The following is a 55302-nucleotide window of genomic DNA, read 5'->3' as shown; positions in this document are numbered from 1 at the left end:
TTAAACTGGCGCTCGATATGCTGATTTCAGACGGTATCGAGAGCGTGCGCGTGCTGACGCTCGGCCAGAAGCTCGGTGTGTCGCGCTCGAGCTTCTACTGGTATTTCAACAGCCGGCAGGACCTGCTCGACCAGTTGCTTGCGCATTGGCACGACACCAACACCACGGCGATCGTCGAGCGTGCCCGCCGGCCGGCGGAGACCATCATCATGGGCGTGATGAACGTCTTCGAATGCTGGGCCGACGAGCGCCTGTTCGACCCCAGGCTCGATTTCGCCGTCCGCGAATGGGCCAGGCGCGCGGCCGACGTGCGGCGCATGATCGACCAGGCCGACGACGAGCGCCTCAGCGCCATCCGCGACATGTACCGCCGGCACGGCTACGACGGCGAGGACGCCTTCATCCGCGCCCGCGTCCTCTATTACATGCAGATCGGCTATTATGTGCTCGACCTCAAGGAACCGGTCGAGGCGCGCGTCAGCCATCTCGCCGCCTATCTGCGATCCTTCACCGGCCAGGAGCCGACCGAGGCGGATGTAGCGCATTTCATGCGCTTCATTGCGGCGCGGTGATATAGTCTGCCCTCCACGGCCAGGGCGCCACCAATCAACAAAGCTTGCGCTGTTGCTTCGCTGCCCTTGTGAGCGATGCTAAAATGGTTGATTAGTCTTGCGGGGGAGGCGCCCGAAATTGCCCTGCAGTTTCCGGGCGAAAGTGCGTTGGGGCGGAAGTCTGGAATGGCAAGTCCTTCGAAACCAAGCAAGAGAAGAGGCCGTATCGCTTCGGCTCTGCTCGCTGTGGACGCCTGGCTCGATTCCTCGCTCTACGAGATCGGTTTCAAGGCACGCGAATTCTGGGAAGCGGCGACCATCTTTTCCCGGCGGTTCCGTGTGCATGGCTGGCGCCGCGCCATCATCGAGGTGCTGAGCGAAGGTTTCACCATGGGCGCCGGCGGCTTCGTGGTGCTGCTCGCGCTTGCCATGCCTGCCTTCGACATCACCACCGGCGACTGGCGCAATCAGGGCGACTTCGCCGTCACCTTCCTCGATCGCTACGGCAACGAGATCGGCCAGCGCGGCATCATCCAGCGCGATTCCGTGCCGGTCGACGAGATGCCGGACATCGTCATCAAGGCGGTGCTGGCGACCGAGGACCGGCGTTTCTTCGACCATTACGGCATCGACGTGCTGGGCCTGTCGCGCGCGGTCTTCGAGAATGTGCGCGCCAATTCCGTGGTCCAGGGCGGCTCCAGCATCACCCAGCAGCTCGCCAAGAACCTGTTCCTGTCCAACGAGCGCACCCTCGAGCGCAAGATCAAGGAAGCCTTCCTGTCGCTGTGGCTGGAGGCGAACCTTTCCAAGAAAGAGATCCTGCAACTCTATCTCGACCGCGCCTATATGGGCGGCGGCACGTTCGGCATCGAGGCGGCGGCGGATTTCTATTTCGGCAAGAGCGTCAAGGACCTGAGCCTTGCCGAGGCGGCGATGCTGGCCGGGCTGTTCAAAGCCCCGACCAAATACGCCCCGCACATCAACCTGCCGGCGGCCCGTGCCCGCGCCAATGTGGTGCTGTCCAACCTGGTCGATGCCGGTTTCATGACCGAGGGTCAGGTGCTACAGGCGCGGCTGCATCCGGCCGACGTCGTCGACCGCGGCGAGCAGAAGAGCCCGGATTATTTCCTCGACTGGGCCTTCGACGAGGTGAAGAAGATCGCCAAGCCCGGCCAGCACTCGCTGGTCGCCCACACCACTTTCGACGCCAACATCCAGAAGGCGGCCGAGGAGTCGGTCGAGTTCCATCTTCGCCAGTTCGGCAAGGAATACAACGTCACCGAAGGCGCGGTGGTGGTGATCGAGACCAACGGCGCGGTGCGCGCCATCGTCGGTGGCCGCGACTATGGCACCAGCCAATTCAACCGCGCCACCAAGGCGCTGCGTCAGACCGGTTCATCCTTCAAGCCCTATGTCTATGCCACCGCCATGGAACATGGCTTCACGCCGGACTCGGTGGTTTCCGGTGGCCCTATCAGCTGGGGCAGTTGGTCGCCGCACAATTACAATGGCGGCTCGGCCGGCAACGTCACGCTGCTTACGGCGATCGCCAAGTCGATCAACACCGTGCCGGTGCGGCTCGCCAAGGACTACCTCGGCATCGGTCCGATCAAGGCGATGGCCGAATCGATGGGTGTCGAATCGCCGCTGGAATCGCACAAGACCATGGTGCTCGGCACATCGGGCATGACGGTGATGGACCAGGCGACCGGCTACAGCGTCTTTGCGCAGAACGGTTTCGTCGGCTCGCGCCATGGCATCACCCAGCTCGTCACCCGCACCGGCGACGTGGTCTATGACTGGGCCAAGGACGCGCCGCCACCACATCGGGTGCTGTCGGAAAAGGCGCTGAAATACATGAACACCATGCTGGCGGCGGTGCCGGTCATAGGCACCGCGCGGCGCGCGCAACTGCCCAACATTGTCGTCGCCGGCAAGACCGGGACGACACAATCCTACCGCGATGCCTGGTTCGTCGGCTTCACCGGCAACTACACCGCCGCCGTCTGGCTCGGCAATGACGACTTCACGCCGACCAATAAAATGACCGGCGGTTCGCTGCCGGCGATGGTCTGGCAGCGGCTTATGGTCTACGCGCATCAGAACATCGACCTGAAGCCGATCCCGGGCATCGATCATCCGTGGGTCGACCCGGAGGTCGCGGCCAAGGCCGAGGAAGCGGCGAAGAAGGAAGCCGACGCGGCGGCGGCGCAGGCCGAGGCCGAACGCCCGCCGGTGCTTTCCGGCCGCACCACCCAGACGCTGAGGGAAATGAGCAAGGCGTTCCAGGCCGCGCCCGTGCTGGGCGCCCCCACCCTGCCGGAGACGCTTTCGGCGCTTTAGGACGGCGCTGGCGTGAAGCCGGCTTGCCACGGCACCCCGCGCCGCGATATCCCGGGCAACCTCCTCTGTTTGCGGCTCTCATGCTCAAGAACGCCATCCTGACGCTGCTTTCGCTTGCCATGGCCATCGGGCTTGGCGGCTACAGCGTCTGGTATGCGCTCAACGCGCAGGATGGCGTGGGCGCGATCCGCATCGGCCAATGGACCGCCTTCCCCGAAGTCGGGACGCTGGCGGCCGACCCCTATTCCAAGGCGCGCGTGGCGCGCGAGGGCGTGCTGGCGCTCGGCCAGGCCGAGGGGCTTGCCTTCGTGGCCGAGCGCGACGATGCGGGCGAGCCGCTGAAACGCGAATGCGCCTACACGATCGAAGGCGGTTACCCCACCGCCCGCTTCTGGACGCTCTATGCCGCCGACCAGTCGCTTGGCGTGATCGACACAGGCAAGCCGAGGCAGTCGGCGCTGCAATCCTACGAAGTGCTGCGCCAGCCCGACAATTCCGTCGTCATTTCCGTCGGCAATCGCCCGGCTCCCGGCAACTGGCTGCTGACCGGCGGCTCCGGCAAGATGTATTTCGTGCTGACCTTCTACGACACGCCGATCGCCTCGAGCACCGGCCTCTCGGACGTCACGCTGCCGCGCATCCTGAAGGCGGGCTGCAATGCGTAACCTGCCGCACGCCCTCATCCTCGGCCTGCTCGGCGCCGGCATCGTGCACATCGTGGTGCTGTTCCTGGTGCCGGAATTTTCCGAACGCGATGCCTGGTCGCGGCTGGCGATGGCTTCGGACCTCTACAAGATGACGCGGCTCGACGCCGAGGCCGGCGGCGCGCCGGTGGTGAAATCGGTCGATCCGCTGTTTTATGCCGCCGCCTGCCGATTCGATCTCACGGACGGGCTGGTCAGGATCAAGGCGCCCGGCGACGTGCCGTTCTGGTCGGCCTCGGTCTATGACCGCAGCGGCCACAACATCTATTCCTTCAACGATCACAACGCCAATGGCGAAAAACTCGATGCCATCGTGCTGACGCCGGCGCAGATGATCGACGTGCGGCGCGACCTTCCGGAGGATCTGCAGGGCGCGATCTTCGTCGAGGCGCCGATCGATGAAGGCATCTTCGTCGTCCGCGCCTTCGTGCCGGATGAGAGCTGGAAGCCGATCGTGTCGCGCTTCCTCGAGCAGAGCGCCTGCGAATTGCAGGATTACTGAGAAAGGCGCCCGATCAGTGATGCGGCTTGGCAGGTGGCGGGGAGCGCGGCCTGTCGGGGCCGCTCTCGCCGGGCCGTGCCTCACCGACCTGCGGATGCAACTCATAACGGACGCCGGGGAATATGATGACCGCCGCCGCCGTCGTCGTGTCGTGACTGGCTCGATTTACAGGTGCCGCTCGCGGCACAAAAGACAGGACCATGCCCATGGTTCGCGCATTCCCTCTCGGTTTCCCCGGAGCACAACGCAACGCCTCCAAAGTTGATTAAGAGGCGTAGAGGGTTAACGGAGCGCTAACGGATCGCGGCTAATTTGATGTTTGTTTTCCTGAAGGTGCGAAACCGGCCCGGCCGGATCGTGCGGTTCGGGAGTGTGTCGAGTGTCGGGCGTATCCTCCGTGTCATCTTCGGATTTCAGGCAAATCGCTATTCGGACCGAAGCTGGAAAGGCCGAAAGGCTGTTCCGCGCCGCGGTGTCGGCGTTCTGCTCGCTGACGCGCCCGTCGCGCCGCGAGATCGCCCAGCTCGAAGACCTGACGCTGCCGCTGTTCGACGAGGTGTCGGTCGAGTCGCGCCGCTATGTCGCCGCGGCCCTTTCCGAATGTGAATATGCCCCAACCGCGCTGGTGCGGCGGCTGGCCGAAGAGCCGGTCGAGACCGCAGCACCCCTGCTCACCCGCTCCAACGCGCTGAGCGACATCGACCTCATCGCGCTGATCGGCCGGCACGGGCTGCCGCACGCGCGCGCCATCGCGCGCCGCAAGGAGCTCAACCCGACGATCGCCGACCTGATCCGCGCGCTGGAAAGACCGGCGCTGGTCAAGACGCGGCCGCCCGAGACGGTCACCAGGCTTGCGCCGAAACCGGAGGTCATAGCCAAGGCGGACGCCGACCGCACCGCGCACGGCGAAGCAGCAGAGAACGCGCGGCGCCGCCTGCGGTCGATGATGCGCCCGACCGGTGACAGCGCCGACGTCAACACCTTCCTCGGCCAGCCGGCCTATGTGAAACTGCGCGAGACGGCGCTGACGGGGAACGCGGCCTTCTTCCAGACCGCGCTTGCCGACGCGCTGGATATCGACTTCGCGACGGCCCGCTCGGTGACCGGGCAGTCGAGCTATGCCGCGCTGCTTGCGGCGCTGCGGGCCCTCGATCTCAGCGAAGACATGGCATTCCTGATCGCGGTCGCGGTCTATCCCGGCGAGTTCCCGCATCCGCAGGCGATCCGCCTGTTCCTCGACCGCTACCGGCTGCTGCATCGCGAGGCGGCGCTGGACAAGGTACGCGCCTGGAAGGCCGAGACTCTTTCACGGGCGATCCGCGGCAATGCTGCCGCTGCGGTAGACACCGAGAGCCGCGAAGCCTCGAACAGCGACGAGGCGAGCGCCGGCCTCAAGGCGTCCTGACGCGGTTAGTCCGCCTTCACGGAAAGAAGCTCTTCGACGGGAATGGTCCCGCCCTCGATCTCGACCACCCAGATGTCGGGATCGAATTTCTTCTCCCGCTCCAGCCGCGCATCGAAAGCCGAGCCATCGTCGCTCGCACCGAGCATGGCGAAGAAGCGCTCATCGGGCTTGGCCGAATGGTAGCTCGTCTGCGGCGCCGGCCCGTAAAGGGCCACCTCTCCCATCCGACCTCGCGAAAGCACGAAGACAGCGCCGGCCTCGGTCGCGCCGCGCTTGACGATTGCGGCAAAGCCGCCGGCGCCGAAGACGCGGCGCACAAGGGCCGATACCCAGAGATCGGCGGTTACGCGCATGAGAGGTTTCCGGATGCCACTCAAGCATCTAACAAATCTTGTTAGAGTTTGTGAAGACCGCTATATAAATAGCGATGAAAAGCCAAGCAATGCGCACCCTCACCATATCGCTTACGCCGAAACAGGCCGCGCGTCTGCAGGATGCGGTCGAGAGCGGCAACTATGCCTCGAACAGCGAAATCGTCAGGGAGGCCCTCAGGCTGTGGGAGCACCGCGAGGAGCTTCGTGTGCGCGAACTCGCGCAGTTGAAGCAGGCTTACGACGAAGGGATGGCAAGTGGCGAAGGTCAGGACGTCGATCGCCGGGCCTTTCTCCGCGCTCTGAAAGCCGAGCGCACGGAACGTGGCTAGCTATCGACTTACATCTCGCGCGGAACAAGACCTCAAGAACATTTGGCGCCATATTGCGGCCGACAGCGAACGGGCGGCGGATGGCCTCGTAGAGCGCATTTTCGACAGACTGGAGCTCGCCTGCAGTCATCCCAATATGGGGGTTGCCCGGCCAGAGTTGAGCGCCACGGCACGTATTCTCGTGGAGGGTCGATATATCGTTATCTACGAGCCAATGGACTACGGCATCCTGGCTGTGGCCATTGTTCACGGGATGAGAGACCCGATCATTGGCTCGAATAGACAGCTTTCGGACGCCGCCGCTCAGTTCGTCAGGCCGATCTCGCGCATCTTGACGTAGACCGCCTCGTCCGGCTCGCCGGTTTCGGGCAGCCCGAAGAGCGCCTGGAATTCCTTGATCGCGGACTTGGTGCGGGCGCCAACCTTGCCGTCGAGCTGCATGTCGCTATTGCCGAAAGCCTTCAGGCCGGCCTGGATCCTGACGATGCGGGCGTCGGGAGACAATGTAGGGTCACTGGCCGGGGCCGAGACCGGAATTGCCGATGGCTTGGCCGACGGCGTCGCGGCTGCCGCGTCGGCCGGCCGTGGCGCCGGGTGCGGGATGGCCGCCGTGGTCTGGCGAGCGCCAAGCTGGTCGAGCAGCGCCGTGTCGATCTCGCCCGAGCCGGGCAACCCGACTTTCAACTGATAGGCCTGGATGGCCTTGCGCGTGGCCGGTCCGGTGAGACCATCGACCGTGCCGTCGTAGAAGTTGAGGTCCTTCAGAATGCCCTGCACCTGCTGGACGACCGGATCCGGCTTGGCCACCGGCTGCGCCGGCGCCTGGCGCACGATGTTGATGGTGGTTTCCGGTTCGTCGGAGACGGTGTGCGGGAAATTCACGATGGTCCGGGTGGCGAAGAAGGCGCCGGTATGCGGAAAGGGCTGATACCAGAGCGCGTTGGCCGAGACGTAGAACAGCGTCACCAGGAAAGCGGTCGAGCCGCCGACCAGGACCGGATTGCTGGCGATCAGCTGACCGACGGCAACCGCGCCCTCGGCAAGGGCGCCGCGCTCTGGTTCGATCACCTTAGGCCGTTTTGCGGAGCGAGCCATTGCTGTCCCCATCTGCATCCCCCTTCGGCTTGGCCGCCGGCATGGCCAGCACGCCGGATGGCGCACCCGAACGCCGCTTCGGCCCGTTCACCGGCAGGCCGATCGTCACCGTGGTGCCCTCACCCGGCGCGCTCTCGATCGACATCGTGCCCTCGTGCAGCGCCACCAGCCCCTTGACCAGCGACAGGCCGAGCCCGGTTCCCTCGAAACGGCGCGTGTAGTCGTTCTGGATCTGCATGAACGGCTTGCCGAGATTGGCCATGTCCTCCTCGGCGATGCCGATGCCGGTGTCGCTCACCCAGAAATGCAGGTGCGAGCCGACACGCTTGGCGCCGATCACCACGCTGCCGCCATCGGGTGTGAACTTCACGGCGTTCGAAGCGAGATTGATCAGGATCTGCTGGACCGCCCGGCGGTCGGCATTGATCTCGCCCGCATCCGGGGCAATCTGCGTGGCAAGAACTATGCTCTTGGCGTCGGCCAGCGGCCGCATCATCGAGCGGCACATGTCGACGGCCTCGACGAAGCGGAACGGCTCCAGCTCGGTCGCGTAGGCACCCGCCTCGATGCGCGAGACATCGAGGATCGAGGTGACGACGGACAAGAGATGCTGGCCGGATTCCCTGACCAGGCCGACATATTCCTTCTGGCGCGGATCCCTGAAGGCGCCGAACATCTCATGCAGCAGCATGTCGGAAAAGCCGATGATGGCGTTGAGCGGCGTGCGCAGCTCGTGGCTGACCACCGCCAGGAAGCGGCCCTTGGCCACTTCGGCGGCCGCAGCGGCCTCCCTGGCTTCCGCAAGCTCGTCGCGAAGTGCCGCCACGTCGTCGTTTTCGCGCAGGACCAAGGTGAAGACGTCGCGGTCGACTTCGCCGCGCAGCAGATCGAGGCTGAACGGGCGGAAATTGTCGGTCGCGCCGGAACCCTCGCGCGGCAAGCGGACGCGCAGATCAAGCCGGCGCTTCGGCGCGCCCTCGCGCATGTCGGCCAAAGCGGTTAGATAGGCGACGCGGTCGGAAAGATGGACGCGATCGAAAAGGCCGGTGCCGAGCAGGAGCTCCGGCGCCAATTTGAGGGTCGAACGCGCCCGGGCGGACGCGTCGAGCACTTCGCCCTGGCGACCGACGCGCAGCACGACAGCGTCGATGACGTCCTCAAGACGATCGCCGGCAGCCTCCGCCATCCGCAAGCCGGCCGGGTTGGCGATGGCGGCGGCCCGCGGCACCAGCGTCAGCGCCCAGGCGAGCGGCAGCAGCCAATGCCAGGTGGCGATTTCGCCGAGCGGCAAGACCTGCCCGGCAAAGGGCTGCAGCACGATGGCGGCAAGCGCCGCCAGCGCGCCCCACAGCGCAGCGCGCCGCGACCCCGAGACCCACCAGGTTTCGACCGGCAATGCGACGGCAAGGAGTGCCGCCGGCGAGGCCAATCCGCCCGCCGCCGCGACGGCGCCGGCAAGGGCAAGGCCGCCGAGCGCGACCGCCATGCGGCCGGCAAGCGCCATGTGGCCGGTGGCGGCCACCAGAAGCGCTGCGAACCAGCACAGGCCAAAAGCGGCAAAGATCGCCGCTACCGTGACGGCCGCGCCGAGACTCGCGGTGACGAGCGTGACCGCCGCACCCGCGGCAAGGAAGGGCGCGGCGAGCATGACGCCGATGAAGCGACGCTGGCGCAGGCGTTCCGCCTCACCCGTCACGGTCGGGTGAACCATGCGCTCGCAGCCGGCGGCAACCGCGCCAGGCAATTGAACGTATCTGGCTGAAATCGAACTCAACGCACGCGTACCCGGTCGTAAAAAACGCCTGCCTGGCAGGTGACTCGTCAATTGGCTTGAAACTCGCATCCAGCGTTTAAGGAATGGATAAGGCTGGCGAAGCCGGCGCCCGCCCCAGGACAAATATTGTGATGCTGACCCCGCAAAGCACGCCGAGTTGCCGCCATGGTAAACGGCGGGTTAGCCGCGAGGCCTGTGCCAAAACGAGCCGAAACTTGACACGACTAATCTCTGTCGGTAATAAAATCGAGTAATTACAATATGATATATGGTTATCGTAAAGTTAATGTGGTCGATGAGATTCGAGACAAGTCCGTTTCAAAACCAATTCCTTTCGAATTTGCCTAAAATTTGAGGAAAATTCGCGGCTTCGATGCAAGCCGTCCTTTGCGTGACCGTGCCACTATCGTGCCCATAAAAGAGGTCATGCCGATGGATGCATGATCCGTCACGGATGGATGCATCGTCCATCGCGGATGAGAGGCAAGTAAGATGGGCTTTCTGATCAGGATGGCTTTCTGGTTTTCGCTGGTGCTGCTGGCGCTGCCGCTCGGCGTCGGCCCGGGTGAAGACGGCCAGCAGAGCGTCGGACCGATCCAGGCGCTGTTTGCGGCGCGCGAGGCGGTCGGCGACATTGCCGGGCTGTGCGAACGCAAGCCCGATGTCTGCGAAACCGGCAAATCGGCCATGTACACCATCACCGTCCGCGCCAAGGAAACGGCCAAGATCGCCGCGGCCATGATCGACGACCAGCAACAACCCGGGCAGGCAGGCGCGCCCGAGACGAAGGTCGCGGATGGTTCCGTCACGACCACCGGCAGCGTCGCCGAGGACATCGTGCTGCCCGCCAAGGTCAACATTCCGGTGATGCTGACCGCCAAGAACTGAATTCTTTCCAGCCGTTCGCTCGGTTGATTGGTTTTGGCGCAATTCCGGGCGGAGGGCTACGGCGAAGTCGCCGAGCCTAACCGCTAGCACTTTTCCTGGAATTGCTCTCTCTTTGGTTTCGGCGCAGTTCCGGACAGAGGGCTACGGCGAAGTCGCCGAGCCTAACCGCTACGCACTTTTCCTGGAATTGCTCTCTCTTTGGTTTCGGCGCAATTCCGGACGGAAAACCGCTACGCACTTTTCCTGGAATTGCTCTAACGCCGCGGGCCCGTCCGACCTCTCGACGCCCGCGGCGTCTTTCTTTTTCCGTGACGCGGCCGGGCCGGGTCACTATATGCGGGGCAATGGCCACCCCGATCCAGACCATCCGCGACGACTTTTCCCTGCTCGACGAGTGGGAGGACCGCTATCGCTATGTGATCGAGCTCGGCGAGGGCCTGCCGGCCTTTCCCGAGGCGGAGCGCACGGCCGCGAACAAGGTGCCTGGCTGTGTGAGCCAGGTGTGGCTCACCACCGAGCAAGGAGCGGGCGCCGATCCGGTGATCAGCTTCCAGGGCGATTCGGATGCCCATATCGTGCGCGGCCTCGTCGCCATCATGCTGGCGCTGTTTTCGGGCAGGCATGCAAGCGAAATCCAGAACACGGACGCCGAAGCGACCCTGAAGGAACTCGGCCTCGACGAGCATCTGTCGCCGCAGCGCGCCAACGGTCTGCGTTCGATGGTCAAGCGCATCAAGCGCGACGCCGAAGCAGCGCTCAAGCAGACGGCCTGATCCGGCCGATATCGCTCCCATCAAGAAAGCAAAACGGCGCCGCAAGGGCGCCGTCGAACTGCTTGACGAGATGAGACCAATCAACGGCCCTTGCGCTTGCGGCCCAGACCCATCTTCTTGGCGAGCTGCGAGCGGGCGGCCGCGTAATTGGGGGCGACCATCGGATAGTTGGCATCCAGGCCCCACTTCTCACGGTACTCTTCCGGCGTGAGATTGTAGTGGGTCATCAGGTGCCGCTTCAGCGACTTGAACTTCTTGCCGTCCTCGAGACAGACGATGTAGTCGTCATGGACGGAGCGCTTCGGGTTCACAGCCGGCTTCTGCTTCTCGCCCGACGGCTGCTCCGGCGAGCCACCGACGCGACCCAACGCGGCATGGACGTCGGCGATAAGGTTCGGCAGTTCCCCAACCGGCACCGGGTTGTTGCTGACATAGGCGGCGACGACATCGGCGGTCAGCTCGATCAGCGCATCACCGTTTTTCGAAGGTGTTTCGACGATTTCCATAGTGCTAAGGCCCCAACGAGAGTTTGTTTCTAAAACTGCGCCCTTTTTGTGGGATCGGGCATCGCGCGAATTTCGTGCAGGAAAGCCTGCGATTCGCATCGCCTTATCTTAATGACGCCGCGTTGCAAGTAAGTCAATTCGCATATTGACTTATATTCACCGATATTCATCAAATATTGCTGATTCAGCTTCAAAAATTCGTGCGCCGTGTAACTTCGTGAGATTTTTCTGGTCAGACCAGCATGCCGTGACGTCACGTCATCCGTGTGTTAGACATCCGATCGCCGCTCGACACGGCGTTCAATGCTTGGCCAATGCTTGGATGCCTGTCGCGCCGGCGCGACAAATCCTGCGGGGCAACAAAGCGCAAGGGCGCCGCCCTGCCGATCCGGAACCCTGGGTGAACGATACCCCCTAGTGAGGCGCGATATATTTGCCGTAGACCCAACCGGTGACGAAATGGCCATTTTGCGCCGGGTCGTGCCATATCTCGCACCAGCGATAGCGGATCGCCTGGCGCTGCTTCCATTGCGGCTGGCGGGCGATATCGAGCAGGTTCGCGCCGCCGGTGCAGCGGCCGGTCATCTGCCGTTCGGATAGGCGGCCTGTTTTTGCGATGCGTTGGACGGATACTTTCGTGCATTGAGCGTGTCGCCGAACGGCACGCCCGCCACTTGCCAGGCGGCAAAGACGGTTGCATGAGACTGACTGGAAAAAGCCAGACCTGCCGCGAGGACGGCGACAGACATTGCGGTAGAAACACAGGATTTCATCTTTCCCCCTTCGACTTAGCTTCTATAGACCACCTTGAACCGCGCACCTTGAACCGCCGCTGAGCGGCGTGTTCATTCGTCATTCAAGCAAATTCCGCAGCGAGACGTAATGACCAGAGCTTCCGCATTGACTTCCGCCTTCCCGGCCGCCAACCCGCCGACGCCCGAGAAACACCCGGTTTCCGACACGCATCACGGCATCACCCGCGGCGACGACTATGCCTGGATGCGGGCCGACAACTGGCAGGCCGTTTTCCGGGATCCTTCCCTCCTCGACGGCCGCATCCGCGCCCATCTCGATGCCGAGAACGCCTATCAGGCGGCGCTGATGGCCGGCACTGCGGACCTGCGCGGCAAGCTGTTTGCCGAGATGAAAGGGCGCATCAAGGAGGATGACTCGACGGTGCCCATGAAGGACGGGCCTTATGCTTATGGCTCTTCCTTCCGGCTGGGCGGCGAGCAGCCGCGCTATTTCCGCACGCCGTGCGGCGGCGGCGCCGAGGAGATCCTGCTCGACGGCGATAAGGAAGCTGAGGGCAAGGCCTATTTCAGGCTCGGCGGCGTCGACCATTCGGCCGACCATGGGAAGCTGCTGTGGGCCTTCGACGACAAGGGTTCGGAGTTCTTCACGCTGCGCGTGCGCGACCTTGCGAGCGGCAAAGAACTTGCCGACCAGATCCCGGATACGGGCGGCGGCGGGGTGTGGAATGCCGGCGATGGCGGCTTCTTCTACACCCGTCTCGACGACAATCATCGCCCGTCAAAAGTGTTCTTCCACGCGCTCGGCGACAAATCGGAGAATGACCGGCTGATCTACGAAGAGACCGATCCAGGCTTCTTCATGGATGTCGGCGGCACGCGCGCCAATGACTGGATCATGATCGGCATCAACGACCATGAGACTTCGGAATACCACCTGCTGCCCGCCAATGATCCAGCGGCCGAGCCCAAGCTGGTGGCGGTGCGCGAGACCGGCCTGCAATACGACCTGGAAGAGGGCGGCGACGTCTTCTTCATCCTCACCAATGCCGACGGCGCCAAGGACTTCAAGATCATGACCGCGCCGGTCGACAATCCGGTGCGCGCCAACTGGCAGGAACTGGTGCCACACGAGCCCGGCCGGCTGATTCTCTCGGTGCTCGGCTTCAAGCATCATATGGTCAGGCTCGAGCGCAAGGACGGACTGCCGCGCATCGTGGTGCGGGAGCGCGCCAGCGGCGAGGAGCATTTCATCTCCTTCGACGAGGAAGCTTTCTCGCTCGGCCTCTCCGGCTCCTACGAATACGACACGGAGACGATGCGCTTCACCTATTCGTCGATGACCACGCCGGCGCAGGTGTTCGACTACAATATGCGCAGCCGCGAGCGCGTGCTCTTGAAGACGCAGCAAGTGCCCTCCGGCCACGATCCAGAGCACTATGTCACACGCCGGCTGATGGCGCCCGCCGCCGATGGCGAGTTGGTGCCGATCTCGCTGCTCTACCATCGCGACACGCCGCTCGACGGTTCGGCGCCCTGCCTGCTTTACGGCTACGGCTCCTACGGCATCACCGTTCCTTCGGCCTTCAACACCAACTGCCTGTCGCTGGTCGACCGCGGCTTCGTCTATGCCATCGCGCATGTGCGCGGCGGCAAGGACAAGGGCTATGGCTGGTACGATGACGGCAAGCGGGCGAAGAAGATGAACACCTTCACCGATTTCATCGCCTGCGGCCGCCATCTCGTCGCCGAGCGTTACACAAAGCACGACCGCATCGTCGCCCAGGGCGGCTCCGCCGGCGGCATGCTGATGGGGGCGATCGCCAACATGGCGCCGGAGGATTTCGGCGGCATCGTCGCCGAGGTGCCGTTCGTCGACGTCCTCACCACCATGCTCGACGCCAGCCTGCCGCTGACGCCGCCGGAATGGCCGGAATGGGGCAACCCGATCGCCTCCGCCGCCGACTACGCTACGATCGCGGCCTATTCGCCCTACGACAATGTGGCGGCGCACGACTACCCGCCGATCCTGGCGCTGGCGGGCCTGACCGATCCGCGCGTCACCTATTGGGAGCCGGCGAAATGGGTGGCGCGGCTGCGCGACCGCAAGGCAGGCGGCAACCCGGTGCTGTTCAAGATCAACATGGAGTCCGGCCATGCCGGCGCGTCGGGCCGCTTCTCGCGGCTGGAGGAGATCGCCTACATTTACGCCTATGCCTTGAAAGTGACCGGCAAGGCCTGATTTTCCGCTCGCAATTGGTTAGGGCGCGCGTTACCCAATGCCGCCCTTTTTTGACATGGCTTCTCCCGGCCGCGACCATTCACCCGCAAGGATCCTCATGCTCCTCGTCGACACGTATCTCGACAAATCCGCCATTCAGGGCATCGGCGTCTTCGCCAGGAGCCACATCGCCAAGGGCACGCTGGTCTGGAAGCTCGACCCGAGGTTCGACCGCCGTATCCCGGTCGACACCTACGAGGCCCAGATCGGCCCGGTGAAATCCTATCTCGACCGCTATTCCTATCCGGACCGGCACGATCCGAGCTTCATCGTCTTCGAGGCTGACGACGCACGCTACATGAACCACGACGACGACCCGAACTGCGACGTCTCGTCGCCCGAGGAGACCTACGCGCTACGCGACATCGCGCCAGGCGAAGAACTGACCTGCAACTACAACCACTTCTTCGAAGGCGGCTTCGATTTTCTGGGCGATCGCCACCTGTAAAGGTTAACTCGCCGGCTTGCGCGCCGGATAGCCGTTGGGGTGCGGCGGGACGGCCTTCAGATAGGCGGCGATCGCGGCGCGGTCATCGGCCGTCAACTGCGCCATGTTGCGCTGCACATCGACCATGGCGCCGCCGACGGAATCGAAATCGGGCGTGAAGCCGGTCTCGAGGTAATTGGCGATGTCGGCCTCGGACCAGTCCTTGATGCTCTTCCCGTCGGGGGTGATGTTGGGCACGACGCCCGAGCCTTCGGCCGCCACGGCGCCTGCCAGCCACTCGCCTTTCCTGACGCCGCCGGCGAAATCGCGCGGCGTGTGGCATTCGCCGCAATGGCCGGGTCCCTCGACCAGGTAGCGGCCGGCCAGCACCTTGTCCGGCGTGCCATCGGGCAGCGCGATCACCGGTTCGGGACTGAGATAGAGCCGCTTCCACAGGCCGATGCCGCGGCGGATGGTGAAGGGGAAGGAAAGCTTGTGGTCCGGCGCCTTGCCGGCAACCGACGGCAGCGTCTTCATGAAGGCGTAGAGATCGGCGATGTCGGCCGGCTTCATGCGCGCGTAGGAGGCATAGGGAAAGGCCGGGTAGAAATGCTCGCCCGAGGGCGAGACGCCCTTCAGCATGGCGTTGGCGAAGTCCTCCTCGCTCCAGGCACCGATGCCGTCCTTCTGGTCCTGCGAGATGTTGGGCGGAACGAAGGTGCCGAACGGCGTCTTGAGTTCCAGACCGCCGACGAGTTCGAGACGGGCGTCGCCCTGGGCGCCCGGCTTGGCGTGGCAGGAGGTGCAGCCCCCCGCGTAGAAGATGCGCTTACCCTTGGCGGCGTCGCCGGGGCCGAGCTCAGCGACGGTCGCGGCGTCAAGCCTGGCCGGCGCCGACAGGACCCAGCCGGCGGCAGCCGCGGCGCCGCCAAGCACGATGACGGCGCCGACAAGCTTCTTCAGCCAGGCCATTTAGGCGATCAGCTCTTCTTGATCCGGTAGGTCTGGTGGCAGGTGCCGCAATCGCCGCCCAGCGTGTTGAGTTGCGCCTTCAGCGCGTCGACATCGGCCGGCGGGGAAGCGACCGCGGCCTTGGCATCGGCCAGGAACTTGTCCCCGGCCGCCTTGAAGCCCGCCATGTCTTCCCAGATCTTCGGCGCGGCCGTGGTGTCGCCCTTGTCGGAGCCGGCCGGGAACAGCTTGTCGGCGTCGAACTTCTCGGCATTGGCCTCCAGGGCCTGCAATGCCGTCAGCACCGCGGCGGCGTCAAAAGGCTCCTCGCCCTTGACGACCTTCGAGATCTGCCCGGCGAGCTTGCCGCGTTCCTTCATCAGGGCCTGGCGATCCTTGATCGGATCGGCATAAGCGGCCGAACCGGCGAAGGCGAGCAAAGAGATGGCGATGACAAGCTTTCTCATTCAATTGGCTCCACGGTGAAGGAAGAGGGTACGCGAGTGAGGCATTTCACCGTTCAAGGTGAAATGCTCTATCTCCTGGTTGGGGCAATTCCGGACGGAAAACCGTTCCACACTTCTCCTGGAATTGCTCTGGACGTTAACGGGCGTGGCGGTGGGATTATTCCCCGTCGTCGTGACGATTTTGCCGGATTTCTCTACCGAAAAAGAAAAGCCCCGGCGAACCGGGGCTTCTCATCAAAATCTTTTAGCCTTTGGCCTTTTCATAAAGCTCCAAGACGTGGTCCCAGTTGATCAGGCTGTCGACGAAGGCTTCGAGATATTTCGGCCGCGCGTTGCGGTAGTCGATGTAGTAGGAGTGCTCCCACACGTCGACGCCGAGGATCGGCGAGCCGCCATGGACCAGCGGGTTCTCGCCGTTCGGGGTCTTGGAGATTTCCAGCTTGCCGTTCTTGACCGAAACCCAGGCCCAGCCGGAGCCAAACTGGGTGGTGCCGGCGGCGATGAAATCCGCCTTGAACTTGTCGTAGCCGCCGAGATCGCTGTCGACCGCCTTCTGCAGCGCGCCCGGCAGCTTGTTGCCACCGCCGCCCTTCTTCATCCACTTCCAGAAATGGATGTGGTTGTAATGCTGGGCCGCGTTGTTGAAGAGCCCGGCATTCTTGCCGAAGGACTGCTTCACGGCCTCTTCGACCGACAGGTCGCCCATTCCGGCCTCGGCCGCCAGCTTGTTGCCGTTGTCGACATAGGCCTTGTGGTGCTTGTCGTGGTGATACTCCAGCGTCTCCTTCGACATGTAAGGCTGCAGGGCCTCGTAGTCGTAAGGCAAAGCGGGCAACTCAAAAGCCATGGATGGTACTCCCTCGAGGAAAAAGTCCGGTGATATTACCGAGCTAAGATAGGTCTGGAATGGGTTGGGGCAACTCCAGAATGGAGCGCCGAGCGACTTTTAGAGCAATTCCGGGAAAAGTGCGAAACGGTTTTCCGCCCGGAATTGCGCAAAAATGACGAGGAGGAGCTGTTCGCCGTTTGGGTGAAACGGTGAAACGCTCCGGCGGCTCAGGCGGCGGACGTCGAATGCGCCCATTCCCAATAGAGCTCGCGCGCCTTCTTGGCGACCGGTCCGGGCTGCAGATCGCGGTTTTCGATGCGGGTGATGGGCACCACTTTCGAGTGGTTGCCGGTCGAGAAGATCTCGTCGGCCTCAAGGAAATCGCGAACCGACAGCGTCTTTTCGGTGGCCTTGAAACCGTAGTCGCCGAGCAGGTTGATGGTGCGCGAGCGGGTGATGCCGGAGAGGAACGTGCCGTTCGGGGCCGGCGTCATCACATGGCCGTCCTTGACCAGGAAGATGTTGGAGGTTCCGGTCTCGGCGACATTGCCCAGCATATCGAGCACCAGCGCGTTGTCGAAGCCGCGGTTCTTGGCCTCCAGGATGGCGCGACCGTTGTTGGGGTAAAGGCAGCCGGCCTTGGCGTTGGTCGGCATGGTCTCGATGGTCGGGCGCCGGAACGGCGAGACGCCGACCGAAAAGCCGGATGGCGGGATCATCGGCGATTCGTAGAGGCAAAGACAGAAGCGGGTCGAGGCCGGATCGGCCGGCACGCCCATATAGCCGCCATGCTCGGCCCAATACATCGGCCTGATATAGACCGCCGTCTTGCCGTCGAATTTCTTCAGGCCATCCCAGGTCAGGCCGACGATCTCCTCGGCGGTCATGGAGGGTTTCAGGCCAAGCGCCGTCGCCGAGGCGTTGACGCGGGCGGAATGAAGCTCGAGGTCGGGCGCCACGCCCTCGAACCAGCGGCCGCCGTCGAAGACGCTGGTGCCCAGCCACATGGCGTGGCTGCGCGGCCCGAGAATGGCGACGTTGCCCTCGTACCAGTCGCCGTCCACATAGGTCCAAGTCGCGGTTTGCGCCGCCGCCGCCAGTGTCATGTTCGCCGTCCAAATGAGTGATTTCAGGCCGCCATAGGACGATGCTTTGAGGGCCGGCGTCAACCGACATGGCCAAAAATCGTTGAGGCCAGCGATACTTACAGAGCGTCGCCCGAAACGGATCGGGCAACGCCCGGTAAGTCTTTTGTTTGATGCATGTCGGTTTCCCAAACCGCGACACACTTTTGGCGACATGCATTATTTGTTTGATGCATGTCGGTTCCCAAAACCGCGACACACTTTTGGGCGACATGCATTAAAAGCGCAATCAGCGCTTGCACGGGGCGCATCCTCGCCTCAAAACTCTCGTTATGCATCATGCGGCCTATGTCTTCGACGCCTATGGCACGTTGTTCGACGTGCACGCCGCCGTGCGCCGGCATGCCGGCGAGATCGGGCCGGACGGCCAGCTTCTCTCCGAAATCTGGCGCGCCAAGCAACTCGAATATTCCTGGGTGCGGACGCTGATGGGGGGCGCTTACGCCGATTTCTGGCAATTGACCGAGCAGGCGCTCGACTTTGCGTTGCGCAAGATTCCCTCGGCCGATCCGGCGCTGCGGACGAGACTGCTCGAAGCCTATTGGCGGCTCGACTGCTATCCGGAAGTGCCCGCCGTGCTGAAGGCGCTCAAGGCCTCGGGCGCGAAGCTCGCGATCCTCTCCAACGGCTCGCCCGAAATGCTCGACGCGGCGGTCAAGTCCGCGGCGCTCGACCAGATCCTCGACGACGTGTTCTCGGTCGACCAGGTCAAACGCTTCAAGACCGACCCGTCGGTCTACGACATGGTGGTCACCGGCTGGCGGCTCTATCCGGGTGCGGTGTCGTTCCAGTCGTCGAACCGCTGGGACATCGCCGGCGCGACCAAGTTCGGTTTCCGTACGGTCTGGATCAACCGGACCAACCAGCCGGATGAATACCGCGACTTTCAGCCGGGCTTGATCCTGCCTTCGCTCGAAGGTCTCCTGGCAGGCGCCTGAGACCTCTGTTGCTGCAGCGCAACAGCTGTGGCGCGGTCACAGCTTCGCCTTTTTCTGTCCACCCTCAGGCCAGAATTGGAACCGCCTATCGCCGCCGACTGTTATGAATTGCCGTCGGCGACGTGCCCGCGGATTCATGCTTTCTTGCGAATTAAGACCTAGAAAAGGCAACCATGTCAGACGCTTCCTTCCGCCTCAGCCGCCGTGGCTTCCTCAATTTCACAGCCCTTGGCGCTGCTTCGGCCGCCGTGTCCGCGTGCACCACCACTGGTCCGGGCCCCGCTCCCATCCAGCCGCCACCGCCGGCCTATGTCGAGCCGCCCCTCGGCGATTACGAGACGATGTATGGCGCAATGTCGGACAATGGCTTCGACCTGCCGGCCATCCCGGTCAACAAGATCGATCACAAATTCTTGCGCCAGATCGTCCCCGATCCGACCGGACAGCGCCCGGGCACCATCGTCGTCGATACCACCGGCCACTTCCTCTATCTGGTGCGCGAGGGCGGCCAGGCGATCCGCTACGGCGTCGGCCTCGGCCGCGCCGGCTTCGAATGGTCGGGCGACGCCGTCGTGCAGTGGAAGCAGAAGTGGCCGAAATGGACGCCGCCGGACGAGATGGTCGCCCGCCAGCCGGAACTGACCCAATACAGCGCCAAGAATGGCGGCATGACGGGTGGCCTGAAGAACCCGCTCGGGGCGCGTGCGCTCTATCTCTTCCAGGGCAACCAGGACACGCTCTACCGCCTGCACGGCTCGCCGGAATGGTGGTCGATCGGCAAGTCGGTGTCGTCGGGATGCGTGCGTCTGATCAACCAGGACATCATCGACCTCTACGACCGCGTTCCGACCAAGACGCCGGTCATCGTGACGGCCAATGTCGGCGCGCCGGAAGAGGACTTGCCGGAACGCAAGGCCATCCCGATCGACAATGGCGTGCCGACGGGCTCCATCCTGCTCGGCCCGGTGAAGAAACTTACCAACGAGATTTTCTAAGCGGTTGGTTCGTCAGCGGTGCTCGGCCAATATGGTGGCCAGCACGGCAACGCCGCGCCGCAACGCATCCGCATCAAGCCCGGCATAACCAAGAATGAAGCCGGCCGTTTCCGGACGCGGCCCGCCCGGATCATAGAGTGGCGACACCGCATAAAGGCCGATACCGGCGGTGCGGGCCGCAGCGATGATGGCCGGTTCGCGTCCAGCATCGATACCGTTCATCCAAGCAACGACATGCAGGCCAGTCTCGGCCCCGGCGACGGTAACCCGCGACCCCAGATGTTCAGTCAAAGCCTGCAGCAGGATGTCCCTGCGCTCGGCGTTCTTCCTGCGAATGCTGCGCACGTGGCGCTCGTAGGCGCCGCTCGCCAGCAACTCGGCCAGCACGTCCTGTTCCAGCATCGGAGCATGCCGGTCGGTCAGGCGCTTGGCCTCGCCGAACGCCCGGCGCAGGCTGGCGGGCACGACGAGATAGCCGAGCCTCAAGGTCGGCGAGAGCGTCTTGGACAGCGTTCCGACATAGATGACGCTATCCGCGTCGAGCGCCTGCAGAGGCGGGATCGGGCTGATGTCGTGACGGTATTCGCCGTCATAATCGTCTTCCACAATATAGGCCCCCGTGCCGGCGGCCCAGGCCAGCAGCGAACGCCGCCGCGTCGCCGAAAGCACGCCACCGAGCGGAAACTGGTGCGAAGGCGTCACATAGGCGAGACGGGCCGGCGGCAGCGTATCCGTCCTTAGCCCATCCGCGTCGACGGCAACGGGCACGGCGACGCCTCCGGCCGCCACGAAGGCGTGGCGTGCCAATAGATAGCCGGGGTTCTCGATCACAAAGGGGTCACCGGGGTCGAGCAGGAGCCGCGCGCAGAGGTCCAACCCCTGCTGCGAGCCGTTGACGATGACGATCTGGTTTGGCGTGCAACTGATGCCGCGAGCCCGCCAGAGATAGGCCTGAAGCGCGTTGCGCAGAACGGAAGACCCCTGAGGATCACCATAGCGCAGCCGCGCGGCGCGCCGCAGGATCGCCTTGTTCGACGCGCGCCGCCAGGCCAGCACCGGGAAGTCCGCACCGGACAACTCGCCATAGCGGAAATCCGCAAGCTTGGCTGGTTGCCCTTCCGTAGGCGCAGGCAAGGCCAGCAACCGTCGTGCGAATGCCGAGAGGTTGCGTGGCGAAGCGGCTGCGATGGGCGCCTCTCCCGACGCCCTCTCCAACCCCGGAGCAACGATGGCGCGCGCACCATGCCGGATGATCAGATAGCCTTCGGCGTCGAGCTGATTGTAAGCGGCCGTCACCGTGGTTCGCGAGGCGCCCCACTCGGTCGCAAAAGCCCGCGTCGACGGCAGGCGATCGCCTGGCCGATAGGCGCCGCTGTGGATCTGCTCCTTGATCGCCGCGATGATCCGCCGCGCGACGCCGTCCTGCTCCAACTGGACCACCAAAAACCTTCAGAACTGGATGTTCCAAGCAAGCCAGACATCCGGCATCTTTTCTTGGAACGCAAGGAGTTTTGCCATGTACACACCGCCCGCCTTTCGCGACGACGATCATGAGAGCCTCACCGCCACGATCCGCGCCGCGCGGCTGGCAATCCTGGTCACCGCCACGGCCGATGGCCCGCTGGCGACGCCTCTGCCGCTTTTCCTCGATGAGAACGAGGGCGAGCACGGCGTGATCTACGGCCATGTCGCAAAGGCAAACCCGCAATGGCGCATGCCGCCACTGGGCGACGGCCTGGCGATGTTCATGGGCCCGGACGCCTATGTGACGCCGGCCTGGTATCAGACCAAGCAGGAGACCGGGAAGGTGGTGCCGACCTGGAACTATGTCGCCGTCCACGCCCATGGGCCGATCGAGTTCTTCGAGGATGCCGCCAGGCTGCTCGAGGTGGTGACCCGCCTGACCAACCTGCATGAGGGCGAGCGCGCAGCACCCTGGGCCGTGTCGGACGCACCGGCGGATTTCATCCAGTCGCAGCTGAAGGGCATTGTCGGCCTGCGCATGCCGATTACGAAGCTCGAAGGCAAGCGCAAGATGAGCCAGAACCGCAACGCGGCCGATCGCGCCGGCGTCGTGTCCAGCCTGTCATCGAGCGAGCGGCCGTCCGACCGCGAGGTCGCTCCGCTCATTCCAGTGTGAAGACTGGCCGGTGTGAAGACCGGCCGGTGTGAAGACTGGCCGGTCTGAAGACTGGCCGGAGTGAACCCGGCCCTGCACTTTCAAGAGAGTCCATCATGCCGGATTTGACCCAGTTCGCCTTGTACTTCGCCGCGGCATTCCTGCTTGCCATTACACCGGGGCCGGGCATCTTCTATGTCGCCGCACGCACGCTGGCTGGAGGACGCGCGGAAGGCATTGCCTCGAGTTTCGGGACGGGCCTCGGCGGCATGGTCCACGTGCTTGCCGGCAGCCTGGGTGTTTCAGCTATCGTGCTCGCCAGCGCGGAGCTGTTCACGGCGCTAAAGCTGATCGGCGCCCTCTACCTCGTCTGGCTGGGCTTCCGCACCTTCCAGTCCGCGCGCAACGAGGCAAAGACGATGCTGGAAGGCGAGACGCTATCGCCTGCCGTCGGCACTGGCCGAGCGTTTCGCGAAGGCGTGCTGGTCGAGGCCTTGAACCCAAAGACCGCCGCCTTCTTCCTGGCCTTCATTCCGCAATTCGTGAACCTGGGCGCCGGCCACGTCGCCCTGCAATTCATGGTCGCCCTGCAATTCATGGTCCTTGGCTTCATATCGGTGACGCTCAACACTGTGGCCGATGTCGTGGTCGCTTTTGCGGCGAGCCGCATCCGGCAAGGCGCGGCCGGGCGCGCCAGCACAATACGCCGGCTGCGGGAGGCCTCCGGCTGCGCTATGATCGCGCTCGGCTTGGGCCTGGCCATAGCCAAGCGCCCCGCCCTTTGATTGCCCGGCGACGTTCAGCGGACGGTCGACGAGGCCTCGACGATCGCGTCGATGGCCACGACGTCGCATCTGTTGCACAACGCATGCCTATGCGACAGATGAAGCAGCCATTCGGGCCGAAAGGAATTCCATGCAACCGGTTGCCAGCCGCCCCGATCCGGTCGCGATTGCCGTGGCGCCAAATGGCGGCCGGCGCACGAAGGCCGATCATCCCGCCTTGCCGATCACACCGGATGAGTTGGCGCATGTGGCCGCGGCTTCGCTCGACTCGGGCGCCGCCATGATCCATGTCCATGTCCGCGACCGCGACGGACATCACCTGCTCGACGCCGAAGCCTACCGGACCGTAACCGCGGCGATCAGGGCCAGTGTCGACGAACGGCTCGTCGTCCAGATCACCAGCGAGGCACTGGGCATCTATCGGCCCGAACAGCAGATGCGGGTGGTGCTGGAAGCGCGGCCCGAGGCGGTTTCACTGGCCCTGCGCGAGTTGTTGCCCGACCAAACTTACGAAGCGGGTTTCGCCGCATTCCTTGAAACGCTGCGCAGGGAAAAGATCACACCGCAGGTCATCCTCTACACTCCCGAGGAGGCAACCTATCTCGCGATGCTCGCGGGCCGCGGCCTGATCCCCTTCGACAATCTGCCGGTTCTCTATGTGCTCGGCCGCTACGCGGTTGGACAGACGTCCCGCCCGGCCGACCTGCTGCCTTTCTTGGCCCCGGGCACTGCCGCTGCAAGCCATTGGATGGTCTGCGCCTTCGGCAACCAGGAGACGGCGTGCGTGACGGCAGCCGCGCTGCTTGGCGGGAACGCGCGCGTCGGGTTCGAGAACAATCTTTTCCTGCCCGATGGAACACCGGCTTCGGGAAATCAGGACCTCGTCGCGGCCACCAAGCGATCAGTCGAAGCCTGCGGGCTCACACTCGCCAATGCGGACACGCTTAGAGGCCAGTGGGACGCCGCCTGAAGGGCGCGCGAGCGGTTGATCGCCAAAATGGACATCGAGATCGGCTGATCGCACTTCAACGCTAGAGATCCACCGCGGCCTTGAAAGCGGCAAGCTCCTCGTCGGCGATCGGCACGACGTGCTGCGGCTCGGGATAGGCGCCGGTGCGCACGTCGGCGATGAACTCGCGATAGGCGGCGATGCGCTCGCGCTGCAGCCGCTCGAATTCGGCGGCGAAGTTGCGATAGGTCTTGGCGTGGCGCGGCTTGTGCCCGGCGGTGTGGCCAAGCACGTCCTCACTGAAAAGATATTGCGCGTCGGCATGGGGGCCGGCGCCCATGCCGAGCATGATCATCGGCGTGTTCCTGGTGATCAGTTCGGCGATGCGGTCCGGCACCACTTCCAATTCGGCGCCGAAGCAGCCGATGGCTTCGAGGCGTTTCACGTGGTCCCGCACCCAGCGCGCACTCTCGGCCGTCCTGCCGACGGCCTTGAAGCCGCCGGTCCAGGTGCATTGCGAGGGGATGAGGCCGACATGGGCGATGATCGGCACGGCGTTGTCGCAGAGCGTTTTCTGGATATCGAGCGAGGCGGCGCAGTAGAAGCAGTCGCCGCCCATGCGCGTAAAGTGATAGGCGGCGCCGAGATAGTCATGCGCCGAGACCAGGTCGCCGGCAGGCCCATAGGGAAGCCCGACCTGGACGAAGCAGCGGCCCGCGGCCTCGCGCATCTCAGGCGAGAAGAAGCGTCCTTCGATCGACAGCATGTCGACGCCGGCAGCGTTCGCCGCCGCCGCCTCTTCGAGCGAGGTGACGTAGAGCATCGAAATCTTTTGTCCGCGCGCCTTCATGGCGCGGATGTCGGCGACGGTCGGCCGGTTGTTCTTGGTGACCATTTTCGTTCCCTCAGATGGTGAAAGCGTTGCGGAAGGCCTCGAGCGCCGCTTCGGGATCGCCGGAAGCGAACGCTTCCATGCCGACCGGCCCGCGATAGCCCATATCCTTCAGCGCGCCGGCGATGCCGCGATAGTTGATCTCGCCGGTGCCGGGCTCCATGCGCCCCGGCACGTCCGCCACCTGGACCTCGCCGATCCATGGCAGGCAGGCGCGGCAGAGCTCGATCAAATTCCCCTCGCCGATCTGTGCGTGATAGAGGTCGAGGTTGAGGCGCAGGCCCGGCCGGTTGACGCTCGACACCAGCGCCAGCGTGTCCTCGGCGCGCGCGAAGGGCACGCCGGGATGATCGACCGGCAGATTGAGGTTCTCGAGCGTGAAGGTAACGCCTTCCGCTTCGGCAAGATCGGCGACGCGGTTGAGCGTGTCGCGCGCCTTGAGCCACATCGCGCCGGTGACCGTCTCGCGCGGGCTGACCGGCAGACCACCTTCGCCCAGTCCAGTGCCATGCAGGTTGAGGCGTGCCACGCCAAGGCGCTTGCCGACGGCGGCCGTCTCCTTGGCTGTCTTCAGGAGTTCTTCCGCGCCTTCATCGTCGGCGAGCCGGCCGCGCAGATAGCCGTTCATGATCGAGAAGGTGGCGCCGGATTTTTCCAGCATGGCGAGATCATGCTCCGGCCAGTTCCACAGCCCGATCTGGAAGCCCAGTTCGGTCAACCGCCTGACGCGGAATTCCATCGGCCGGTCGCGCCACAGCATTTCGGCGCAGGCGGCGAGGATAAAGGTGTCGGACATGTCAAATCTCGATGTGCACGCGGCCGTTCTCGACCTTGGTCTTGTATGTCTTGAGGTTCTCGCAGGCCGGCGGCGTTTCGACTTCGCCGGTGGTGAAGTCGAAAACGGACGCGTGCTTGGGACACTCCACCGTATTGCCCATGACAAGACCGTCGGCAAGGTGGATCGCCTCGTGTGTGCATAATCCGTCCGTACAGTAGTATTCGTCCGCATCGTTACGGAAGATCGCGAAGGTGCGGCCGCCATTCTCGAAACGCTTGGCTTCCTCGGCTTCGATTTCGTCAGCGGCACAAGCGTCGACCCAGGGCATATACGTCTCCTCAGATATCTTGCGGTTTGAAGTCTGCGGGAGCCGACGGCATCACGCCCTGGAGCAGCGCGACCGACTTTTCGAGCCCCTCCAGCGAATTCAGAAGCACGTCCTCGTGCTCGATGGAGAGCCAGCCATCATAGCCGGCCATCTTCAGCCGATAGCAGAACTGCCGCCACCACTCCTCGCCATGACCGAAGCCGAGCGTGATATAGCTCCAGGAGCGGGCCGGGATGTCCATCAGGCTGCCATTCTCGAGCAGCGAGGTCGTTGCCTGAACGGGCCGGTTCAGCATCGTATCCTTGGCATGCACGTGATAGATGGCCTCGCCCAGCGTTTCGGCGGCGGCGAGTGGATCGGCGCCCATCCAGAACAGGTGCGAGGGGTCGAGATTGGCGCCCACGATAGGTCCGACCGCTTGTCGCAACTTCAGCAGTGAGGGCACGTTGTAGACGCACTGATTGCCGTGCAGCTCGAGCGCGATGCGCTCGACCTCGTTTGCCTTTGCCAGCGCAGCGATCTCGGTCCAGAACGGGATCAGCTTTTCTTCCCATTGATATTTGAGGATGATCTGCGTTTCCGGCGGCCAGGACGAGACAACCCAGTTCGGCATGCTGTCGCCGGCGCTGCCGGCAGGGAGGCCGCTCATGGTGCAGACGGTGCGGATGCCCATCTCGCCGGCGACGCGGATCGTATCTTTCAACGCCTCGCCCTGGGCCGGATCGGTCGGATGCAGCGGATTGCCATTCGCATTCAGGCTGATGATCTCCAGCCCGCGTTCCTCGAACGCTCCCATAAAGCGTCTCTGTGCTTCCCTGTTGCCCAGCATCGATGCGAGACGGAAATGGGGGGCGGTCGACCAGCCGCACGTGTTCACCTCGATACCGGATACGCCCATGCGCTGGGCATGATTGAGCACCGCCTCGAACGGCAGGTTGCCGAGACTGTCTGAAACGAAACCCAGCTTCACGCGTAGAACTCCGGCTTTGCAATCATCTGGACGGGCGTTCGACGGCCTTCCTTCAGCGCCACCACGCCAGCTTCAGCAACGACGGCAGCGCAATAGCCGTCCCAGCAATCCGACGCTGTCACGGGAAAATCGCCAGTCATGGCGAAGCGCAGGAAGTCTCGGTTCTGGCGGCGGTAGGCATCGTAGTAACGGGTCCGCCAGTCGGCGTCGTAGCTGGTGCTTTGGGTAAGCGCGGACTCAGTGCGGGTAAAGGCAACATTGTTGGTCGCCAGGGCGCCCCGTTCGCCGACCAGTTCGGCACGCACGTCATAGCCATAGGCGGCGTTGTTGTTGATCTCGATGTTGACCAACTGGCCATCCACGGTTTCCAACACCATGACGACAGGCGCAACACGCGCGTCCGAGCGTCTCGGCTGGAATGCGGAGATGGCGGTGTATTCAGTGCCGAGCACATAACGCACGACGTCGAATTCGTGCGGGGCGGAATTGGTGATGGCCATCGCGCCGGTGAAATCGGCGGCCGGCGTTTCGACGTTGCGGTGGAAATTGTGCATCATCAACGCCCGGCCGAGACGGCCGTCTTCCAGCGCCCGCTTCATCTCCTGGTAGGAGCGGTCGTACCGGCGCATGAAGCCGAGCTGGACGAATTTCGCCCCGGCTTTCTGTTCGGCTGCCATCACCGCAATGCAGTCAGCCGGGGCTTGTGACAGGGGCTTTTCGCACAGTACCCGCTTGCCGGCGCCAATGCAGGCCATCGACAGCGGCGCGTGCGTGAAATCGGGGCTGGCGATGATAACGGCGTCCACATCCTGCCGCGCGATGGCGCCCTCGGGATCGGTGGCAACGTCGTTGGCGCCGCATGCATCAGCGACGAAACGAGCGCGCTGCTCATCCATGTCGCAAACCAATTGGAGGGTTGCGCCGGGCAGTTCCTCGGCGACTATCCTGGCATGATCCGCGCCCATGAGGCCGGCGCCGATCACTGCAATGCGAATTGTCATTTCTGTCCTGTTTTTGCTTTCGGGTTTACGGGATCGCGGTGAGCGGCGAGATGAAGCCGCGCCGGACTGGATAACCTCCCAAGGAAAGTCTAGTGAGCGGCTGGGATCAGGGACGGCGGATGGCCCGCATGGGTTTCCATGTAGCCTTCGACCTGGGCTTCGAGGTCGGCCATGGTCTCGCCGCCGGCCATCAGATCCGTAATCTCCTCGCGTGACTTTTCGCCCTTGCGGAAATCGGCGGCGATGGCGCCGCGGATCAGTACCGCGAAATGGTCGCCGACGGTCATGGCGTGCATGACCTGGTGGGTGATGAAGACCACCGCCAGGCCACGCTTCTTGGCCTCGTTGACGATACGCAGCACATGCGAGGCCTGCTTGACGCCGAGTGCCGCGGTCGGCTCATCCAGGATCAGCACGCGCGCTCCAAAATGCACGGCGCGGGCAATGGCGAGCGACTGGCGCTCGCCGCCCGACAGGCCGCCCACCAGGCGGTCGCCGTCGTCGATACGGGTGATGCCAAAATCCCGGACCGCTTTCACCGCTATCTCGTTGGCGCGCTTGCGGTCGTAGATCCTGAACGGCCCCCAACCTTTGGTCGGCTCGACGCCGACGAAGAAAGACCGCCCGATGCTCATCAGCGGAAACGTGCCGCCGAACTGATGCACGGTGGCAATTCCGCGCCCCTGCGCATCGCTTGGTCCGGTGAACGTAACCGGCTGACCATCCATCAATATCTGGCCGCTGGTTGGCTTGTGGACCCCGGCCAGGGTCTTGATGAGCGTGGACTTGCCGGCGCCGTTGTCGCCGAGCAGGCAAAGCACTTCGCCGGCGCGCACTCTGAGCGAAATATCGTGCAAGACGTCGATCGGTCCAAAGGATTTGTTGACGTTTCTCAGTTCGAGAATGGCAGGTTTGTCGTTCATGGCGTCATCTCTTCATCTGCAATTCGACTGCGCCAGGGTGGCATTCACCGAAGCGGGAAGTGATCTCAAACTCATCTCTCATGGGTTGGCTGGCTCCCGCGGCAGGCTTCGCTTGCGCCGCGGTCTGAAGTACAGCGCCAGGTCGCGGAACGACTGGTTCATCAGCACGGCCAGCAGGAGCATCACGCCGATGATCAGGTTCGACCAGTTTCGGTCGATCTGGGTGAAGTAGATGCCTTGGCTCACAATCGCGAATGTGATCGTGCCGACGAAGATGCCGAGCACCGACCCGAAACCGCCGGTCAGCAGCACACCGCCCACCACCACGGACACGATCGCGTTGAAGATGAAGCTCATGCCGCCGGAGACCTGGGCGGAGTTGAACAGGATCGCCTGGCAGATGCCAACGAATGTGGCGCTGACCGCGGACAACACAAACAGCGCAATGGTCATCCGGTTCGTCGGAATGCCGGCATTGCGGGCGCTGACCTTGTCGCCGCCCATTGCAAAAAGCCAATTGCCATAGCGGGTCTTGTGCAGAACGAAACCCATGATGGCGACGAACGCAACCCACCAGACGATGATCACCTGGTGACTGCCGCCGATCAACTGGCCGAACAGGAATTTGGCCCAGTCCGGCGCAGTGAGCGCAACGCTGGCGTTGCCGGTCAGAAGCACAGACCCGCTGAGCACCACCCCTTGCATGGCGACCAGCGTGGCCAGGGTAATGATAAGCGAGGGCACGGAGGTGCGGATCGTCAGCAGGCCGTTGATCAGGCCAACCGCCAAGCCGACCGCCAGCGCGCCGGCGATCCCTACCGTTATGGGCAGTCCGTAGTAGCCGGTCAGGATGGCCGTGGTCATCGAACCGGCGGGGATCATGGCGCCGATGGAAATGTCGAGTTCGCCCGCGATCATCAGCAGGCCGACGGGAATGGCGACGATGCCGAGATTGGCCGCGAAATTGACCCAACTCGCCGCGCCAACCAGTGTGCCCAGATTGGCGCCGCCGAACAGAACGAAGAACAGCACCACGCCAATGAGGCTGAGGACCGATCCGGCTTCGGGACGGCGCAGTGATGATTTGATTGCGTCCATCATGACTGTCCTCCCTTCTTCGACGAATAGCTGAGCGCCAACTGCCGGAACGTGTCGTTGGTCAACACCGCAATCAGGAGAAGCGCACCGATGATGACGCTGCCGGCATTGGGATCGAGACTGGTGAAATAGATGCCCTGGTTCACGATCGAGAAGGTGAGCGTGCCGAACACGATGCCGACGATCGAGCCGAAACCGCCCGTGAGCAAGACGCCGCCGATGACCACGCACATGATGGAATTGAAGATGAAGGACTGGCCGGCCAGAACCTGCGCGCTTTGGTAGACCATCACCTCGCTGACCCCGACGAAAGCGGCGCTGAAGCCGGACAGCATGAAGAGGCCGATGGTCAGGCGCTTGGTTGGGATGCCGACGTTGCGCGCACTCTCCTTGTCGCCGCCGAGCGCATAGATCCAATTGCCCATCGGCGAGATGTGCAACAGCCAGAACAGGCCAACCACGAACACGACCCACCACAGGATCGTGACCTGGAACATGCCGCCGAGATAGTCACCCAAGATTTGCTTGGTAAGCGGGTCCGGGACGAGCGAGACGCCGGTGCTGCCGGCGATCTTGACGGTGAGGCCCAGCGTCAGACCCATCGTGCCGAACATGGTGCCGATGGTGATGATAAGCGACGGGATGGTTGTCCTCGTCACAAACAGGCCGTTGACGAGGCCGACGGCGAGGCCGAAGCCGAGCGCTGCCGTTATGCCAAGCCAATCGGGCAGCCCGTAGTGACCCGAGACGATGGCAGCGGTGAGCGACGCCGCGGGGATCACCGCGCCGACCGAGATGTCCAGTTCCCCGGCGATCATCAGCAACCCTATCGGCAGCGCAATGATCCCGATCTCTGAAGCGATGTTCAGCCAGCTTGCCGCACCGGCTGCCGACATGAAACTGCTGCCGCCGAATAGGCCGAAGAAAAGCAGGACTGCGACCATGCCAAGGAACGAGCCCGACTCCGGTCGACGGGCCAACCGGCCGAGCGCCAGTCCGGACTGCGAGCGTTCGAGCGCAGGCGTTGATGTGGATGCGACGGGATGTGCCATTAGGGTAATCCGCGAGCACGCGGCTGGCCGTAATGTGCCACCGCAGAGAAAGGGAAAAAGGGCCGCCCGCCGCAAAACGCGGGCGGCCCAGGCGGGAGGATTATCGTGTCCCTGCTTTCACGCCAGCGATGGTGGCGTCGACGTTCGTCTTGTCGATGATGCCTGGTCCCGTAAGGATCTCGCGGGTGGGCACCGACAGGCCGTAATTGACGTGACCATTGAGGATCGCCACGGCGAGATATCCCTGCAGGTAACCCTGCTGGTCGATGGCGCAGTCCTGCTGGCCACCCTTGATGTTGTTCAGGATGGTCTCGTCAAAATTCATGCCGCACAGGTGCACCTTTCCGACCTTCCCGGCCTGGGTGATGCCGTTCATGGCCGAGTTGGCGTCGACATTGCCGATGGTGAAGACAGCGTTCACGTCCTGGTGCTGCAACAGATAGGCCTTCACCGCCTGGGCTACGGCGGTTGCCGAGCCGAAGGATGTGGCGGGCAATGGCAGCACGTCGGCTTCGCCACCACCGTTCTTCATACCCTCCTTGAAGCCACCGCAAAACGCCTCGATGTTGGCGGCGCCTGGCAGCGTGTTGATGCAGACACCCTTCTTGTTGCCGGCCTTGGTAAGGTACTCGCCGGCCGCAACGCCGCCCTTGTAATCATCGGAGCCGACATAGTTCATGGCGCCGAGACGATCGGCCGCTTTCAGCCCGCCGGCATTGTAGATAAGCAGCGGAATGCCAGCATCCCTAACCGCCTTGAACGCAGGATCCATCGCTTCCGGCACCCAGTCCGGGCCGACGATGGCATCGGCCTTCTGGTCGATGGCCTGACGGATCAGCTCTGCGGCGTCCACACCCAGATTGTCGTAGTTCTGCGGCCCGAGCCAGGTGACCTTGCCGCCTTGAGCCTCGACGACCTTGCCGGCGTCTTCGGCACCGCGCTTGACGATCGACCAGAACGGATCGTCCGGCTTGCCGCCGACGACGAAGATGTTGGCGGCGAGCGTCGCGCCGGTGCTGAACCCGATCAGCATCGCCGTCGAGACGAGTGTCTTGAAAAGCTTCATGGTATTCCTCCCAGATTACCCCATAGGGTTTCAACAAAAGTCTTCCTGTTCCGGGCCCACTCCTCACGGACCCAGCCGAAACGGCGCCTGGTTCGTTATTCCGCAGGCATTCCGGATGCCGGATCGCCGCGGCCTTCCTGCCGGCTCCGCACCTTTTCCTTTTTCTTGCGGAAGCGGGCCTTCATGACCTCGTCGGCTTCCTTGCTGCCGTCGTGCCAGGTGCCGAACAGCTTATCGAGTGGCACCAGCCCGTCGCCGCCGTAATTCACCTCGAAGTACTTGTGGTGCAGGTAGTGCACGTAAGAGTGGCTATCGAGATTGACCTTGTCGGTGATCTCGAAGGTCTCAAAGCCGAGATGGCCGTTGACGGCGCCGAAACCGGCTCCATGCAGCGTGAAATAGGCGCAGACCGGGTTGGACGGGATCAACAGGTGCACCCAGGCTTCGGCATGATAGAGGAAGCCCTCGACCGGATGCATCGACAGCGACGACCACGGGCTCGGATTGATCGAATTGTGGTGGACCGAGTGCACCCATTTGTAGAGCGGCGGCCAATGGATCGCCCGGTGCAGGAAGAAGAAATAGACCTCATGCAAGGCAGGCGCGATAAGCACCAGGAACGAGAGGTAAAGCCAGTTCGTCGTCCAGGGCAGCCAGACAGCCCAGCTGTTCGCGTAGCCCCACAGCATCACGATCTCGACCACCGTCCACAGCGGTATGGTGACGAAAAACGAGCGGGTGAAATTGTCGACGTTCTGGCTTTGAAACCAGAACACGTCGGACGGCGCGTCCGAGGGAAACTTTGGATTGTACTTGAAGCGGTTCTGTTGCTTGCGCTGGACGTAGTAGCGCAGCTCGAAGAAGCCGTAGAAAAGAAAAATCCCGGCGGCGTTGAGGCCGTACAGCCAAAGGTAGTTGAGCAGCGAGAGGCTCGCGAGACTCTGCCAGCTCGGGATCAGCAGGTTGACCCAAATGAGCGACGTGGCGAGGTGGAAGGTGTTCCACGGCCAGAAGAATTCTGGAATCCAGGCTACCACCTTCTTCACATTGAACGGACGGTGCCAGATCGGTGCCGGCTCGGCACGGCGATGTGGTGCCCAGTTACCGCGCCTGTCGCGCGTTCCATACTGAAGATCATCCATCGTGACAGCGCCTCCGTGCCCGGATCGGTCTGGGTCTGTGGGCTCTCGACATCCGATCGAGGCCTCACTCGGCGCAATTCATATCGGAGGGTTGATATTCGGAGAAGGCAGAAATAATATCAAAATTGCATTTGTATCATTTAGTTTCAATCATGATGATACAGAGAAGGGTGAGCGTTCATGAAGCGGCCGACAATCCACGATCTTGCTACCGCGGCAGGCGTGTCGGTGGCGACGGTGAACAGAATTCTTGGCGGCACCGTTGCCGTGCGGCCGAAAACAGTCCAGCGCGTGCAAAGCGCCGCGGAAGAAATTGGCTTTTACGGCATCGGCGCGATCGATGACCGGGCGCGAAAAATCTCGCCGCATTACCGGCTGGGTTTCCTGCTCCAGCAGTCGACCCGCGACCTCTACCAACTGTTCGGGAAGAAGATCGTGACCGCCTGCCGCGAGCGGCGGGACGAGGTCATCGACCCTGTCGTCGACTTCGTGGATATTTTGACGCCGGAGACGATATCGAGCCGGCTCATCGCGCTTGGCGATGCATGCGACGCTGTGGCGGTGGTCGCGGCGGATCACCCGATCATTGGCCAGGCCATCCGTTCCCTGAAGGAGATGGGTAAGCCGGTTGTCTCCTACATCACAGATCAATCCGCACCGGAAAGGGCGGCCTATGTAGGCACCGACAACTGGAAGCTGGGGCGCACCGCAGCATTCCTGATCACGCAAACGACGCAAGGGGCTGGTCGAATCGCTGTTTTCATCGGCAATCATCGCTACCAATGCCAGGATGTCTCGGACGCCAGCTTCCGCTCCTATCTGCGCGAGCACGCGCCTCGGCTCACAGTGGAGGAGAGCCGCCCCACTCACGAGGAATCGAGCGAGGCCTACCGCATGGTGGCCGAGTTGCTGAAGACGACGGACGATCTGGTGGGGATTCTAATTGTTGGCGGCGGCATCACAGGCGTGCTTCGCGCCTTGAGGGAAGTGTCTTCCGAGAGGCGATCGGGGATCAAGGTGGTATGCCGCGACATTGGGCCCGAGACGCGCAGAGGATTGTCCGAAGGATTGATCACGGCAGCTCTCTGCCACCCCCTTGAAGCGACCTCCGCCCTTCTCGTGCAGACCATGATCGATGTCATTGGACCACAAGCACCATTCGCGACCCTTCAGCGGTCGATACCTTTCGAAATAGTCACACCGGAGAATATCTGAGTCAGCGGGCCGCTGCCTTCCGCTTCACGCGGCAGAACATCTAATGCAGGCTGCAGCGTTGTCGACGCTCAGGTGCAGACCCACTCGCGGATCTTGCACTGCTTCTCCTTACCGCCGCATTCGGCCCTGGCCTTGTCCTCGGCTTCGCGACGCGTCGTGGCGGACGCGACACCCCAGAACGGGGTCGCCGGGCCACGGCTCTTGCCGACTGAAAGCGCCGCGCAATGCTCATAGGGAAAGCCGGTGCCGTCATCATCGTCCCAATGGCGATGGTTGCGAAACACCTCGACCACCCTGCAGCCCGCGCCGTCCGCATTCTCGCAGTGCTTGAGCGCGATGTCTTCGGCTTCCTGCCGCTTGTCGGCGCCCCAGAAGAAGCCGTGCCTGCCGTCGCCCGGCGAGTAGGCGATCGCGCCCCAGATTCCCCTCTCCTCGCCGGTCTGCGCCGGCGGCGGCGCCACCAGGTCAGCGGCCTGGCTCGCCATTGTCAGTCCGACAAAAGCCGCCAGCAGCGGGAATGAGAGGCGACGGTTGATCAGCATTTTCGTAGCTCCCAATTGCAGCTGTCCAGGAATCGACAATCACGGCTGGCCGCTAGCCGCCCATGCGGGCCACCGAGACGACGACACAGGTATTGCCGGTGGGGACCAGCAGCGCCTGGCCGCCATTGTTGGCCAGGTTGAAAAGCATCGTTTTCGAAAGATTGTCCGCCAGCAGGCTGCCTTTCGGGAGCGTTCCGGCAACTTCCTGGCAAGAGCGCTGGAACGGCGCCACGCGCACGAAGCCGCCCTCGCAGGTCTGGCCGACGGGCGAAGCAAAGACGACGCCCGCGGCCTGCGTCTTATAGTCCGGCAGATCGTAGCTCATCCCGGCCACGGCCTGCACCGCATGGGCATCCGGCGAAGTTTTGTCCCATTGCGTCTGGACCGCATAGGTCGATCCTGCCGTCAGAGCCTGTCCGAGCGTGGTAAAGAGATTGGCGCAGGTGCGCACGCCCGCCTGAGCGACATGCGCCTGAAACGGATTCTTGTTCGCCGCGATATCCGCCGGCGCAGGCGCGGCTTGCGCCGGCTCGCCCTGCATGGGCGCCTGTGCTTGCGCGGAGGCCGTGCCGGCGACGAATGTACCGAGCGCGGGATAGAGACGGAGCGACAGGACCACCGCCGCCGCGACCAAGACCGCGAACGCGCCGAGCAGCGCCGTGTTTCGCACCAGGCGCCAGCCTGGCGAACGCTGTGGCGGCGCACTTGCCGGCGGCTCCGGCAGCGCGACCGGCTGGGAGTGCGTCAGGATTCTGTCCTCGATGGATTGGCGTGTCATCTCAAGGTCTTTCTAGTTGATGGCCGACAGCGCGGTCTTGAGCCCCTTGAACGGGGCATCGAGGCTGACGGTCGCTCCCGACGGCAGGGAATAGGAAACCTGGACCATCGTCTCCTTGCCGATCTGCTCGCGAAGCACCGGGCCGACGGGTAGATAACCGACGCAAACCGACGCGTCGCAGCCTTGCAGTTGAACGTCGACCGGCTGTTTGCGGCCGGCAAATCTGAGCGAAAGCTTGTTGCCTGCCCCTGCCGCGCTGGGCGCGCGCAATATCATGAACGGCTTGCCCTTCTCGTCGGCCGCAAGCGACCAGCTGAAGATTATTGCCTGGCCCTGGTCGATGAAGGACTGGCTGATGTTGCATACTTTCTTCCTGGCCTGCAGGTTCTCGTCGCAGATCAGCGTCCAGTTCTCGAACGGACGCGTGATGCGTTGATATTCGCCAAGCTTCACGTCCGGAGGTACCGCGACGTCGGAAGGCTTTATCCTGTAGGCAGGGGCCGCCCCTTGCCCGGCCGCGTGCGGGCCGGACAGAAGGAGGCAAACCACCGATATTACGGCAAGGACTGTTTGCCTGGTCATCAGCAGACTCAGTTCAGGGTAAAGCTGACGCCCGCGCCGACACCCCAGTGCCCGCCCGCCGTCGTGCCGGAGAGGTTCGCCCGGGCTCGGCCGTCCTCGCTGGTGTAACCGGCGCCGAACGCCACGGCGCCTTCGCCGCGCCAGTAGCCGCCGCCGGCCGCGACGCTCAGCTTGCCGGGGCGATCGTCGTAGCGCAGCGAAGCAGCCGCCAGGCCGATCGCGGCGGCCTGCCGCGCCTCGCCGCGCGCCTCGCCCATGTCCATGTTGAGCTGGCTGAGCTTGGAGTCGGTATAGGCATTGGCCTGCTGCAGCGTGGTGGCCGCCACCTGATTGGTGTAGGTCTTGGAGTTGTCGAACGTTGTCGCCAGCCCGTTGTTGAACTGCAGCACGTTGACTGCATCGGTGTCAGCGGTGCCGGCGCCGACATTGTGGATGACAACGGGCGCATTCACGTCACCGCCGACGAGCGTCAGCGAGTTCGACTTGGTGCCGTCCGGGTTCTTGTCATATTGAACGGCGAACTCATTCAGGTTGCCGACGCTCCCCTGCACCGCTTCGACAGCCTGATTGGTCGCGTAGAGCTGGCTGCCATTGATGGCATCGGTGGAAGTGTCGCTGATCCTGCCCGCGGCCACATTGGTGACGGTGCGTTCGTTGCCGACGCTGCCGACGCTCACCGTGCTCGTCGGATTGGTTCCGGCGAAGGTGTAGGCGACGCCGTTGATCGTCGTGCCGGTGGTGGCGACGGCAGCCGCCGTCGTCGAGCCGGCGCCGAGAGCGACGCTGCCCGGCTCGTTGGCCGTGGCGCCGGCGCCGAGCGCCATTGACTGGGCGCCGTTGGCGGTCGAGTTCGTGCCTAGCGCGATGCTGTCTGCCGCATTGACAGTCGAGGTCTGGCCGATCGCGATGCCGCCGGGGGCCGTCTGCTGGACGATGGCGCCGTTGCCCATGCCGATGCCGTTGTCGCCATTGACGGTCGTGCGCGGACCGATCGCCACCGAATCGGCGCCGACCGCCAGCGAGTCCGACGCGGTCGAGTTGGCGTGGAAGTACATGCTTCCGGTCACCGCGAAGGAGCTCAGCGCGCCCTTCAGCTGGCGAAGCGTGACGGCGTCCTGGTCCTCGGTGCCGTCGGCCACATTGATGATCTGGCGATAAGCGGTGGAGGTGCCCACCGAGACGGCGCCGAGCAGGGTCATGTCCGCGGTGTTGTAGGGAATGAGGCCGGTGCCGGAAAGGATCGACCCCGACACTGGCGCGACCGCACGGTCGGAAACCGAGCCGGAGCCGAGCGCCACACCGTCGGTTATGGTGACCGCGGTGCCGCGGCCGAGAGCCAGGGAATTGGCGGCGGACGCCGTCGCCTGGTAGCCGAGCGCCGAGGAGCCGATCCCTTGCGCGAAGGCATCGGTGACCGGAAGCGTCGTGTCGTTGGTGCGCACGTAGCGGATGCCTTCGCCGTTGGCGTCCGTGTAGGCAGTCGAGGTGTCGCCGGCAAAATTGTTGATGGTGTTGCCGAGCGTGGTGATGTCGGCGGTGTTGGCGGCGATGTCGGCGGTGTTGGCCGCGATATCGGTCGTGTTCTGCGTCACCTGCTGGTTGGTCGCAAACAGCTGCGAGCCGTTGACCGCGTCGGTCGAGGAGTTGCTCAACCGCCCGGCCGCGACGTTCTGGATCTGGCGCTCGGCGCCGACTGAGCCGACCGAGAATGCGCCGGCCGGCGTTCCGCCGGCGAAGGTGTAGTTGACGCCGCCGATCGTCGTGCCGCCGACATTGGTCGTGGCGCCCGATACCGAATTCAAGCCGATAGCCACGTCGCCGGCGTTGTTCGCGATGGCATTCGGGCCAATCGCGACGGAGTCCGTCCCCAGCGCCTGAGAATCGGCGAGCGTCGAATTGGCGTGGAAATACTTGATGCCGGCACCGGTGTTGATGTTGGTGATCGTGTTGCCGAGATTGGTGATGTCGGCGGTGTTGGCCGCGATATCAGTTGTGTTCTGCGTCACCTGTTGGTTTGTCGCGAACAGCTGCGAGCCGTTGACCGCGTCGGTCGAGGAGTTGCTCAACCGCCCGGCCGCAACGTTCTGGATCTGGCGTTCAGCACCAACCGAGCCGACCGAGAACGCGCCGGCCGGCGTTCCGCCGGCGAAGGTATAGTTCACACCGCCGATCGTCGTGCCGCCGACCACGGTCGTGGTGCCGGATACGGAGTTCAGGCCGATTGCCACGTCGCCCGCATTGTTGGCGACGGCATTCGGGCCGATCGCGACCGAATCCGTCCCCAGAGCCTGGGAATCGGGCAGCGTCGAATTGGCGTGGAAATATTTGATGCCGGCGCCGGTGTTGATGTCGGTGATCGTATTTCCGATGTTGGCGATATCGGTCGTGTTCTGCGTCACCTGCTGATTGGTCGCGAAAAGCTGCGAACCATTGATCGCGTCGGTCGAGGCGTTGCTGAGCCGGCCCGCCGCGAGATTGGTGAGGGTCCGCTCCGCGCCCGGAGCGCCGATGCTGACGGTCGATGTCGGAGCCGTTCCGGCGAAACTGTAGGCCGTCCCGCCGATCGTCGTGCCGCTCGTGCCGACCGCCGCGACGGTCACCGAGCCGGAGCCCAGGGCGACATCGCCGGACTTCGCCGCCGCGGTCGCGCCGTCGCCCAGGGCGATATTGCCGGCGAGGCCGGCGGCGCCCGCGGTAGAGCCGTTGCCCAGCGCCACGGAGCCTTGCCCGATCGCCTTGTTGTTGTTGCCGATCGCCACCGCGCCGGCGGCCTGGTTGGCGGCGGTGGCGCTCGCCGTGCCGTCGCTGTTGGCGATGTTGTTGGCACCGCCGGTGAAGGCGCCGGTGCCGCTGGCATAGCTCGGATCGCCGATGGAGACCGCGCCGTCGCCAAAGGCGGTGTTGCCAGAGCCGATCGAGACAGCCTTGCCACCGGTCGCGACCGCATTGGTGCCCATGGCGACCGCCTCGGCGGAATCGGCCTTGGCATTGTTGCCGACGGCGATGGCGCTCTGCGCCGATGCATTGGAACCGATGCCGAGCGCGGTGCTGGCGATTCCGCTGGCGTTGGCACTGACGCCGGCGGCAAGAGAGTTGTCTCCTGCCGCCTTGGATCCAGATCCGAATGAGGAGGAGTTTATGCCGCTGGCGACGGCCGTGTTGCCAACTGCCGTGCTGGCGGCGGCGCTCGCAGCGGAGCTGGTGCCTATGGCGATGGCCGATTGAGCGCTCGCAGTGGCTTGCCTGCCGACCGCCGTGCCGTCTACACCGCTCGCAGTGGCGCCCAATCCCAGCGCACTTGCATTGGCGGCTATCGCCGCTGCGTTGTTGCCGATCGCGGTGGTGGAGACGTCCGTCGCCTGGGCTCCAGAACCAGCCGCGACCGAGCCGACGCCGCTCGACACGGCCGAATTGCCCAGAGCCAGCGCGAACTGACCCGAAGCCGTGGCAACGTTGCCGAACGCTGCCGAGTTTGACGCCGATGCATTTGCCTGGGGGCCAACGGCGATTGCATTGGTGCCGGCTGCCTGGGCCTGGAAGCCCACGGCTGCCGAACTGGCGCCGCCGGCCGAGGTGCCGATGCCGAGCGCGGTACTGCCGACTCCGCCTGCGTTGGCGCTGACGCCGGCAGCGAGAGAATTGTCTGCTACCGCTTTTGCCCCTTCCCCGAATGCAGAAGCGTTTATGCCGCTGGCAGCGGCCTCACGCCCGACGGCAGTGGAGTTGGCGCCGCTGGCGACAGATCCCCAGCCCGCGGCTGTCGCATAGTTGTTGCTGGCCGTGGAACTGGTGCCGAGGGCAGTGGAGTTCCCCCCAGAAGCAAGGGAGAAGGTGCCCAAGGCGTTTGCGCCAGCCCCAGTGGCATTGGCGGTTACACCGAGCGCGACCGAATTGACGCCGCTCGAGACAGTGCCTTGACCCAACGCGATCGCGCCGCCGGTACCCGTAGCTCGCGCATTCAGACCGATGGCGATCGCATATTGTGCCGACGACACGGACGAACGTCCCATGGCAATTGCGTCGGCCTGAGATGCCGTGACATCCGTGCCGATGCCGATGGCGCTCGTGGCAGTGGCACCCGTTCCCGCAGCAGTCCGCGAGCCGAGATAGATGGAGTTGATCTGCGAGGCGATCGACTGGAAGCCGATCGCGACGGCATTCTGGCTGCCCGCGCTGGCATTGGTACCCTCGGCGATGGAATCGGCTCCGTTTTGCACGGCTCCAGATCCAAACGCGATACCGCGCACACCGTTTGCCGTGCCGCCGCCGCCGAAAACCTGTGCCGATGCCGGCGTGGCGATACCGCCCAATGCAATCATACCCAGCGCCGCCGCCAGAATCCTGCCACCGCCGAGCGTGCCAAGCCCCAGCCCCTTGCGCTGCATGCCAAGCACCCGATGCGCCATGCGCAATACCGCCATCAGGCGGCGCCGGAGCGAGCGGCTGTCGCCGGCGCTGGAAATCCAATTGCCTGCAAATCGGGCCGATCCGCGCTGACTGATACGTTCCTGCCTGAAGTTCATTGCGAGAATGCCTCCTTTGGTGGGTCGCGCTCGATCACGGCAGGTTCCGCCGATCCTGCCGCCAAAGCGTGTCTGCTCGAAAATGGGATGACGATATCGGCGCTGCGCACCAGCAGCGCATGGCCCTGTTTTTCACCGATCGCCTCGACGCGATCGAGCGTGTTTTCAAGCCAGGCGTCACCATCCTCGGGGACAGCCTTGAGCGCCGCCGCAACCCGCTCCGTTGGGATCAGCCGCTCGAGATAGGACCGCACCGCCGCCAGATGGACGGCAGGCGCGTCATGCGCGTGAACGACAGCCGTGAGGCCATAGAGATAATGGGCCAGCAGCATGTCCTGCTTGGCGAGGGGCACGCCATTTCCATAGCGCTTCTCAAGCGTCCGCGATGCCGACTCCAGCCAGTAACCGATCTCCTCGGAAAGGCTCCGGCGAATCGCCGTGTCGTCGCTCATGTCCCCTCGGCCAGCTTAGAATCCGAATACCGGATTTGCTGCAGAAAGACACGTTTTCAGGGGCTTCGTATTCCAATAAATTGCTGTTTATCTGAAAATATACCGCAGGTTTTCTGGAGGTTAACAGTAAATTACTTTAGCCGAATCTTTATAAGAGATCCGCTTAATTTCCATACTGCTAATTTAGTTTCCCTATCCGGACCGCGACCGAACATGCCTTGCCCGCACCTGCTGTGGGGTGGCGTCGCGATATTTCTTCATCGTGGTGGTGAGGTGGCTCTGGCTCGAGAAGCCGCTCAGATAGGCGATGTCCGTGATCGAGACGCGCCTGTCGGCCAGCAACTTCTCGGCAAAGTCAAGGCGAAGGGTAAGAACATATTGATGCGGCGTCATGCCGAACGTCTTGGAGAAAGCACGGGCGAAGTGGTAGGGGGACAGCCCGCACACAGCCGCCATCTCGGCGAGCGAAAGCTTGCGCGAAAAGTTCTCGCTCAAGAATTGCTGCATGAGGCGAGTGTGGCCGAACGACAGCCCGCCTTTCGCGTTTAGCAGTGGCCGCCTTTCAGCAGGAATTTCCGAATACCAAGCTGGCAGATCGTCATCGCGCCGCAACTCGGACTCCTGATGCTCAGCCCTCCGCAGCCTTTGCCCAACCTTAGAGGGCGCTTTCGGTTCCGTTGCCACAATAATTCGTGATCGCACGTGCTGTCGGCGCTATCGAGTTTGCCCCCCGGCAACAGCACGTCAAAGGCCATGATTTGGCGCGTCTGGTATTTCATGAAATTGCGGTTCCGCCGGGAAAAATTCCCTGGCGGAAAGTTTCAGCTGCCACTGACGCGGCTCACCCGTCGACGGGTAAGATTTGATCGTCGGGAGGTAACGCGGACAGCCTTCCGGGGTGGCGCATTTCCGTGACGGATTCGCCCGACGGCAAACGGGTCCTCGCCTGACATCAAAGGTTGCGGGGCGTGATTCGCGTCGCGCTCCGCTCGGTGCCGGCTCTTCGCTTCAGCGGCCTCGCGCAAGGCTTCCCAAAATCCCGCGTACGATGGCGCGGCCGACGGAGGAGCCGACCGAGCGCACCACCGACTTGATGGCGGCTTCGGCCACGGTCTGGCGGCTGGAGGACCGCCGGTTGCCTGTTCCCAAAACATCGTCGAAACCGGGAATGGTCCAGCGCGAGCCGCCGCTGTTCCGCTGCTTTGCCGCCTCGGCGTCCTGCGCCTCCTTGGTCTTCTTCTGCAGGATTTCGAAAGCCGATTCGCGATCGACGGTCTCGTCGTACTGGCCGGCGACCGGGCTCTCGGCGATGATCTTGCGGCGCTCGTCGGGCGTGATCGGTCCAAGCCGGGATGACGGCGGCCGGATCAGCGTGCGCTGGACCATGGCCGGCACGCCCTTGTCCTCCAGCATCGAGACCAGCGCCTCGCCGGTGGCGAGCTGGGTGATGGCGGTGGCGCAATCGAAATCGGGGTTGGGCCGGAAGGTCTCGGCGGCCGTGCGCACCGCCTGTTGCTCGCGCGGCGTATAGGCGCGCAGCGCATGCTGGACGCGGTTGCCGAGCTGGGCGAGCACTTTTTCGGGAATATCCAGCGGGTTCTGGGTGACGAAATAGACGCCGACGCCCTTGGAGCGGATCAGCCGCACTACCTGCTCGACACGGTCGATCAGCACCTTCGGTGCATCCTCGAACAAAAGATGCGCCTCGTCGAAGAAGAACACCAGCTTCGGCCGGTCGAGATCGCCGACCTCGGGCAGTTCCTCGAACAGTTCCGACATCAGCCACAGCAGGAAGGTGGCGTAAAGCCTTGGGTTCATCATCAGCTTGTCGGCGGCCAGAACGCTGATCGCGCCGCGGCCGTCGCGCGTCGCGCGCATGATGTCGGCGATGCGCAGCGCCGGCTCGCCGAAGAAGTTCGCGGCACCTTGGCTCTCCAGTACCAGCAGCGTGCGCTGGATAGCGCCGACGGAGGGTTTGGTGACATTGCCGTATCGGGCGCTGAGCTGGTCGGCGCGGTCGGCCATGTTGGCGAGCAGCGCCTGCAGGTCCTTGAGATCGAGCAGCAGCAGGCCCTCTTCGTCGGCGATGCGGAAGGCGATGTTCATGACGCCTTCCTGCGCCTCCGTGAGGTTCATCAGCCGCGACAAAAGCAGCGGCCCCATCTCGGAAATGGTGGCGCGGATCGGGTGGCCCTGCTCGCCGAACAGATCCCAGAAGATGACCGGGAATTCCTGGAACTGGTAGGGATCGAGCTTCACCTGCTTGGCGCGCTTGACCAGGAAATCCTTGGCCTCGCCCATCATGGATATGCCGGAAAGGTCGCCCTTGATGTCGGCGCAGAAGACAGGCACGCCGGCATTGGAAAAGCCCTCGGCCAGGATCTGCAGGCTGACCGTCTTGCCGGTGCCCGTGGCCCCGGTGACAAGGCCGTGGCGGTTGCCGTAGCGCAGCAGCAGCTCCTCCGCGCGCTGATAGGAATCGTCGGGCTTGCGGCTGGCGCCGATGAAGATGCTGGTCTCGTCAACCATATCCTGTCTCCGCAATCTGTTCCGCTCAAAGGCCTCATTCGGAGGTATAGTAACGCTCGTCACATGCGGCAATGCCCAGCATCGATTTTGGGGCGTAGCGAATTCGGCCTTTGGCGCTTGCGGATTCCGCGCATGTTTGGCAATCGATTGGCCGGATGACGCATTGTGATATCCGGTTCCTGACCTTAGATTGGCTGGACCCGGCTGATGCGGCCGAGAAGCGAGGAGAGCGATGGGCGCCGGCGCCTTGACCAGGGATGTCGACCTTCCGAACCCGGACGCCAAGCGTTGGCAGGCGCTGGCGGAAAAGGCGCTTGCCGGCGGTTCCTTCGAGGAAAAGCTCGTCTCCCGCACCGATGACGGCATCCGCATCGAGCCGCTCAGACAACGCTCGACGACCGCCGAGCCATTGCCGCGTACAAATCCGACCGCGCGCTGGATCGTCAGCCAGCGGGTCGACGACCCGGATATTGCCCGGGCCAGCGCGCAAGCCCTGGAAGACATCGCCCAAGGCGCCAGCGGTCTGTCGCTGGTCTTCGAGGGCGCGCCGAATGCCTTCGGCTACGGCCTGCCGCGCACCGCGGAAGCGTTGGAACGGGTGCTCGACGGCGTGCCGCTCAACCGCGTGCAGGTGCGCATCGACGCGCATCCCTGGAGCCGCGCCGTGGCCGACTGGCTTCTCGCCTTCTTGAGCAAACGCCGCTCCGATCCGACCAAGCTCAACCTTTCCTTCGGCATCGACCCGGCTGCGATCTTCGCCGGCACCGGGCGGCTGCGCACCTCGATCGAGGCGCTGCAGGAATCGATGCCGCAGTCGCTGGCGCATTTCTTCTCGATGGGCGTGCCGGGCGTGCTGCTCGAGGCCGACGGCCGTGTCTTCCACAATGCCGGCGCCACCGAGGCGCAGGAGCTCGGCACGATGATGGCTTCCGTGGTGTCCTATCTCAGGATGTTCGAGAAGGCGCGCCAGCCACTGGTCTATGCGGCGCCCTATATCGGCTTCGCGCTCAGCGTCGACCAGGACCAGTTCCTGTCGATGGCCAAGGTGCGGGCGTTGCGCACGCTCTGGGCGCGCATCCAGGAAGCCTGCTCGATCCCGGCCGCGACCGCCAGCATCCATGCCGAGACCTCCTATCGCATGATGACGATGGCCGACCCGGAGACCAATATTTTGCGCACGGCGATCGCGGCCTTCGCGGCGGCAACCGGCGGCGCCGATTCGATCTCGATCCTGCCGCACACGATCGCGCATGGGCTGCCGGCCGGCTTTGCCCGCCGCGTTGCCCGCAACGCCCAACTGATCATGGCCGAGGAGAGCCATATCGGCCACGTCGCTGATCCGGCCAGCGGCTCGGGCGCGGTCGAAGCGCTGACCGACGATCTCTGTGCCGCGGCCTGGGAAGAATTCCAGCGCATCGAGGCCGAGGGCGGCGTGCTTGCCAGCCTGCAGCAGGGCTATATCCAAAATCGCGTGCAGACGGCCGCGGCCAAGCGCAACAGCGCCTACCGGTCGGGCGAACGCGGCATTGTCGGCACGACGCTTTACCGCGTCGGCACGGAGCGCCCGGTCGAGACGCTGCCGCAAGAGCGGCGTCCAGCGCTGACGGAGGGCGTCGCGACCTGCGAGCCGCTGTTTCGGGTGCGCATCGATCAGTCGATCGGAGCCGGGTCATGATCCCGGATTTCAGCCAGATCGGCTGGTCGGCGCCGCGTCGCGCGCCGGTCGAGCTCAAAGGCCAGCGGATGACGCCGGAAGGCATCGCCGTGAAGCATCTTTACGGCCAAGGCGACCTCAAGGGGCTCGCCAATCTAGACACGTATCCGGGCATGCCGCCCTTCGTGCGCGGCCCCTACCCCACCATGTATGTCCAGCAGCCCTGGACGATCCGGCAGTATGCCGGGTTCTCGACGGCGGAGGAATCCAACGCCTTCTACCGGCGCAACCTCGCCGCGGGCCAAAAAGGCCTGTCGGTGGCCTTCGATCTCGCCACGCATCGTGGTTATGACAGCGACCATCCGCGCGTCGCCGGCGATGTCGGCATGGCGGGTGTGGCGATCGATTCCATCCTCGACATGCGCCAGCTCTTCGACGGCATTCCGCTCAACGAAATGACGGTGTCGATGACCATGAACGGCGCTGTGCTGCCGATCATGGCGCTGTACATCGTGGCGGCGGAGGAACAAGGCGTCGCGCAAAAGGATCTCGCCGGAACCATTCAGAACGACATTCTGAAGGAGTTCATGGTCCGCAACACCTACATCTATCCGCCGAAACCTTCGATGCGGATCGTGTCGGACATTTTTGCCTACACCTCCAGGCATATGCCGAAATTCAACTCGATTTCGATCTCCGGCTATCACATGCAGGAGGCCGGCGCGACGGCCGACCTCGAGCTTGCCTATACGATCGCCGACGGCATCGAGTATGCGCGCGCCGGCGTTGCGGGCGGTCTCGACATCGACCGTTTCGCGCCGCGCCTCTCCTTCTTCTGGGCGATCGGCATGAACTTCTTCATGGAGGTCGCCAAGCTCAGGGCCGCGCGGCTGCTGTGGTCGAGCCTGATGAAGAAGAATTTTGCGCCGAAGGACGAGCGTTCGCTGTCGTTGCGCACCCATTGCCAGACCTCGGGCTGGTCGCTGACGGCGCAGGATCCTTACAACAACATCACCCGCACCATGATCGAGGCGATGGCGGCGACGCAGGGGCATACCCAATCACTGCACACCAATTCCTTCGACGAGGCGATGGCGCTGCCGACCGATCATTCGGCGCGGATCGCCCGCAACACGCAGCTCATCCTGCAGAAGGAATCCGGCACCACGCGCATGATCGATCCATGGGGCGGCTCGGCCTATGTCGAGCGGCTGACGCATGATCTGGCGGCGCGCGCGCTGGCCCATATCGAGGAGGTCGAAAGCCTCGGCGGCATGGCGGCGGCGATCGAGCAAGGCATTCCCAAGCTGCGCATCGAGGAAGCGGCGGCACGCACCCAGGCGCGCATCGATTCCGGCGAGCAAATTCTGGTCGGCGTCAACGCACACCGGCCCCAGGCCGACATCGAGGTCGATGTACTGAAGATCGACAATGCCGAGGTGAAGGCCAGGCAATTGGCGAAGTTGCAGCGGCTCAAAGGCACGCGCGACGTCGCGGCGCTGGAGGATGCGCTGGCGGCGCTGACCCGTGCCGCCGAGGGCAATGAGAATCTGCTGGAATTCGCGATCCGCGCCGCGCGCGCCAACGCTACCGTCGGCGAGATCTCGCTGGCGCTGGAAAAGGTGTTCGGCCGCCACACGGCGGCGGTGCAGACGATCTCCGGCGTCTATCGCGAGGCGCTCGGCGACAACCCGGCGCTCGCGCGGCTGCAGGAAAAGATCGAGGCGTTCGAGAAGAAATCCGGCGGCAAGCCGCGCATCCTGGTCGCCAAGATGGGCCAGGACGGCCACGACCGCGGCCAAAAGGTGATCGCCAGCGCCTTCGCCGATCTGGGCTTCGACGTCACCGTCGGGCCGATGTTCCAGACGCCGGATGAGATCGCCAAGCTGGCGGTGCGGCACGATGTCGACATCATCGGCGCGTCGTCGCTCGCGGCCGGGCACCTGACGCTGATCCCCGAGCTCAAGGAAGCGCTGAGGAAGCTCGGCCATGCCGACATGCTGATTGTCGCCGGCGGCGTCATCCCGCCGCAGGATTATGACGCGGTGCTGGCGGCAGGCGCGGCGGAAATCTTCCCGCCGGGGACCGTCATCCCGGAAGCGGCCAACCGGCTGATGGATCGGTTGCTGGCTGAGGGTTAACCTCGTTATAATTCCAGTTGCAACATAAGTCACTTGACGTTATAATTACCGTTGCAACAGGATAATTCCGTCATGAACACCACCATTCGCAAGATCGGCAATTCCGAAGGCGTGATTCTGCCGAAGGAGCTTCTTGACCGCCTGAACATGAAGGCGGGTGACCAGCTTCAGATCGTTGAAACGGACAAGGGCATTGCCCTTGAGCCGGTGGACGACAGCTTCGAGCGGCAAATGGAAGCCGCCCGCAAGGTCATGGACAAATACAAAGTCGCGCTTCAGAAGCTTGCGGAATGAGCTGGCAGTTTCTGTCGCGTCGCGCAGTCGAAGCGATGCATGCCGAGCAATTGCGTCGGCATGGCGGTGCACAGGGTTTGAGGGACGAGAACGCCCTTGAATCCGCGCTAGCCCGCGCCGAGAACAAGGACAACTATGGTGACCCGTCTATCGAGGATCTGGCTGCAGCCTACATCTTCGGCATCGCGAGGAACCATGCGTTCGTTGATGGTAACAAGCGCACGGCCATGGTTGCAGCCGGCGCGTTCCTGATCATCAACGGTTACGACCTGATGGCGGACAATGGCACGATCTACGAATTCGTCATGGGTGTCGCCGCAGGTGAGATCGATGAGGCTGGGGCGGCAGCCTTCTTCCGCGACCATGTCGTGAAGTTCGCAGACTAATTCTCGGCCTTGTCCGAGAGCTTGACGATCTCCCATTCCTTGCCGTTGACCTTGACGACCTCGCCGACCTTCTTGCCGAACAGGGCCACGGCCATCGGCGAGACATGGGAAATGCTACCCTTTGACGGGTCGGCTTCGTCTTCGCCGACGATGCGCCAATGCACCTTCCTGCCGTCGTCGCCTTCCAGCGTGACGCCCATGCCGAAGCGCACCACGTTGCTGCCGGGCTCCGGCACCGAAAGCTCGGCGTTCTCGCGCCGCGCGGTCCAATAGCGCAGGTCGCGGGAAACCACCGCGATGCGCTCGCGGTCGCCCTTCCTCTCCGCCTTGCCCAGTATGTCGCGCAGCTCGGCGAGGTTGTCCTCGATCATCGCAAGGCCGCGCTCCGTCACCAGATTGCGGTGCGTGCTGACCGGCCGTTCGCCGACGCCGGCAATGGCGTTCTCGCTGTCTTCTTCGCGCGTGAAAGCTCTGCTCATACAATGAACTTAGGCTTGGCGAGGCGACTGCACAAGCGGTTTGCCGATGGGCCCGCCTTGGCACGATTCCTGCGACGAGGGGCGAAACGCCAGGACCTGTGCCGATGTTGAACAGACGAACGCTGCTTGCCCGGACCGCCGGCTTCGCCGTCGCCGGCGTCTTCGCCGGCAAAGCATTGGCGAAATCGCTGCCCGGCATCGAAATGGCCGCTATGCGCGGCTCGATCAACGCCACGGAGATCGGCGTGCAGCCCGGCGCGGTCGACGACCAGAGCAAGGTCTTCGCCAAGATGCTGGCCGAGGCCAGCGACCGCGACCAGCCGGTATTCCTGCCGCCCGGCACCTATCTCGTCTCGAACCTCAAGCTGCCTGCCCGCGTGCGCCTGTCGGGCGTGCCCGGCGCGACGCGCATCGTCTATGGCGGCAACGGCCATCTGATGATGGCCGAACAGGCCGAGCATATCGAGTTCAGCGGGCTGGTGCTGGACGGCGCCAACCGCTGGCTGGCCGACTACACGCAGGGGCTGCTCGATTTGCGCCGCGTCGGCCATCTCGTCATCGACAATTGCCAGCTGACCGGCAGCGGCAAGAACGGGCTGGCGCTCGAGCATGCCATCGGCCGCATCGGCCGCTGCGATATTTCTGGCGCCGCGGATGCCGGCATCTATTCGGTCGAGGCCGGGGGTCTGGAGATTTCGGGCAATAGCGTTTCGGACTGCGCTAATGGCGGTATCCTGGTGCATCGCTGGCAGGCGGCGGAGGACGGCACCATCGTCAGCGGCAATCATGTCCAGCGGATCGGCGCGCGCAGCGGCGGCACCGGTCAGAATGGCAACGGCATCAACACTTTCCGCGCCGGCAATGTGATCATCTCGGGCAATGTCGTGTCCGATTGCGCCTTCACTGCAGTGCGCGCCAACAGTTCCAGCAATCTGCAGATCACCGGCAACACCTGCTCGCGCTCGGGCGAGACCGGGATCTATTCGGAATTCTCCTTCGAAGGCGCGATCCTCAGCAACAATCTGGTCGACGGCGCCGCCAACGGTATCTCGATCGTCAATTTCAACGAAGGCGGGCGGATGGCGGTTTGCTCGAACAACATCGTGCGCAACCTCTCCACCACCGGTCCATACACCGCCGACCCGCCCGGCTTCGGTGTCGGCATCAGCGCCGAGGCCGATACGACTGTTTGCGGCAATGTCGTCGAAAACGCCCCGCTCTACGGCATGCAGCTCGGTTGGGGCCCTTATCTGCGCAATGTCGTGGCAAGCGGAAACATCATCCGCCAGGCCGGCACCGGCATCGTCGTTTCCGTCGTCGAAGGTTCCGGCAGCGCCGTCATCTCGGACAATGTCATCGACGGCGCGAAAAACGGCGCCATCATCGGCCAGCGTTGGGCCGATCCGGTGACCGGCGACCTGTCCCAGTCAACCGATACCGGCTACGCGCATCTCACCGTCGAGCGCAACACGGTGAGCTAGGCCACGGCCACGATAATGTGGGCCTGGATCTTGGCGGCAATTTCGCCGCTGCCATGCCTGTCGGCGATCACGGATTCGGCGTGGTCGGTCGCGGATGCCAGTCTTCCGGCTTCCCTGGCCTCGATCTCGTTGCGAAGCAGGGTTCCCTGGCAATAGGCGACGGCGGGAACGCGCGCCGAGGATGCGCGGCTCTGCTCGGCCCTTGTGTCGATCGCCACATCGGAGAAGCCGGCGGCCTCCAGATCGCTGCGGATCAGCGCCTTGTCGTGGTAACCATGCGGCGTGCGCGCCAGGAAACGCGGCGGATCGTGCGGAAAAATCCGGGCGAGAGCATTCGTCACGTCGTCCGCGAATACATTCTCCTCGATGCGATCCCAGACGCTGAAGAGGAAATGCCCGCCCGGCTTCAGAACCCGCTTCGCCTCACGATAGGCGGCGGCGCGGTCGGGAAAGAACATCGCGCCAAACTGACAACAGACGAGGTCGAAAGCAGCGTCGTCGAAAGGCAGCTTCAGGGCATCCGCCTGGCGCCATGTGATGCGGCTGTCGGGCCCCTGGCGCGAAGCGGCGTAGTCGAGCATCGGCTGGTTGAGGTCTGTCACGGTATAGCTGGCGCCCGGAGAAAGCTGTGGCGCCAGCGCGCGGGTGACGGCCCCGGTTCCCGCGGCGGTCTCCAAAACGGCCAAGGGTGAGAAGGACACGGCCCGTCGTGCGGTCTCGGCGGCATAGGCCTCGAAAATCAGCGGCACCATATGGCGATCGTAGTTTTCCGGGATCGAGCCGGCAAACACCTTGTCCGCTTCCAGCATGCTCATCACCCAGCGCCCGTTCAATGGTGGAGGGAGACTAGCAAAAAACGAACTTGGTGCTGTTCCGTTTTGTCGTAGACCAGCGTTTTCCCGGCTCGTCAGCGACCTAAATCCGGGTAACCCACCAATTTAGATACACATTGTGTATGCAAATTGCTATATTGGTAAAGGTAAGGATCCATCGCCATGGCCACCAAAGACCACGACACGCACGCCAAGCCCGTCAATCTGCGCATCCGCGAGGATGTCCGTATTTTGATCGACCGTGCCGCGAAGATACGCGGGAAGACCCGCTCCGACTTCATGATCGACGCCGCTTACCGCGCCGCAGAAGACACGCTGCTCGACCAGACGCTCGTCAAGGTCGATGCCGAGAGCTATCAGCATTATCTCGATATCCTCGACCAGCCACCGAGCGGCGAGGGATTTGCGCGCCTGATGAATGCGCCCAAGCCCTGGCGGGACTGATGCTTTCGGCACCGGTCCTTCTTGCCGATAGTCACGAACTCGACTTCTTTCAAAGCGGAACCGACAGCCTGGATCAATGGCTCCGACGGCGGGCGCGTGCCAATCAAGTCAGCGGTGCGTCCAGAACCTATGTGATTGCAGAAGGCACGCGCGTCGTCGGTTACTATTGCCTTTCATCAGGCGGACTTGACCTTGTGGATGCGCCCGGTTCGATCCGGCGCAATATGCCCGATCCCGTGCCTATCGCTGTGCTCGGCCGTTTGGCTGTCGATGCAAGTTGGCAGGGAAAAGGCCTGGGTGTCGCTCTGCTGCAGGACGCGGTATTGCGGACCGGTCAAGCGGCAGCCATTCTCGGCATTCGCGGTCTCTTGGTTCATGCCATATCGGATGAAGCCAAGGCGTTTTATGAGCAGTATGGCTTCCGGGCTTCGCCAAAAAATCCGATGACTTTGGTGCTGTCGCTGAGGACGGCTAGTTGAGCGCCGCCGTTGGCCGCAGCATGCCGACCTTGGCGCCGATACGGCTTTCGACCGGAGGATGGGCGAGCTCGGTGAGCCTTGCCGCAGCCGCTTCATCGCCGCGCAGCAGCTTCGCCAGCACCGCGGCGATCGTCGTCTCCACCGCCCTGCCCGCGCCGTCATCGCATTTCAAGGCGATACCGAGGCCAAGTTCGGGCAGTGCCGCGCAATAAACGCCTTCGGCGCCGGTCTTGACGAAGATGCGGCCCGGTGCTGCCTGCATCAGCGCGACATCGGCCTTGCCGGTGCCGGCGACGAGGAACGGCTCGGCCATGCAAGCCGAGATCAGCCGCTTCGCCGCCTTGGCGCGTTCGGGCGAAAAGCCCCTGCCCGTCGCCATGCGGGCAAAGCCCAGCGCAAAACTCTTCAACGGTACGGCGTAGGTCGGGATCGAGCAGCCGTCGGTGCCGCAATGGTCGACGTCATGCGCCGCGCCCGTCACGGATTGCATGGCGTCGCGCACCATCTCCTGCAGCGCATGGCCGGCCTTGACGTAGCCGCCATGCGCAATGCCGGAATGGACGCAGGTGCAGAGGAAGCCGGAATGCTTGCCGGAGCAATTGTTGTGCAAAGCGTTGGGCACGCCGCCGGCGCGGGCGAGCGCGATGGTGGCGTCGTGGCTCGAGGGCCAATGCGCGCCGCATTCCAGCGCCGTCCTGTCGAGCCCGGCCCTGGCGAGCATCGCCGTTGCCAACTCGACATGGGCCGGCTCGCCCGAATGCGAGGCGCAGGCCAGCGCCAGTTCGCGGTCGCCGAAGCCATAGGCGTCGGCAGCGCCCGATTCGACCAGCGGCAATGCCTGGATCGCCTTTACCGCGGAGCGCGGGAACACCGGACGGTCCGTGTCGCCGATCTCCCAGACGGGCTTGCCGTCGGCGTCGAAGATCGAAACCGCGCCGCGGTGCCTGCTTTCGACCACCGCGCCGCGCGTGACTTCGACCAGAACCGGATTTGTCATGTTGCCTCCCGCACGCGCACCCAAGGGGTGCGCCGCTTCAATGCGGGCCGCTTCTAGCGAATCCTGTCGAGAATGGAAACGTAGTTGGCGACCGCCGCGCCGCCCATGTTGAAGATGCCGCCGAGTTTGGCGCCCGGCACCTGGATGCCGCCGGCCTCGCCCATCAGTTGCATCGCGGTCAGCACATGCATCGACACACCGGTGGCGCCGATCGGATGGCCCTTGGCTTTCAGGCCGCCGGAGGGATTGACCGGAAGGCGGCCGTCCTTCGCCGTCGAGCCGTCCAGCGCCAGTCTGGCGCCCTCGCCTGGCTTTGCCAGGCCCATCGCCTCGTATTCGATCAATTCGGCGATGGTGAAGCAGTCATGCGTCTCGACGAAGGAGAGGTCGTCGAGCGTGACGCCGGCCTTTTTCAGCGCCTGCTCCCAGGCACGCTCGCAGCCCTCGAAGGAGAGAATGTCGCGCTTGGACATCGGCAGGAAGTCCTGGACATGCTCGTTGGCGCGGAAGGTCACGGCGCGGCGCATCTTCAGCGCCGTCGCGGTGTCGGTGAGCACAAGTGCGGCCGCGCCGTCCGAAACCAGCGAGCAATCGGTACGCTTCAGCGGACCGGCGACGAAGGGGTTCTTCTCGCTTTCCTGGCGGCAGAACTCATAGCCGAAATCCTTGCGCATCTGGGCGTAAGGGTTTTCGACGCCGTTTTTGTGGTTCTTGGCGGCGATCATGGCCAGCGCATCCGACTGATCGCCGTAGCGCTGGAAATAGGCCTGCGCGATCTTGCCGAAGACGCCGGCGAAGCCGGCAGGCGTCTCGCCGTCTTCAGCCAGATAGGATGCCTTGAGCAGGTTCTTGCCGATCTCGGGACCGGGCGTGGTCGTCATCTGCTCGGCGCCGACCACCAGCACGATGCGGGCGGCGTTGGCGTCGATGGCGCGGATGCCTTGCCGGACGGCGGCCGAGCCGGTGGCGCAGGCGTTCTCGACGCGCGTCGCCGGCTTGAAGCGCAGGCGGTCATCGGCCTGCAGCACGAGGCTTGCGGTAAAATCCTGCGGCGAGAAGCCGGCGTTGAAGTGGCCAAGGACGATCTCGTCGACATCGTCCGGACCAATGCCGGCGTGGTCGAGGGCCTCGACGGCAACCTTGGTGATCAGGCCCTCCAGCGTCTCGCCTTCGAGCTTGCCGAAGCGCGAATGCGCCCAGCCGACGATGCATGCGGTCATGGCAACCTCCATTTGCGCCGCAACCTAGCACGATCGCGCGCGGCACGTGATTCAATATTGTTCAACAATGAACCGTTTTCCAGCCCCATGCCATGGTCCAGAACGACACGATCGGTTGATCCCAGCGCCAGTTTTTTATTGATTGATGCGTCAATAAAAAATAATCTCGGCTCGAACCGGATCCCCAAAATGCCGAAAATCGGAATGGAGCCCGTGCGCCGCAAGGCGCTGATCGACGCGACGATCTCGGCGATCGGCGAGCGCGGATCGCTGGACGTGACCATGTCGGAGATCGCCGGCCGCGCCGGCGTGTCGTCGGCGCTGGCGCATCACTATTTCGGCGCCAAGGACGAGCTGCTGTTCGCGACGATGCGGCACATCCTTGCCGAGCTCAACGCGGACACAAGGCGCGCGTTCGGCCTTGCGGTGACGCCGCGCCAGCGCGTCTTGGCCGTCGTCGCCGTCAGCTTTTCCGACGACCAGTTCCAGCCTCAGATCATAGCCGCCTGGCTCGCCTTTTATGTCGAGGCGCAGAAGTCCTCCGACCTGCGGCGGCTACTGCGCATCTATGCGCGGCGGCTGCATTCGAACCTGATGAGCGGGCTGACCGGCATCCTGCCTCGGGCCGAGGCCGACCGCGTGGCGGAAGCGACCGCGGCGCTGATCGACGGGCTCTACATCCGCCGCGCGCTGAAGGACGGCGTGCCGGATGCGCAGACCGCGATCGCGCTCGTGGAAGACTATCTCGAAACCAAGCTCAACGGACGGAGCCTTCCTTGACCACCCGGCGACCCAATTTCCTGATCGTCATGGTCGATCAGCTCAACGGCACGCTCTTCCCGGACGGGCCCGCGGATTTCCTGCATGCGCCGCATCTGAAGGCGCTGGCCGCGCGCTCGGCGCGCTTCGCCAACAATTACACCGCCTCGCCACTCTGCGCCCCGGGCCGCGCCTCGTTCATGAGCGGGCAACTGCCGTCGCGCACCCAGGTCTATGACAACGCCGCCGAGTTCGCCTCCTCGATCCCGACCTACGCCCATCATTTGCGCAGCGCCGGCTATCACACGGTGCTCTCCGGCAAGATGCATTTCGTCGGACCGGACCAGTTGCACGGGTTCGAGGAGCGGCTCACCACCGACAT

The 55302-nt window shown here is 63.8% G+C and carries 58 protein-coding genes (1 of these 58 only partly in view); 26 read left to right on the top strand and 32 right to left on the bottom strand.

The features are described 5' to 3' along the window. The 5 genes from FJ424_RS28025 to FJ424_RS28000 form a co-directional block, all read left to right on the top strand. Nucleotides 1–572, top strand: the 3' portion of a protein-coding gene (locus FJ424_RS28025; protein ID WP_140658809.1) for a TetR/AcrR family transcriptional regulator. The gene continues 67 nt to the left of window position 1, outside the view; the window shows 572 of its 639 coding nt (coding positions 68–639); the start codon falls outside the window, past its left edge; its stop codon occupies nucleotides 570–572. A 165-nt stretch (nucleotides 573–737) separates the two neighbouring features. Then, a complete protein-coding gene (locus tag FJ424_RS28020) occupies nucleotides 738–2894 on the top strand; it encodes a penicillin-binding protein 1A (RefSeq protein WP_140658810.1) in 2157 nt (718 codons plus the stop codon). A gap of 80 nt (nucleotides 2895–2974) precedes the next feature. After that, nucleotides 2975–3559: a DUF1214 domain-containing protein gene (locus FJ424_RS28015; RefSeq protein ID WP_140643545.1), complete on the top strand. Its 585-nt coding sequence runs from the start codon at nucleotides 2975–2977 to the stop codon at nucleotides 3557–3559. Then, the gene (locus FJ424_RS28010; RefSeq protein WP_140658811.1) at nucleotides 3552–4100 is read left to right on the top strand and encodes a DUF1254 domain-containing protein; all 549 of its coding nucleotides are present in this window, start codon (nucleotides 3552–3554) and stop codon (nucleotides 4098–4100) included. Before FJ424_RS28015 ends, FJ424_RS28010 begins: the two co-directional genes overlap by 8 nt. 397 nt (nucleotides 4101–4497) lie before the next feature. Continuing rightward, the gene (locus tag FJ424_RS28000; protein ID WP_140658849.1) at nucleotides 4498–5505 is read left to right on the top strand and encodes a DUF2336 domain-containing protein; all 1008 of its coding nucleotides are present in this window, start codon (nucleotides 4498–4500) and stop codon (nucleotides 5503–5505) included. A gap of 5 nt (nucleotides 5506–5510) precedes the next feature. Here FJ424_RS28000 and FJ424_RS27995 read toward each other — a convergent pair whose 3' ends face one another. Continuing rightward, a complete protein-coding gene (locus FJ424_RS27995; protein WP_140658812.1) occupies nucleotides 5511–5858 on the bottom strand; it encodes a DUF1491 family protein in 348 nt (115 codons plus the stop codon). Between the two features lie 89 nt (nucleotides 5859–5947). Between FJ424_RS27995 and FJ424_RS27990 the strand changes: the two genes are divergently transcribed. Next, entirely contained in the window at nucleotides 5948–6208 is a 261-nt protein-coding gene (locus FJ424_RS27990) for a type II toxin-antitoxin system ParD family antitoxin (RefSeq protein ID WP_181175226.1), read from the top strand. Beyond that, a complete protein-coding gene (locus FJ424_RS27985; RefSeq protein ID WP_140658813.1) occupies nucleotides 6201–6548 on the top strand; it encodes a type II toxin-antitoxin system RelE/ParE family toxin in 348 nt (115 codons plus the stop codon). The genes FJ424_RS27990 and FJ424_RS27985 overlap by 8 nt, the downstream gene beginning before the upstream one ends. Here the strand turns inward: FJ424_RS27985 and FJ424_RS27980 are convergent. Both FJ424_RS27980 and FJ424_RS27975 read right to left on the bottom strand, forming a co-directional pair. Continuing rightward, on the bottom strand, nucleotides 6512–7303 hold the full coding sequence (locus tag FJ424_RS27980; protein WP_140658814.1) for a peptidoglycan-binding domain-containing protein: 792 nt from the start codon (nucleotides 7301–7303) through the stop codon (nucleotides 6512–6514). The two genes, FJ424_RS27985 and FJ424_RS27980, sit on opposite strands and share 37 nt — an antisense overlap. After that, nucleotides 7278–9014: a HAMP domain-containing sensor histidine kinase gene (locus FJ424_RS27975; RefSeq protein WP_140658850.1), complete on the bottom strand. Its 1737-nt coding sequence runs from the start codon at nucleotides 9012–9014 to the stop codon at nucleotides 7278–7280. Before FJ424_RS27975 ends, FJ424_RS27980 begins: the two co-directional genes overlap by 26 nt. Before the next feature lie 555 nt (nucleotides 9015–9569). Between FJ424_RS27975 and FJ424_RS27970 the strand changes: the two genes are divergently transcribed. After that, nucleotides 9570–9965, top strand: coding sequence for a DUF5330 domain-containing protein (locus tag FJ424_RS27970; protein WP_140643529.1), 396 nt, complete (start codon nucleotides 9570–9572; stop codon nucleotides 9963–9965). Between the two features lie 344 nt (nucleotides 9966–10309). After that, on the top strand, nucleotides 10310–10738 hold the full coding sequence (locus FJ424_RS27965) for a SufE family protein (protein ID WP_140643527.1): 429 nt from the start codon (nucleotides 10310–10312) through the stop codon (nucleotides 10736–10738). A gap of 80 nt (nucleotides 10739–10818) precedes the next feature. Here FJ424_RS27965 and FJ424_RS27960 read toward each other — a convergent pair whose 3' ends face one another. The 3 genes from FJ424_RS27960 to FJ424_RS34455 form a co-directional block, all read right to left on the bottom strand. Continuing rightward, nucleotides 10819–11244 (bottom strand): MucR family transcriptional regulator, encoded by a 426-nt coding sequence (locus FJ424_RS27960; RefSeq protein WP_140658815.1) that lies wholly within the window; start codon nucleotides 11242–11244, stop codon nucleotides 10819–10821. A gap of 414 nt (nucleotides 11245–11658) precedes the next feature. Beyond that, on the bottom strand, nucleotides 11659–11829 hold the full coding sequence (locus tag FJ424_RS34460; protein WP_348640139.1) for a hypothetical protein: 171 nt from the start codon (nucleotides 11827–11829) through the stop codon (nucleotides 11659–11661). Next, on the bottom strand, nucleotides 11826–12017 hold the full coding sequence (locus tag FJ424_RS34455; RefSeq protein WP_348640138.1) for a hypothetical protein: 192 nt from the start codon (nucleotides 12015–12017) through the stop codon (nucleotides 11826–11828). The genes FJ424_RS34460 and FJ424_RS34455 overlap by 4 nt, the downstream gene beginning before the upstream one ends. Nucleotides 12018–12126: 109 nt before the next feature. On the opposite strand from FJ424_RS34455, the gene FJ424_RS27950 reads away from it, so the two are divergent. Both FJ424_RS27950 and FJ424_RS27945 read left to right on the top strand, forming a co-directional pair. Next, nucleotides 12127–14238, top strand: coding sequence for a S9 family peptidase (locus FJ424_RS27950; protein ID WP_140658816.1), 2112 nt, complete (start codon nucleotides 12127–12129; stop codon nucleotides 14236–14238). A 97-nt stretch (nucleotides 14239–14335) separates the two neighbouring features. Continuing rightward, nucleotides 14336–14725: an SET domain-containing protein-lysine N-methyltransferase gene (locus tag FJ424_RS27945; protein WP_140658817.1), complete on the top strand. Its 390-nt coding sequence runs from the start codon at nucleotides 14336–14338 to the stop codon at nucleotides 14723–14725. Between the two features lie 3 nt (nucleotides 14726–14728). Here FJ424_RS27945 and FJ424_RS27940 read toward each other — a convergent pair whose 3' ends face one another. The 4 genes from FJ424_RS27940 to FJ424_RS27925 all read right to left on the bottom strand — a co-directional run bounded on the left by FJ424_RS27940 (nucleotide 14729) and on the right by FJ424_RS27925 (nucleotide 18057). Continuing rightward, nucleotides 14729–15676, bottom strand: a complete 948-nt coding sequence (locus FJ424_RS27940) for a cytochrome c (protein WP_140658818.1) — start codon at nucleotides 15674–15676, stop codon at nucleotides 14729–14731. An 8-nt stretch (nucleotides 15677–15684) separates the two neighbouring features. Beyond that, nucleotides 15685–16122: a cytochrome c gene (locus tag FJ424_RS27935; protein ID WP_140643516.1), complete on the bottom strand. Its 438-nt coding sequence runs from the start codon at nucleotides 16120–16122 to the stop codon at nucleotides 15685–15687. Between the two features lie 244 nt (nucleotides 16123–16366). Further along, nucleotides 16367–16969 (bottom strand): superoxide dismutase, encoded by a 603-nt coding sequence (locus FJ424_RS27930; RefSeq protein WP_140643514.1) that lies wholly within the window; start codon nucleotides 16967–16969, stop codon nucleotides 16367–16369. A 209-nt stretch (nucleotides 16970–17178) separates the two neighbouring features. After that, entirely contained in the window at nucleotides 17179–18057 is an 879-nt protein-coding gene (locus FJ424_RS27925; protein ID WP_140658819.1) for a branched-chain amino acid aminotransferase, read from the bottom strand. A 311-nt stretch (nucleotides 18058–18368) separates the two neighbouring features. Between FJ424_RS27925 and FJ424_RS27920 the strand changes: the two genes are divergently transcribed. Both FJ424_RS27920 and FJ424_RS27915 read left to right on the top strand, forming a co-directional pair. Then, entirely contained in the window at nucleotides 18369–19034 is a 666-nt protein-coding gene (locus FJ424_RS27920) for a haloacid dehalogenase type II (RefSeq protein ID WP_140658820.1), read from the top strand. A 173-nt stretch (nucleotides 19035–19207) separates the two neighbouring features. After that, complete coding sequence (locus FJ424_RS27915; RefSeq protein ID WP_140658821.1) at nucleotides 19208–20029, top strand: L,D-transpeptidase; 822 nt, start codon at nucleotides 19208–19210, stop codon at nucleotides 20027–20029. 12 nt (nucleotides 20030–20041) lie between these two features. Here the strand turns inward: FJ424_RS27915 and FJ424_RS27910 are convergent, their stop codons facing one another. After that, nucleotides 20042–21460: a PLP-dependent aminotransferase family protein gene (locus FJ424_RS27910; protein WP_210239443.1), complete on the bottom strand. Its 1419-nt coding sequence runs from the start codon at nucleotides 21458–21460 to the stop codon at nucleotides 20042–20044. Between the two features lie 85 nt (nucleotides 21461–21545). Between FJ424_RS27910 and FJ424_RS27905 the strand changes: the two genes are divergently transcribed. From FJ424_RS27905 to FJ424_RS27895, 3 genes are all read left to right on the top strand, one after another. Beyond that, entirely contained in the window at nucleotides 21546–22169 is a 624-nt protein-coding gene (locus tag FJ424_RS27905; RefSeq protein WP_140658823.1) for an FMN-binding negative transcriptional regulator, read from the top strand. Between the two features lie 95 nt (nucleotides 22170–22264). Further along, nucleotides 22265–22933: a LysE family translocator gene (locus tag FJ424_RS27900; RefSeq protein ID WP_140658824.1), complete on the top strand. Its 669-nt coding sequence runs from the start codon at nucleotides 22265–22267 to the stop codon at nucleotides 22931–22933. Between the two features lie 130 nt (nucleotides 22934–23063). Further along, complete coding sequence (locus FJ424_RS27895) at nucleotides 23064–23903, top strand: 3-keto-5-aminohexanoate cleavage protein (RefSeq protein ID WP_140658825.1); 840 nt, start codon at nucleotides 23064–23066, stop codon at nucleotides 23901–23903. Between the two features lie 61 nt (nucleotides 23904–23964). Here the strand turns inward: FJ424_RS27895 and FJ424_RS27890 are convergent, their stop codons facing one another. The 10 genes from FJ424_RS27890 to FJ424_RS27845 all read right to left on the bottom strand — a co-directional run bounded on the left by FJ424_RS27890 (nucleotide 23965) and on the right by FJ424_RS27845 (nucleotide 33132). Next, entirely contained in the window at nucleotides 23965–24777 is an 813-nt protein-coding gene (locus tag FJ424_RS27890) for a 3-methyl-2-oxobutanoate hydroxymethyltransferase (protein WP_140658826.1), read from the bottom strand. Between the two features lie 10 nt (nucleotides 24778–24787). Next, nucleotides 24788–25570, bottom strand: a complete 783-nt coding sequence (locus FJ424_RS27885; RefSeq protein ID WP_140658827.1) for a TIM barrel protein — start codon at nucleotides 25568–25570, stop codon at nucleotides 24788–24790. A gap of 1 nt (nucleotide 25571) precedes the next feature. Beyond that, nucleotides 25572–25880, bottom strand: coding sequence for a MocE family 2Fe-2S type ferredoxin (locus FJ424_RS27880; RefSeq protein ID WP_140658828.1), 309 nt, complete (start codon nucleotides 25878–25880; stop codon nucleotides 25572–25574). 10 nt (nucleotides 25881–25890) lie between these two features. Next, nucleotides 25891–26850, bottom strand: coding sequence for a sugar phosphate isomerase/epimerase (locus FJ424_RS27875; RefSeq protein ID WP_140658829.1), 960 nt, complete (start codon nucleotides 26848–26850; stop codon nucleotides 25891–25893). Then, a complete protein-coding gene (locus tag FJ424_RS27870; protein WP_140658830.1) occupies nucleotides 26847–27851 on the bottom strand; it encodes a Gfo/Idh/MocA family oxidoreductase in 1005 nt (334 codons plus the stop codon). Before FJ424_RS27870 ends, FJ424_RS27875 begins: the two co-directional genes overlap by 4 nt. An 89-nt stretch (nucleotides 27852–27940) precedes the next feature. Next, a complete protein-coding gene (locus tag FJ424_RS27865) occupies nucleotides 27941–28774 on the bottom strand; it encodes an ATP-binding cassette domain-containing protein (RefSeq protein ID WP_140658831.1) in 834 nt (277 codons plus the stop codon). A 78-nt stretch (nucleotides 28775–28852) separates the two neighbouring features. Then, complete coding sequence (locus FJ424_RS27860; RefSeq protein WP_140658851.1) at nucleotides 28853–29872, bottom strand: ABC transporter permease; 1020 nt, start codon at nucleotides 29870–29872, stop codon at nucleotides 28853–28855. Continuing rightward, nucleotides 29872–30924 (bottom strand): ABC transporter permease, encoded by a 1053-nt coding sequence (locus FJ424_RS27855; protein ID WP_140658832.1) that lies wholly within the window; start codon nucleotides 30922–30924, stop codon nucleotides 29872–29874. Before FJ424_RS27855 ends, FJ424_RS27860 begins: the two co-directional genes overlap by 1 nt. A gap of 100 nt (nucleotides 30925–31024) precedes the next feature. Then, the gene (locus FJ424_RS27850; protein ID WP_140643663.1) at nucleotides 31025–31957 is read right to left on the bottom strand and encodes a sugar ABC transporter substrate-binding protein; all 933 of its coding nucleotides are present in this window, start codon (nucleotides 31955–31957) and stop codon (nucleotides 31025–31027) included. A 128-nt stretch (nucleotides 31958–32085) separates the two neighbouring features. Next, nucleotides 32086–33132, bottom strand: coding sequence for a sterol desaturase family protein (locus FJ424_RS27845; RefSeq protein WP_140658833.1), 1047 nt, complete (start codon nucleotides 33130–33132; stop codon nucleotides 32086–32088). A gap of 180 nt (nucleotides 33133–33312) precedes the next feature. Between FJ424_RS27845 and FJ424_RS27840 the strand changes: the two genes are divergently transcribed. After that, nucleotides 33313–34347, top strand: a complete 1035-nt coding sequence (locus FJ424_RS27840) for a LacI family DNA-binding transcriptional regulator (protein WP_140643486.1) — start codon at nucleotides 33313–33315, stop codon at nucleotides 34345–34347. Between the two features lie 68 nt (nucleotides 34348–34415). Here FJ424_RS27840 and FJ424_RS27835 read toward each other — a convergent pair whose 3' ends face one another. The 7 genes from FJ424_RS27835 to FJ424_RS27805 all read right to left on the bottom strand — a co-directional run bounded on the left by FJ424_RS27835 (nucleotide 34416) and on the right by FJ424_RS27805 (nucleotide 43753). Further along, nucleotides 34416–34832: a DUF4189 domain-containing protein gene (locus FJ424_RS27835; protein WP_246677365.1), complete on the bottom strand. Its 417-nt coding sequence runs from the start codon at nucleotides 34830–34832 to the stop codon at nucleotides 34416–34418. A gap of 109 nt (nucleotides 34833–34941) precedes the next feature. Then, nucleotides 34942–35667, bottom strand: a complete 726-nt coding sequence (locus tag FJ424_RS27830; protein WP_140658835.1) for a hypothetical protein — start codon at nucleotides 35665–35667, stop codon at nucleotides 34942–34944. A gap of 12 nt (nucleotides 35668–35679) precedes the next feature. Then, complete coding sequence (locus FJ424_RS27825; protein WP_140658836.1) at nucleotides 35680–36249, bottom strand: invasion associated locus B family protein; 570 nt, start codon at nucleotides 36247–36249, stop codon at nucleotides 35680–35682. Nucleotides 36250–36257: 8 nt separating this feature from the next. After that, entirely contained in the window at nucleotides 36258–40772 is a 4515-nt protein-coding gene (locus FJ424_RS27820) for a YadA-like family protein (RefSeq protein ID WP_140658837.1), read from the bottom strand. Beyond that, nucleotides 40769–41224 (bottom strand): hypothetical protein, encoded by a 456-nt coding sequence (locus FJ424_RS27815; protein ID WP_140658838.1) that lies wholly within the window; start codon nucleotides 41222–41224, stop codon nucleotides 40769–40771. The genes FJ424_RS27820 and FJ424_RS27815 overlap by 4 nt, the downstream gene beginning before the upstream one ends. A 192-nt stretch (nucleotides 41225–41416) precedes the next feature. Further along, complete coding sequence (locus FJ424_RS27810) at nucleotides 41417–41836, bottom strand: AraC family transcriptional regulator (RefSeq protein WP_226891934.1); 420 nt, start codon at nucleotides 41834–41836, stop codon at nucleotides 41417–41419. A gap of 396 nt (nucleotides 41837–42232) precedes the next feature. After that, complete coding sequence (locus FJ424_RS27805; protein ID WP_140658839.1) at nucleotides 42233–43753, bottom strand: helicase HerA-like C-terminal domain-containing protein; 1521 nt, start codon at nucleotides 43751–43753, stop codon at nucleotides 42233–42235. Nucleotides 43754–43985: 232 nt separating this feature from the next. Here FJ424_RS27805 and FJ424_RS27800 point away from each other — a divergent pair, with 232 nt between their 5' ends. The 4 genes from FJ424_RS27800 to FJ424_RS27785 all read left to right on the top strand — a co-directional run bounded on the left by FJ424_RS27800 (nucleotide 43986) and on the right by FJ424_RS27785 (nucleotide 48228). Beyond that, nucleotides 43986–45428: a methylmalonyl-CoA mutase subunit beta gene (locus FJ424_RS27800; protein WP_140658840.1), complete on the top strand. Its 1443-nt coding sequence runs from the start codon at nucleotides 43986–43988 to the stop codon at nucleotides 45426–45428. After that, complete coding sequence (gene scpA, locus FJ424_RS27795; RefSeq protein WP_140658841.1) at nucleotides 45425–47548, top strand: methylmalonyl-CoA mutase; 2124 nt, start codon at nucleotides 45425–45427, stop codon at nucleotides 47546–47548. Before FJ424_RS27800 ends, scpA begins: the two co-directional genes overlap by 4 nt. A 72-nt stretch (nucleotides 47549–47620) precedes the next feature. Beyond that, complete coding sequence (locus tag FJ424_RS27790) at nucleotides 47621–47842, top strand: AbrB/MazE/SpoVT family DNA-binding domain-containing protein (RefSeq protein WP_140643466.1); 222 nt, start codon at nucleotides 47621–47623, stop codon at nucleotides 47840–47842. Continuing rightward, nucleotides 47839–48228 carry a type II toxin-antitoxin system death-on-curing family toxin gene (locus FJ424_RS27785; protein WP_140658842.1) on the top strand — a complete coding sequence of 130 codons (390 nt, stop codon included), beginning with the start codon at nucleotides 47839–47841 and terminating at the stop codon, nucleotides 48226–48228. Before FJ424_RS27790 ends, FJ424_RS27785 begins: the two co-directional genes overlap by 4 nt. On the opposite strand, the gene greA is transcribed toward FJ424_RS27785, so the two are convergent. Next, on the bottom strand, nucleotides 48225–48707 hold the full coding sequence (gene greA, locus FJ424_RS27780) for a transcription elongation factor GreA (RefSeq protein WP_140643462.1): 483 nt from the start codon (nucleotides 48705–48707) through the stop codon (nucleotides 48225–48227). The genes FJ424_RS27785 and greA overlap by 4 nt on opposite strands. Before the next feature lie 104 nt (nucleotides 48708–48811). Here greA and FJ424_RS27775 point away from each other — a divergent pair, with 104 nt between their 5' ends. After that, on the top strand, nucleotides 48812–50188 hold the full coding sequence (locus FJ424_RS27775) for a TIGR03808 family TAT-translocated repetitive protein (protein WP_140658843.1): 1377 nt from the start codon (nucleotides 48812–48814) through the stop codon (nucleotides 50186–50188). On the opposite strand, the gene FJ424_RS27770 is transcribed toward FJ424_RS27775, so the two are convergent. Beyond that, nucleotides 50185–50997, bottom strand: a complete 813-nt coding sequence (locus FJ424_RS27770; RefSeq protein ID WP_140658853.1) for a methyltransferase domain-containing protein — start codon at nucleotides 50995–50997, stop codon at nucleotides 50185–50187. The genes FJ424_RS27775 and FJ424_RS27770 overlap by 4 nt on opposite strands. 186 nt (nucleotides 50998–51183) lie before the next feature. Here FJ424_RS27770 and FJ424_RS27765 point away from each other — a divergent pair, with 186 nt between their 5' ends. Further along, nucleotides 51184–51465 (top strand): DUF1778 domain-containing protein, encoded by a 282-nt coding sequence (locus tag FJ424_RS27765; RefSeq protein ID WP_140658844.1) that lies wholly within the window; start codon nucleotides 51184–51186, stop codon nucleotides 51463–51465. Next, complete coding sequence (locus tag FJ424_RS27760; RefSeq protein ID WP_140658845.1) at nucleotides 51465–51944, top strand: GNAT family N-acetyltransferase; 480 nt, start codon at nucleotides 51465–51467, stop codon at nucleotides 51942–51944. Before FJ424_RS27765 ends, FJ424_RS27760 begins: the two co-directional genes overlap by 1 nt. On the opposite strand, the gene FJ424_RS27755 is transcribed toward FJ424_RS27760, so the two are convergent. After that, entirely contained in the window at nucleotides 51937–52941 is a 1005-nt protein-coding gene (locus tag FJ424_RS27755) for an asparaginase (RefSeq protein WP_140658846.1), read from the bottom strand. The genes FJ424_RS27760 and FJ424_RS27755 overlap by 8 nt on opposite strands. A 53-nt stretch (nucleotides 52942–52994) precedes the next feature. Continuing rightward, nucleotides 52995–54161 carry an acetyl-CoA acetyltransferase gene (locus FJ424_RS27750; protein WP_140658847.1) on the bottom strand — a complete coding sequence of 389 codons (1167 nt, stop codon included), beginning with the start codon at nucleotides 54159–54161 and terminating at the stop codon, nucleotides 52995–52997. 189 nt (nucleotides 54162–54350) lie between these two features. Between FJ424_RS27750 and betI the strand changes: the two genes are divergently transcribed. Together betI and FJ424_RS27740 are read left to right on the top strand one after the other, a co-directional pair. Next, nucleotides 54351–54941, top strand: a complete 591-nt coding sequence (betI, locus tag FJ424_RS27745) for a transcriptional regulator BetI (protein ID WP_140643450.1) — start codon at nucleotides 54351–54353, stop codon at nucleotides 54939–54941. After that, on the top strand, nucleotides 54938–55302 hold a 365-nt coding region (locus FJ424_RS27740), incomplete at its 3' end, for a sulfatase-like hydrolase/transferase (protein ID WP_140786387.1). The genes betI and FJ424_RS27740, both read left to right, overlap by 4 nt.

Origin of the sequence: Mesorhizobium sp. B3-1-8 (assembly GCF_006439495.1) — a bacterium.
Classification (GTDB): Bacteria; Pseudomonadota; Alphaproteobacteria; order Rhizobiales; family Rhizobiaceae; genus Mesorhizobium.
The sequence above is the reverse complement of the archived record's forward strand: the minus strand, read 5'-3'. Positions and strand labels throughout refer to the sequence as shown.

Bases quoted from the DNA above. Each gene is read 5' to 3' on its own strand.
- FJ424_RS28020 (WP_140658810.1), top strand. From the start codon at position 738: ATGGCAAGTCCTTCGAAACCAAGCAAGAGAAGAGGCCGTATCGCTTCG.
- FJ424_RS28015 (WP_140643545.1), top strand. From the start codon at position 2,975: ATGCTCAAGAACGCCATCCTGACGCTGCTTTCGCTTGCCATGGCCATC.
- FJ424_RS28010 (WP_140658811.1), top strand. From the start codon at position 3,552: ATGCGTAACCTGCCGCACGCCCTCATCCTCGGCCTGCTCGGCGCCGGC.
- FJ424_RS27995 (WP_140658812.1), bottom strand. From the start codon at position 5,858: ATGCGCGTAACCGCCGATCTCTGGGTATCGGCCCTTGTGCGCCGCGTC.
- FJ424_RS27990 (WP_181175226.1), top strand. From the start codon at position 5,948: ATGCGCACCCTCACCATATCGCTTACGCCGAAACAGGCCGCGCGTCTG.
- FJ424_RS27980 (WP_140658814.1), bottom strand. From the start codon at position 7,303: ATGGCTCGCTCCGCAAAACGGCCTAAGGTGATCGAACCAGAGCGCGGC.
- FJ424_RS27975 (WP_140658850.1), bottom strand. From the start codon at position 9,014: ATGGTTCACCCGACCGTGACGGGTGAGGCGGAACGCCTGCGCCAGCGT.
- FJ424_RS27970 (WP_140643529.1), top strand. From the start codon at position 9,570: ATGGGCTTTCTGATCAGGATGGCTTTCTGGTTTTCGCTGGTGCTGCTG.
- FJ424_RS27965 (WP_140643527.1), top strand. From the start codon at position 10,310: ATGGCCACCCCGATCCAGACCATCCGCGACGACTTTTCCCTGCTCGAC.
- FJ424_RS27960 (WP_140658815.1), bottom strand. From the start codon at position 11,244: ATGGAAATCGTCGAAACACCTTCGAAAAACGGTGATGCGCTGATCGAG.
- FJ424_RS34460 (WP_348640139.1), bottom strand. From the start codon at position 11,829: ATGACCGGCCGCTGCACCGGCGGCGCGAACCTGCTCGATATCGCCCGC.
- FJ424_RS34455 (WP_348640138.1), bottom strand. From the start codon at position 12,017: ATGAAATCCTGTGTTTCTACCGCAATGTCTGTCGCCGTCCTCGCGGCA.
- FJ424_RS27950 (WP_140658816.1), top strand. From the start codon at position 12,127: ATGACCAGAGCTTCCGCATTGACTTCCGCCTTCCCGGCCGCCAACCCG.
- FJ424_RS27945 (WP_140658817.1), top strand. From the start codon at position 14,336: ATGCTCCTCGTCGACACGTATCTCGACAAATCCGCCATTCAGGGCATC.
- FJ424_RS27940 (WP_140658818.1), bottom strand. From the start codon at position 15,676: ATGGCCTGGCTGAAGAAGCTTGTCGGCGCCGTCATCGTGCTTGGCGGC.
- FJ424_RS27935 (WP_140643516.1), bottom strand. From the start codon at position 16,122: ATGAGAAAGCTTGTCATCGCCATCTCTTTGCTCGCCTTCGCCGGTTCG.
- FJ424_RS27930 (WP_140643514.1), bottom strand. From the start codon at position 16,969: ATGGCTTTTGAGTTGCCCGCTTTGCCTTACGACTACGAGGCCCTGCAG.
- FJ424_RS27925 (WP_140658819.1), bottom strand. From the start codon at position 18,057: ATGACACTGGCGGCGGCGGCGCAAACCGCGACTTGGACCTATGTGGAC.
- FJ424_RS27920 (WP_140658820.1), top strand. From the start codon at position 18,369: ATGCATCATGCGGCCTATGTCTTCGACGCCTATGGCACGTTGTTCGAC.
- FJ424_RS27915 (WP_140658821.1), top strand. From the start codon at position 19,208: ATGTCAGACGCTTCCTTCCGCCTCAGCCGCCGTGGCTTCCTCAATTTC.
- FJ424_RS27905 (WP_140658823.1), top strand. From the start codon at position 21,546: ATGTACACACCGCCCGCCTTTCGCGACGACGATCATGAGAGCCTCACC.
- FJ424_RS27900 (WP_140658824.1), top strand. From the start codon at position 22,265: ATGCCGGATTTGACCCAGTTCGCCTTGTACTTCGCCGCGGCATTCCTG.
- FJ424_RS27895 (WP_140658825.1), top strand. From the start codon at position 23,064: ATGCAACCGGTTGCCAGCCGCCCCGATCCGGTCGCGATTGCCGTGGCG.
- FJ424_RS27890 (WP_140658826.1), bottom strand. From the start codon at position 24,777: ATGGTCACCAAGAACAACCGGCCGACCGTCGCCGACATCCGCGCCATG.
- FJ424_RS27885 (WP_140658827.1), bottom strand. From the start codon at position 25,570: ATGTCCGACACCTTTATCCTCGCCGCCTGCGCCGAAATGCTGTGGCGC.
- FJ424_RS27880 (WP_140658828.1), bottom strand. From the start codon at position 25,880: ATGCCCTGGGTCGACGCTTGTGCCGCTGACGAAATCGAAGCCGAGGAA.
- FJ424_RS27870 (WP_140658830.1), bottom strand. From the start codon at position 27,851: ATGACAATTCGCATTGCAGTGATCGGCGCCGGCCTCATGGGCGCGGAT.
- FJ424_RS27865 (WP_140658831.1), bottom strand. From the start codon at position 28,774: ATGAACGACAAACCTGCCATTCTCGAACTGAGAAACGTCAACAAATCC.
- FJ424_RS27860 (WP_140658851.1), bottom strand. From the start codon at position 29,872: ATGGACGCAATCAAATCATCACTGCGCCGTCCCGAAGCCGGATCGGTC.
- FJ424_RS27855 (WP_140658832.1), bottom strand. From the start codon at position 30,924: ATGGCACATCCCGTCGCATCCACATCAACGCCTGCGCTCGAACGCTCG.
- FJ424_RS27850 (WP_140643663.1), bottom strand. From the start codon at position 31,957: ATGCTGATCGGGTTCAGCACCGGCGCGACGCTCGCCGCCAACATCTTC.
- FJ424_RS27845 (WP_140658833.1), bottom strand. From the start codon at position 33,132: ATGGATGATCTTCAGTATGGAACGCGCGACAGGCGCGGTAACTGGGCA.
- FJ424_RS27840 (WP_140643486.1), top strand. From the start codon at position 33,313: ATGAAGCGGCCGACAATCCACGATCTTGCTACCGCGGCAGGCGTGTCG.
- FJ424_RS27835 (WP_246677365.1), bottom strand. From the start codon at position 34,832: ATGGCGAGCCAGGCCGCTGACCTGGTGGCGCCGCCGCCGGCGCAGACC.
- FJ424_RS27830 (WP_140658835.1), bottom strand. From the start codon at position 35,667: ATGACACGCCAATCCATCGAGGACAGAATCCTGACGCACTCCCAGCCG.
- FJ424_RS27825 (WP_140658836.1), bottom strand. From the start codon at position 36,249: ATGACCAGGCAAACAGTCCTTGCCGTAATATCGGTGGTTTGCCTCCTT.
- FJ424_RS27820 (WP_140658837.1), bottom strand. From the start codon at position 40,772: ATGAACTTCAGGCAGGAACGTATCAGTCAGCGCGGATCGGCCCGATTT.
- FJ424_RS27815 (WP_140658838.1), bottom strand. From the start codon at position 41,224: ATGAGCGACGACACGGCGATTCGCCGGAGCCTTTCCGAGGAGATCGGT.
- FJ424_RS27805 (WP_140658839.1), bottom strand. From the start codon at position 43,753: ATGGTTGACGAGACCAGCATCTTCATCGGCGCCAGCCGCAAGCCCGAC.
- FJ424_RS27800 (WP_140658840.1), top strand. From the start codon at position 43,986: ATGGGCGCCGGCGCCTTGACCAGGGATGTCGACCTTCCGAACCCGGAC.
- scpA (WP_140658841.1), top strand. From the start codon at position 45,425: ATGATCCCGGATTTCAGCCAGATCGGCTGGTCGGCGCCGCGTCGCGCG.
- FJ424_RS27790 (WP_140643466.1), top strand. From the start codon at position 47,621: ATGAACACCACCATTCGCAAGATCGGCAATTCCGAAGGCGTGATTCTG.
- FJ424_RS27785 (WP_140658842.1), top strand. From the start codon at position 47,839: ATGAGCTGGCAGTTTCTGTCGCGTCGCGCAGTCGAAGCGATGCATGCC.
- greA (WP_140643462.1), bottom strand. From the start codon at position 48,707: ATGAGCAGAGCTTTCACGCGCGAAGAAGACAGCGAGAACGCCATTGCC.
- FJ424_RS27775 (WP_140658843.1), top strand. From the start codon at position 48,812: ATGTTGAACAGACGAACGCTGCTTGCCCGGACCGCCGGCTTCGCCGTC.
- FJ424_RS27770 (WP_140658853.1), bottom strand. From the start codon at position 50,997: ATGCTGGAAGCGGACAAGGTGTTTGCCGGCTCGATCCCGGAAAACTAC.
- FJ424_RS27765 (WP_140658844.1), top strand. From the start codon at position 51,184: ATGGCCACCAAAGACCACGACACGCACGCCAAGCCCGTCAATCTGCGC.
- FJ424_RS27760 (WP_140658845.1), top strand. From the start codon at position 51,465: ATGCTTTCGGCACCGGTCCTTCTTGCCGATAGTCACGAACTCGACTTC.
- FJ424_RS27755 (WP_140658846.1), bottom strand. From the start codon at position 52,941: ATGACAAATCCGGTTCTGGTCGAAGTCACGCGCGGCGCGGTGGTCGAA.
- FJ424_RS27750 (WP_140658847.1), bottom strand. From the start codon at position 54,161: ATGACCGCATGCATCGTCGGCTGGGCGCATTCGCGCTTCGGCAAGCTC.
- betI (WP_140643450.1), top strand. From the start codon at position 54,351: ATGCCGAAAATCGGAATGGAGCCCGTGCGCCGCAAGGCGCTGATCGAC.